This window comes from Enterococcus xiangfangensis (genome assembly GCF_005405365.1).
GTDB classification, from domain to species: Bacteria; Bacillota; Bacilli; order Lactobacillales; family Enterococcaceae; genus Enterococcus_A; species Enterococcus_A xiangfangensis.
Map to the genome: position 1 here is coordinate 1 of NZ_BJDX01000006.1, position 57,671 is coordinate 57,671.

Genomic DNA, 57,671 nt, shown 5'->3' on the forward strand with positions numbered 1-57,671 from the left:
CGAACACAGAAGTTAAGCTTCTTAGCGCCGATTGTAGTGAGGGGTTGCCCCTTGTGAGATTAGGACGTCGCCACGCAAACTTATGGGGGTTTAGCTCAGCTGGGAGAGCATCTGCCTTACAAGCAGAGGGTCAGCGGTTCGAACCCGTTAACCCCCATTTGAGCCGTTAGCTCAGTTGGTAGAGCATCTGACTTTTAATCAGAGGGTCACTGGTTCGAGCCCAGTACGGCTCATAAGAATATGCGGGTGTGGCGGAATTGGCAGACGCACTAGATTTAGGATCTAGCGCCTTACGGCGTGGGGGTTCAAGTCCCTTCACCCGCATTGTATTTTTTTGTAGTTGCCGGCTTAGCTCAGTTGGTAGAGCATCTGATTTGTAATCAGAGGGTCGAGGGTTCAAATCCTTTAGCCGGCATCATGCGGAAATAGCTCAGTGGTAGAGCACCACCTTGCCAAGGTGGGGGTCGCGGGTTCGAACCCCGTTTTCCGCTTTCCTGAAGACCAGGGGAAAGCGCCGGGGTGGCGGAACTGGCAGACGCACAGGACTTAAAATCCTGCGGTGAGTGATCACCGTACCGGTTCGATTCCGGTCCTCGGCATTAAAAAAGAATACGCACCCGTAGCTCAATTGGATAGAGTACTTGACTACGAATCAAGGGGTTAGAGGTTCGAGTCCTCTCGGGTGCATAGTTTTTTTTGTTTTCCGGGAAGTAGCTCAGCTTGGTAGAGTACTTGGTTTGGGACCAAGGTGTCGCAGGTTCGAATCCTGTCTTCCCGATCAAAAAGAAGGTGAAAACCTTCTTTTTTTTTATCTTAATTTATTAAAAAGGCGTTCTCCTTTATTTCGTGTTGCAAATTCGCTATAATTATGGTCAGAAATAGTCAATAGGAGACAATATTATGGGCAGAAATACTTCTGATCTGATCGAATCTTACTTGAAAGATATTTTAGAAAATAGCGAGATAATCGAAATTCGTAGAGCTGAGATGGCTCAGTTATTTAATTGTGTGCCTTCTCAGATAAATTACGTAATCAATACGCGTTTTACTTTTCAACGTGGCTATTTAGTTGAGAGTAAACGAGGTGGCGGCGGCTATATTCGAATAAGTAAAGTTAAGATTTCTGATCAGCATTATTTTTTGGAACAGTTAATGGATTCTTTTGGTAGTGAGATTTCTGAAGCGAATGCTTTTGGGATTATTCAAAAATTATTTGAAGAAGAGATCATTACCGAAAATGAAGGCAATTTGATGTTGAGTGCCGTATCAAAAAATGTTCTAGGCATCAGTCAAATTGAAAATAGGCTGCGTTCCCGAATTCTTCATGGATTTTTAGAACGTTTAAGTTATGAGAAAAAGGAGTGAGGATATGGATCAGCTGTATACAGAACGTGCAAAAGCAGTATTAACAATTGCGCAACAAGAAGCTAAGTATTTTAAACATCGCTCGGTTGGTTCTGAGCATTTATTGTTAGCGTTAGTGATCGAACAACAAGGAATCGCAGGTAAAACATTACGTCAGATGAATTCAAACGAAAATGACATTCGTGAAGAGATCGAGCATATGACGGGCTACGGGTCTGTTAAATCCTATCCTGAAGGCAGTTATTTGCCTTATTCTCCGAGAGCTAAACAAATTTTGATTTTTGCTGATGATGAAGCAAAACGGTTTAATGCAAAATTGGTTGGAACAGAACACATCTTATTAGGTCTTTTACGTGATGATGAGATTTTGGCCTCCCACATTTTAGTGAATTTAGGATTAAGCCTACCTAAAATGCGTCAGCTTTTATTGAAAAAAATGGGTGTGAATGAAGCTTCTAATGGAAATCAAGGAGCAGGTAATCGACGGAAGACACCAATAAAACCAATTCAAAATAATTCGCAAGGAACACCGACATTGGATGGATTGGCTCGTGATCTGACAAAATTAGCACGGGAAAAACGTTTAGATCCAGTAGTTGGCCGTGATGGCGAAGTACGGCGTGTAGTTCAAATCTTGAGCCGTCGGACAAAAAATAATCCAGTTTTAGTTGGAGAACCAGGTGTTGGTAAAACAGCGATTGTTGAAGGATTGGCTCAACGAATTATTTCTGGTGATGTCCCTGAAGACATGCGGGGAAAACGTTTGATGATGTTGGATATGGGTGCTTTAGTAGCCGGTACGAAATATCGCGGTGAATTTGAAGATCGGTTGAAGAAAGTAATCGACGAAATTTATCATGATGGTCAAATCATTTTATTTATTGATGAATTGCATACGTTGATTGGTGCGGGTGGCGCTGAAGGTGCGATCGATGCATCAAATATTTTAAAACCAGCACTGGCACGCGGCGAATTACAGACGATCGGTGCGACAACGCTCGATGAATATCAAAAATATATTGAAAAAGATTCTGCTTTAGAACGGCGCTTTGCTCGTGTACAAGTGGAGGAACCAACACCGGAAGAAGCAGAAGAAATCTTAAAAGGGTTGCGTCCTCGATATGAAGAACATCATGGCGTTGAGATCACTGACGAAGCGTTGCATGCAGCCGTTTCTTTATCCGTACGCTACATCAATTCACGCCAGCTGCCAGATAAAGCAATCGATTTGATGGATGAATCTTCCGCAAAAGTCCGATTAGATTCGACCGATGAAGTATCAGAATTGACGGAATTGGAAGAAGAAGTTCAAGAGTTAGTGGCTGAAAAAGAAAAAGCGATCCAAAATCAAGATTTTGAATCCGCAGCTCGTTTGCGTTTGCGTGAAAAACAATTAGCCGAAACGTTAGAACAAGCAAAAATCAAAGCGGCTAAACAAGAAAATGGCTATATTGATCAAGTAACTGACGAAGATGTGGCGGCAGTTGTATCACAATGGACAGGTGTGCCGTTGCAACAATTAGAGAAAAAAGAAAGTCAGCGTTTATTAGATTTAGAAAATGTGTTGCATAAGCGTGTAGTAGGACAAGAAGATGCTGTCAAAGCGATCTCTCGTGCGATTCGTCGGGCCCGCAGCGGGTTGAAAGATCCTAATCGTCCAATCGGTTCTTTCATGTTCTTAGGCCCAACTGGTGTCGGAAAAACCGAATTGGCCAAAGCGCTGGCTGAAGCAATGTTTGGTAGTGAAGAAGCATTGATCCGAGTAGATATGTCTGAATTTATGGAAAAATATAGTACCAGTCGTTTGATTGGTTCGCCTCCAGGTTATGTTGGTTATGAAGAAGGCGGACAATTGACAGAAAAAATTCGTCAAAAACCTTACTCAGTAATTTTGTTAGACGAAGTGGAAAAAGCCCATCCAGATGTCTTCAATATTTTATTACAAGTTTTGGATGATGGGCATTTGACAGATTCCAAAGGACGGAAAGTTGATTTTCGCAATACGATCTTGATTATGACTTCAAATATTGGTGCGACTGAGATCCGCGAAGAAAAAAATGTTGGATTCAACGTAAAAGATATTACTAAAGATCACCAAGCAATGGAAAAACGTATCTTAGAAATATTGAAAACAGCATTTCGTCCCGAATTCCTTAACCGGATCGATGAAACAGTAGTCTTTAAATCATTGGATCAAGAACAAATCCATGAAATCGTGAAAATCATGAGCCGTTCGGTTTTAGATCGCATGAAAGAACACGAGATCAAAGTGAAGATCACAGCAGCAGCTTACGATGTAATCGGAAAAGTCGGATTTGATCCTGAATATGGGGCACGCCCTATTCGCCGAGCGTTGCAAAAAGAAATTGAAGACCGACTTGCTGAAGCATTGTTATCAGGTCAAATTCAATTGGGGGACGCTGTGACGATTGGTGCCAGCAAAGGCAAGATCACATTGACAGTAAGAAATTCTAAAGAAGAAAAAATACCGGAAAAAGTTTAATTTTATTGAGGGTGTGACAGAAGTGGGCAGCCTTAAGAAATAAGAAGTCAAAGGAGTTGTGACAAGATTTTTGTCACAACTCTTTTTTTCTTTTAGCGCTAGTTGGAAACTTTTCAAAGCTGTGATAGTATAAAAAAGTCTAAGGAAGGTTGAACGAACGGTTTTTTTTAGGCAAGTTCAGCAATCGTTGAGTCAGAAAAGAAGTGATTGTAACTATTGCTGGCAAGTTGGTATGGACGGTGAATTTTAGCCTTATTTCAGAAAAATGAATTTACCGATCGGAACTAGGAGGATACACAATGATCGAATTAATTGCGACGGCAGAATCGATGGCACAAGCGGAAGAATTATTAGCTGCCGGCGTGGATACTTTATATATTGGAGAAGAGACATTTGGTCTGCGATTGCCGCATTCTTTTTCCCGTGAAGAACAGCAAGCAGTGATCGAGATGGCGCATGCGCAAGGAAAAAAAGTAAATATCGCTGTAAATGGTATTATGCATCCGGATAAAATGAAGCTGGTTCCGGAATATTTGGCCTTTCTTGCCGAAGTCAAGCCTGATCATTTAGTTGTTGGTGATACAGGAGTGATTTATTTATTGCAAGAATATGATTTGTCCTATATTTATGATGCGGAAACATTGGTGACGAATGCGCGGCAAATCAATTTTTGGCAGAAAAAAGGAGCAGTTGGAGCGGTCTTAGCTCGCGAAGTTCCTTTTGAAGAAATGCAAAGTTTAAGCCAACATGTCACTGTGCCGGTAGAAGTATTGGTTTATGGAGCGACGTGCATCCATCAATCGAAAAGACCGTTATTAGATAATTACTTCAATTATACGAAGCAGACAGAAAGTGCAACAAAAGAGCGGGGCTTGTTTATTTCAGAACCTAAAAAGGCAGAGACCCACTATTCGATTTATGAAGATCAGCATGGCACACATATTTTTGCCGACAATGATCTGAATTTGATCAAAGAATTGCTGGAACTGAATCAAACAGGTTACCAAACGTGGAAATTGGATGGTTTGTTTACGCCGGGAGCTGATTTTATTGCGATTGCCAAAATTTTTGCTTCAGCCAAGGCAGCAATCGAAGCAAATACTTGGGATGAAACAGCAGCAATCAATGCACAACAAGAAATTCAAAAATATCATCCTGTTGGTCGAGGAATGGATACTGGTTTTTATCATTTAGACCCAACAGCGATTAAATAGGGGTAATGGCAACATGACAGAGAGAAAATTGAAACGGCCGGAAGTTTTAGCACCAGCCGGAACCTTAGAAAAATTAAAAACCGCGATCCATTATGGCGCGGATGCAGTATATATCGGCGGGGACGCTTATGGTTTGCGTTCACGTGCGGGAAATTTTTCATTTGAAGAAATGGAAGAAGGCGTGCTGTTTGCAAAAAAATATGGCGCGAAAGTCTATGTGGCGGCAAATATGGTGACACATGAAGGCAACGAAAAAGGCGCCGGCGAATTTTTCAAAAAATTACGCGATATCGGAATCTCGGCGGTGATCGTCTCTGATCCGGCGTTGATCGAGATCTGTGCCACTGAAGCACCTGGGTTAGAGATCCATTTATCCACGCAAGCATCAGCGACTAACGCGGAAACATTGAACTTCTGGAAAGAAGAAGGTCTAGAGCGAGTTGTTTTAGCCCGCGAAGTTTCGATGGAAGAATTAGCAGAGATCCGCAGCAAGACCGATGTTCAAATCGAAGCCTTCATCCATGGCGCGATGTGTATTTCTTATTCCGGCCGTTGTACTTTATCAAATCACATGTCGATGCGGGATGCGAATCGCGGCGGTTGTTCGCAATCATGCCGCTGGAAGTATGAATTGTTCGACATGCCTTTTGCCCAAGAACATCGTTCGTTGACAGAAAATGGAGACGTGACGGAAGAATTCTCAATGAGCGCTGTTGATATGTCAATGATCGAACACATTCCTGATTTGATCGAAAATGGTGTAGACAGCTTGAAAATCGAAGGTCGGATGAAATCTATCCATTATGTGTCGACGGTATCGAACGTGTACAAAGCGGCAGTGGACAGTTACATCGCAGATCCAGACAATTATGTCTGCAAACAAGAATGGATCGACGAATTATGGAAAGTTGCGCAACGTGAATTGGCGACCGGGTTTTATTACCAAGTACCGACCGAAAATGAACAGTTATTTGGTCCGCGGCGGAAGATCCCGATTTACAAATTTATTGGCGAAGTCTTGAGTTATGATGAAACAAACAAGATCGCAACGGTTCGTCAACGCAATCATTTTAAAGTAGGCGATGAGATCGAGTTTTATGGACCGAATTTCCATCACTTTGAACAAACGGTTACTGAGTTGAAAAATGACGAAGGAGAATCAATCGATCGTGCCCCAAATCCAATGATGATCGTAACGATGCCAGTCGCTCAGCCAGTCAAACCCGGTGATATGATCCGAAAGAAAAAAGATTAAAGATTTTTCAGTTTGATAGTTAATGCAGGTTCCAAGTTTTTGAGCTTGGAACCTGTTTTCATCTAGAGCCATTTAGTTCAGCTTGGTCGTACAAAAAATGGTGCAGCAAAAAAGCTGGGCAAATAACGGTGCTTTTTTAGTAAATTGTATTAAAATGAACGTAAGTTTGACGCTGCGGGTCGTTAAAGCTGTTTTTAGCTTTTTTGTGCGGACCTGACCAGCTGCGTGACAAATAGGAGGAAATTAAATGAAAGAATATGATTATATCGTCGTTGGCGGCGGGAGTGGCGGAATCGCTTCAGCTAACCGCGCGGGGATGTATGGCGCAAAAGTGTTATTGATCGAAGGCAACAAAATCGGCGGGACGTGTGTCAACGTCGGCTGTGTTCCTAAAAAAGTAATGTGGCAAGCGAGCAGCATGTTGGAAATGATCGAACGAGATGCACCTAGTTATGGTGTTCAAGCAGACATTGAAACATTTGATTTCAAAGGATTAGTTGCACGCCGCGAGAAATATATCAACTTTTTACATAGTGCCTATTATCGTGGGCTAGACAGCAATCATGTGGAACGTCTAGAAGGCTATGCGACGTTCAAGTCGGATCATGTTGTTAGTGTGAATGGAGAAGAGTATACAGCACCGCATATTTTGATTGCAACTGGCGGTCGGCCAAGTCAAATGAATATTCCTGGTAGTGAATTTGCGATGGATTCGAATGGGTTCTTTGAATTAACCGAGCAACCAAAAGAAGTAGTCGTCTTAGGTGCCGGCTATATCGCGGCAGAATTGAGCGGTGTCTTGCAAGGAATGGGGACACAAGTCCACTGGGCTTTTCGTCATAGTCGTCCTTTGCGAACGTTTGATAATATGCTGGCGGATAATTTGGTTGAGATCTACCGCGAGAATAAGATGAAACTTTATGATCATCATGTCGCAAAAGAAACCAAACAAAATACGGACGGAACGTATACCGTCTATTTTGAAAATGGCAATTCATTGACTGGCGATAAAGTTTTATTTGCCGGGGGTCGTCTGCCAAATACGAATGCATTAGGCTTGGAAAATACAGCGGTGACGTTGAACGAGAAAGGGTTTGTGATCGTCGATAAATACCAAAACACAACAAGTGAAGGGATTTACGCGGTGGGCGATGTCATTGGCAAACTTGATTTGACACCCGTTGCCATTGCGGCAGGCCGTCGATTGTCAGAGCGGGTCTTTAATGGCAAATCTGAAGAATTTTTAGATTATGAAAATGTTCCGACCGTCATTTTTACGCATCCAACGATTGCGACGATTGGTTTGTCCGAAGAAGCTGCGATTGAACGTTACGGCAAAGATCAGATCAAAATTTATCATTCGCGTTTTACACCAATGTATTTCGCCTTAAGCGATTATCGGCAAAAATGTGATATGAAATTGGTTTGTCTTGGAGAAGAAGAAAAGATTATTGGTTTGCATGGAATTGGTGTCGGTGTCGATGAAATGCTGCAAGGTTTTGCTGTAGCGATCAAAATGGGTGCGACAAAGAAAGACTTTGATGATACCGTTGCGATTCATCCGACAGGCAGTGAAGAATTTGTAACAATGCGTTAAAAAGAGGTCGTAATAGCAGCCGGTTTGATTTATTTCGAAAAACTGCTGCGAAGCCATTTATTCAAGAAATAGGTATGACAAAATTTTGTCATACCTATTTTTTTATTGAATCGAACTTAAGCTGATCTCGCCAGAAGAAAGAGCAATCTGTTCAGTCCCTAGATCGACTATTAATTCGCCAGTATCGGCGATCGCAACAGCAGTCCCTAAATAAGAACGGTCTTTACGTTTGAAGGTGATTTTTTTTCCTAAGACGAATGACTTTTTACGATAAGAAGCCAGAAAGTCCGTCGGTTCTGCTAATAGATCAAAGAAACGATTCCAAATAGTGATGATCAATTGATTGCGGGTAGTGGTCGCTTGACCGTCAGGAAAGAGCGAGGTCGCTTTTTCTTGCAGTTCTGTTGGGTAATCTTCTTGTGGAATCGAAAAATTGATTCCCATACCGATAATGATATATTTCAGCGAATTGCTTTCAACATCCGTCATCGCTTCTGATAAAATCCCAGCGACTTTTTTTTCATTTAAATAAATATCATTCACCCATTTGATTTGGCTGTCGACGCCCAAAAGTTCATCGATCGCTTCAGCCGCCGCTACCGCCATCAAGATCGTATATTGCGGCAGTTCGTGCAACTGTTCGTTAGGTTTCAATAATAAACTCATGTAGATCCCTTGCTGTTTTGCCGCAAAAAAAGGGCGATCAAAACGGCCATGGGGAGCTTCTTGCATGTCAGCTACGATTAGCAACGGTGATTTTTCTCCGGCTAATACGGCCAATTGTGCATCTTTCATTGTTGAGTCAGAAGTTTCTAAGACACTTACATCGATTGGATAGCGGATCTGGTCTTGAATTTCTTTAGCATCTAAAATATCAGAAGGCTGGTAGCGGTAACCGGTGGCTAAGTGCTGGATGCGATAGCCCTTTTTTTCTAATTCTTTGATCGCTTTCCAGATTGCGGTGCGGGATACAGCCAATTCTTGTGCTAAAACTTCACCGGACAATACTTCTTGTGTCTCTTTTAAGCGTGCCAAAACTTTTTCTTTCGTAGTCAACCAAGACCCTCCTTTTTTTGCTTTCTTTCGTAAAGTTAGTGTAACAAAAAAACAGACTGCATAAAAGCAGCCTGCCAAGAAAGAAGTGAAGCAATCATTTATCGATCAGCTTAATAACAAAGCATCGTCTTTCAGTTCGACGCCGGAATTTTGTTGGAAGAGTTCCATCAATTTTGGTACAGTCAAATGTTGTTTTTCAGCTTGGTTCAAGTCCAAAGCAATCTGTCCTTGATGCAGCATGATCAATCGATTGCCATACTGGATAGCATCTTCCATATTGTGGGTCACCATGAAGGCCGTCAGCTCCTGTTCACGAATCAAACGTTCAGTCAGCTGCATTACAGTCAATGACGTTTTTGGATCAAGCGCTGCAGTATGTTCATCTAATAAAATCAGATCAGGTCGTTGCAAAGTTGCCATCAACAAGGTGATCGCTTGGCGCTGTCCACCAGACAGCAAACCGATCTCAGCATCTAGCCGATTTTCTAAATTTAAATTCAGCATCGCTAATTGTTCTTGGAAGAAACTGCGATCTTTGCTCTTCACTCCAAGTGAGAAGCCGCGTTTATGGCCGCGCTTTAATGCTAATGCTAAATTTTCTTCGACGGTCAAACGGACGGCTGTCCCCATTTTGGGATCTTGGAAGACACGGCTGATTCTTTTCGACCGTTTAGTTACGGAGTATTTGGTAATTTCTTCTTCATTTAGAAACATTTGGCCTTCTTCGATCGGCAAAGTACCGGCAACGCTGTTCAGCAAAGTCGATTTACCAGCACCATTTCCGCCGATAATGGTTACAAATTCACCCGGTGCTAAGCTTAGATTGATTCCGCGCAACACGTGATTTTCATTGACGGTCCCGCGTTCGAAATATTGATGAAGGTTGTTGATTCTTAAAACTGGCTGCATCTAATTCGCCTCTTTCTGTTTAGGTTTTAAAGTAAATTTTGATCGAATTTGTGGTAAAGATAAGCAGATAACCAATACGATCGCTGAAGCTAATTTTGAATCAGTCGGCTCAACATTCATTTCGAAGACTAACGCCAAGATGAAACGGTAAATAATTGCTCCAGCAACGATCGTAACTAAACGAACCCAGATTGGCTTATTGTGAAGCAGCACTTCTGCGATGATAATCGAAGCCAATCCGATAACGATTGTTCCAACACCGGAATTCAGATCAGCAAAGCCGTTGTTTTGTGCTAATAACGCCCCAGAAAGAGCGATGCTGCCGTTTGAGATCATGTAGCCTAAGAGTTTCATGTTTTCTGTTTTGACCCCGTTAGCTTCACTCATATCAGGATTATCACCTGTTGCTCGGACAGCTAACCCAATCTCTGTTTGGAAAAATAAGACCAATAGAAAGATCACTAACAAGGTAATCAACAAACCAATCAAGATGACCGCATTGTTTTTGCTGATGCCCATTGTTTGAGCTGCGGTAAAGATCGTATTTTCTCCCAATAACGCGATGTTGGGAGCGCCCATTACACGTGAAGTAATGGAGTACAAGCCTGTCATCGTGATGATCCCGGCTAGCAATGCGGGGATTTTGAATTTTGTATTTAAGATTCCAGTTACTAAACCTGCTAACATTCCGCCGCCAAAAGCTAATAAAGTAGCTAGAATGGGATGGATCCCATTAACGATAGCAACGGCAGCAATCCCACCACCTAAAGGAAAACTCCCTTCAGCAGTTAGATCGGCAATATCTAAAATTCGAAAAGTCATGTAAACGCCGATTGCAAGCAATGACCAAAGGATCCCTTGCGACGTCGATGATAATAACAACGTGATAATATTCATGCTTCTTCCTTCTTTCTGGAACTGTCGTTCAACGGCTTCCTTTATTTTGGTTCTTTAATGCTGGCTGGATCGATTCCTAAAGCTTTCGCCATGTCTTCATTGACGACTAATTTCAATGTGTCCGCAGATTCAACTGGAGTATCCGCTGGCTTTGCATCACCGTCTAAAATCTTGGCAGCCATTTTACCAGTTTGTTTACCTAATGATTTGTAGTCGATCCCAACAGTAGCTAGACCGCCATCAGTCACTTGTTCTGTTGAGCCTGCAACTAATGGAATTTTCTTTTCTTTAACGACATCGCCGATCACTGCGGCGGCACTCGCGAACGTATTATCTGTTGGAACATAGATTCCATCAGTTTCGTTTGCTAAAGATTCTGTTACTTGTTGAACGTCGTTAGTTGTGTTGGCTGTTTTTATTTTCACGGCAACACCAGCTTTTTTCAGCGCTTTTTCAGCAAGATCAGCTTGGATCTTGGAATTGGCTTCGCCGGCGTTATACATGATTCCAATTGATTTTGCATCGGGAACGATCGACAATAAAAGCGCGATTTGTTTATCAATCGGTACCATGTCTGTGGTTCCTGTAACGTTTCCGCCAGGTTTTTTATCGCTTTTCACGAGCTTTGCTTCTTTTAAATCGGTCACTGCTGTAACGGTGATTGGAGTTTCCGTCGTTACATTCAATAGAGATTGAGCGGCGGGAGTTGCGATCCCTAAAAGCAGATCCGGTTCATCATTGACTAATTTTTCACTCATACTTTTTAGATTGTCTTGATTGTTTTGAGCGTTTTGGTAATCGATCTCTAAGTTGTCACCTTCTTTATAGCCACCTTCAGCCAATCCTTCTTTGAATCCTTCATACGCATTGTCTAATGAAGCATGTTGAACGAGTTGCAAGACACCCACTTTTTTTACACTATCGTCACTTGCTTCTTTACTGCCGCAAGCACCTAACATCAATAAACTTACCAATCCAATTCCTGCTAATACTGTTTTTTTCATTATTTTCTCTCCTTTTGTAATAAAAAATCACCCGCTTAGAATGAACGAAATTCTAAGTGGGTGATACAAATACAGAAATAGTATGATATTTCAGCCACTTAGATTTCTCTATGCGGCCGGTGATACGTTGAAATGCTCTAGCCATCATAGATACAAAAAACACTGAGGTCGTTTGTATCCATTGTGATGAATACAAACCTATCTAAAATAGCTAAAGTAATAGCGGTTATTCAGTTGTGAGTTTTTCGGATTCAGCATGTGAACAACCTCCAACTTGTTAAGATGTAGATTAGTATACGGTAAGAAAAATGAGATGTCAATAATAAACTGAAGAATATTCAGAATATTCATGAATGTAAACCGATTTAAAATGAAATAATCTCATTGAAAGTTTTAAGAAAACCTTGCGTAAAGCTCCCGCAACTGCAGAGGCTATTGACTTTTATGTTGATGTCATGTATCATATTAAGTTGCTAAAACTATCTGAAATGATAAAAGGCAGGAACGAAATATTGTCCGTTCCGGCTTTTAATAAGGAAACAAAAGTAGAAGCTCGCGAATATTTTCAAGAGAACGTTCTATTTTTGGTTTTTTTTTGCCTAAAAGCCGCAAAAAATGTCAGGTGTTACATGAATTTAATTTATGTAACATAAATGTAATTTATCTTCGGAACGGTTTTCAAACTTTTAAGAGGGGTGAAGAAACTTGGCTGGACACGTAGTGAAATACGGGAAACACCGAGAACGCAGAAGCTTCGCACAAATCAGTGAAGTGTTGGAATTACCGAATTTGATCGAAATTCAAACAGATTCTTATCAATGGTTTCTAGATGAGGGCTTGCAAGAAATGTTTGAAGACATTTTGCCAATTGAAGATTTTAATGGAAACTTGTCACTTGAATTTGTGGACTATGAATTGAAAGAACCTAAATACACCGTGGCAGAAGCACGCGCACACGATGCAAATTACTCTGCACCATTACACGTAGTTTTACGCTTAGTAAACCGCGAAACTGGCGAAATCAAATCACAAGAAGTATTCTTTGGCGATTTCCCATTAATGACAGAACAAGGAACATTTATTATCAACGGAGCTGAGCGGGTTATCGTTTCCCAATTGGTTCGTTCTCCCGGTGTTTATTTCCATGGAAAAGTGGATAAAAACGGGAAAGAAGGCTTCGGTTCAACAGTCATTCCTAACCGTGGTGCATGGTTAGAAATGGAAACAGACGCAAAAGATATCTCTTATGTCCGAATCGACCGTACCCGTAAAATTCCTTTGACCACGTTAGTCCGTGCGCTAGGTTTTGGATCAGATGATACGATTTTTGAGATCTTCGGCGAAAGCGAATCATTACGTAACACTATCGAGAAAGACTTGCACAAAAATCCAAGTGATTCTCGTACTGAAGAAGGATTGAAAGACGTTTACGAACGTCTGCGTCCCGGCGAACCAAAAACAGCAGACAGCTCTCGTAGCTTGCTAACTGCTCGTTTCTTCGATCCAAAACGTTACGACTTAGCAAATGTTGGTCGTTACAAAGTAAATAAAAAATTAGACCTTAAAACACGTCTATTGAACTTGACGTTGGCTGAAACGTTAGTTGATCCTGAAACTGGCGAGATCATCATGGAAAAAGGGACCGTTATTACTCATCAAGTAATGGAAGAAACACTTGGTGCGCATTTAGAAAACGGCTTGAATTCTGTGACTTACTACCCATCAGAAGATGCTGTCGTAACAGATCCAATGACTGTTCAAGTAATCAAAGTCTTTTCACCAAAAGATCCAGAACGTGAAGTAACAGTGATCGGTAATGCTTATCCTGATACTTCTGTCCGGACTGTTCGTCCTGCTGACATCATCGCTTCAATGAGCTATTTCTTGAACTTGATGGAAAACATCGGCAACGTCGACGATATCGACCATTTAGGAAACCGTCGTATTCGTTCAGTCGGTGAATTGTTGCAAAATCAATTCCGTATCGGGTTAGCTCGGATGGAACGTGTCGTTCGCGAACGTATGTCGATCCAAGATCAAGAAACATTGACGCCACAACAATTGATCAATATTCGTCCAGTTGTTGCCAGCATCAAAGAATTCTTTGGATCTTCTCAATTGTCACAGTTCATGGACCAAACCAATCCGTTAGGGGAGTTGACGCATAAACGTCGTCTATCTGCCTTAGGACCTGGTGGTTTGACACGTGACCGTGCTGGCTATGAAGTCCGCGACGTTCACTATTCTCACTATGGCCGGATGTGTCCGATTGAAACGCCTGAAGGACCTAACATCGGTTTGATCAACAGTTTGGCTTCGTATGCCAAAGTTAACAAATTCGGTTTCATCGAAACACCTTATCGTCGTGTCGATCGTTCAACAGGTAAAGTAACAGACAAGATCGATTACTTAACTGCTGATATCGAAGACCATTATGTTGTTGCTCAAGCAAACAGCAAATTGAACGATGACGGAACATTCGTTGAAGAAGTCGTTATGGCTCGTGCAACTTCTGAAAACTTGGAAGTTACGATCGATAAAGTTGACTACATGGACGTATCTCCTAAACAAGTAGTTGCTGTCGCTACTGCTTGTATCCCATTCTTGGAAAACGATGACTCGAACCGTGCCTTGATGGGAGCGAACATGCAGCGTCAAGCCGTGCCTTTGATCAATCCTAAGTCTCCTTGGGTTGGTACCGGTATGGAATACAAAGCCGCGCATGACTCAGGTGCCGCGTTATTATGTAAAAATGATGGTGTCGTTGAATTTGTTGACGCCCACGAAGTTCGTGTACGCCGCGACAATGGCGCATTAGATAAATATGATATTACCAAATTCCGTCGTTCAAACTCAGGGACTAGCTACAACCAACGTCCATTAGTTGGATTAGGCGAAAAAGTTGAAGTTGGCGACATTTTAGCTGACGGACCTTCTATGGAAAACGGCGAATTGGCTTTAGGTCAAAACGTTGTCGTAGCCTTCATGACTTGGGAAGGATACAACTACGAAGATGCGATCATCATGAGCCGTCGTTTGGTCAAAGATGATGTGTATACTTCAATTCATATTGAAGAATATGAATCAGAAGCACGTGATACAAAATTAGGACCTGAAGAAATCACTCGCGAAATCCCGAATGTCGGGGAAGACGCATTGAAGAACTTGGACGAAATGGGGATTATCCGCATTGGTGCCGAAGTTCATGATGGCGACTTATTAGTGGGTAAAGTCACTCCTAAAGGGGTAACTGAACTATCAGCAGAAGAACGCTTATTGCATGCGATCTTCGGCGAAAAAGCGCGTGAAGTCCGCGATACCTCTCTACGTGTGCCTCATGGCGGCGGCGGAATCGTTCATGATGTGAAGATCTTTACTCGTGAAGCAGGCGACGAATTATCTCCTGGTGTAAATATGTTAGTGCGCGTCTACATCGTGCAAAAACGTAAGATCCATGAAGGGGACAAAATGGCCGGCCGTCACGGAAATAAAGGGGTCGTTTCTCGGATCATGCCGGAAGAAGACATGCCATTCTTGCCAGACGGTACACCAGTTGACATCATGTTGAATCCTTTAGGGGTGCCATCACGGATGAATATTGGACAAGTATTGGAATTGCATTTAGGTATGGCAGCTCGTCAATTAGGAATCCATGTTGCAACACCAGTCTTTGATGGTGCGCAAGATAGCGATGTTTGGGAAACTGTCCGTGAAGCTCGTATGGCTGCAGACGCTAAGACTGTTCTTTACGATGGACGTACAGGTGAACCATTCGACAACCGGATCTCAGTTGGCGTGATGTACATGATCAAATTGGCCCACATGGTCGATGATAAATTGCATGCTCGTTCAATTGGACCTTACTCTCTTGTTACGCAACAACCATTGGGTGGTAAAGCTCAATTTGGTGGACAACGTTTCGGAGAAATGGAAGTTTGGGCACTGGAAGCATACGGTGCTGCTTACACATTACAAGAAATCTTGACTTACAAATCAGATGATGTAGTCGGTCGTGTGAAAACTTACGAAGCCATCGTCAAAGGTGAACCTATTCCAAAACCAGGCGTGCCTGAATCTTTCCGCGTATTAGTGAAAGAATTGCAAGCTCTTGGTTTAGATATGCAAGTCTTAGATATTAATGACAAAGAAATCGAGTTGCGAGATATGGATGATGATGATGACGACTTGATCACAGTTGACGCTTTGACAAAATATGCAGAACAACAACAATCTGCAAAAGAAGTTGAAGAAAAAGCAGCTGCTGAAAAAGCGGAACAAAAATCAGATTTGATCCAAGAAATCGAAACTGCTGAAGACTTATAAGCGTCGCGCTTGCCATACGTAAGTCAGCTAATCCTTAGCTGACTTACGATAAAATGAAATGGAGGGAAACCCTTTTGATCGATGTAAATAAATTCGAAAGTATGCAAATAGGTTTGGCTTCTCCTGAAAAAATCAGAAGCTGGTCATACGGTGAAGTAAAAAAACCGGAAACCATTAACTATCGTACATTGAAGCCTGAACGCGAAGGATTATTCGATGAAAGAATTTTTGGGCCAACCAAAGACTGGGAATGTGCCTGTGGAAAATATAAACGGATCCGTTATAAAGGAATCGTCTGTGACCGTTGTGGTGTAGAAGTTACCCGCTCTAAAGTTCGTCGCGAACGGATGGGTCACATCGAATTAGCAGCACCAGTAACACACATCTGGTATTTCAAAGGAATTCCTTCTCGCATGGGTCTTGTCTTAGACATGAGTCCTCGTGCGTTGGAAGAAATCATCTACTTTGCATCTTATGTCGTGATTGATCCAGGTAATACGAGCCTAGAGAAAAAACAATTGTTAACTGAACGTGAATATCGTGAAAAACGGGATCAATACGGTCAAGAATTCCACGCGGCAATGGGTGCCGAAGCGATCAAACAATTATTAGATAAAGTTGATCTAGATGGTGAGTCCGCAGAATTAAAAGAAGAATTAAAAACAGCTCAAGGTCAAAAACGGACCCGTGCGATCCGTCGTTTAGACGTATTAGAAGCATTCCGTTCTTCTGGTAATCTTCCAGGTTGGATGGTTATGAATGTGATCCCTGTCATTCCGCCAGATTTACGTCCGATGGTTCAATTAGAAGGTGGTCGTTTTGCAACGAGTGACTTGAACGACCTATACCGTCGTGTAATCAACCGTAACAACCGTTTGAAACGTTTGTTGGACTTGAATGCACCAAATATCATTGTTCAAAATGAAAAACGGATGTTGCAAGAAGCGGTAGATGCGTTGATCGATAATGGTCGTCGCGGCCGTCCTGTTACAGGACCAGGTAACCGTCCATTGAAATCTTTATCTCACATGTTGAAAGGGAAACAAGGTCGTTTCCGTCAAAACTTGCTGGGTAAACGGGTCGATTATTCTGCGCGTTCAGTTATCGTTGTTGGACCGTTCTTGAAAATGTATCAATGTGGTCTGCCAAAAGAAATGGCGATCGAATTGTTCAAACCTTTCGTAATGAAAGAATTAGTTCAACGTGAGATTGCATCAAATATCAAAAATGCCAAACGTAAAATCGAACGTCAAGAAGACGTTGTCTGGGATGTTTTAGAAGAAGTTATCAAAGAACATCCTGTATTGCTGAACCGAGCACCTACGTTGCACAGACTTGGTATCCAAGCGTTCGAACCAATCTTAGTTGAAGGTCGTGCAATCCGTCTTCACCCATTAGTATGTGAAGCCTACAATGCCGATTTCGATGGTGACCAAATGGCTGTCCATTTACCACTAGGCGAAGAAGCACAAGCAGAAGCTCGGATGTTGATGCTAGCTGCAACACATATCTTGAACCCGAAAGACGGCAAACCAGTCGTTACGCCATCACAAGATATGGTGTTAGGTAATTATTACTTAACAATGGAAGAAGAAGGTCGCGAAGGTGAAGGAATGATCTTCCGTGACATGAATGAAGCTGTCTTAGCATGGCGCAACGGCTACGTTCATTTGCATTCACGTGTGGCTGTTGACCCTAATACATTAGGCGACAAACCATTTACTGAAGAACAAAAAGAACGGATGCTGATCACGACTGTTGGGAAAATTATTTTCAACGAGATTATGCCGCAAGAGTTCCCTTACTTGAACGAACCGACTGATTTCAACTTGACGCAACACACACCTGACAAATACTTTGTCGAAAAAGGTGCGGATATTCCTGCAGCGATCAAAGAACAAGCGATCATTTTACCATTCAAGAAGAAAAATCTTGGAAATATCATCGCTGAAGTCTTTAAACGTTTCAAAGTAACGGATACGTCAATGATGCTTGACCGAATGAAAGACTTAGGTTATAAACATTCGACTCATGCGGGTATGACTGTTGGTATCGCTGATATCATGGCTTTGGCTGAAAAACAAGAAATCATCGATAACGCCCACAAACAAGTTGGCACGATCACGAAACAATTCCGCCGTGGTTTGATTACGGATGACGAACGGTATGAACGTGTTATCGCAGTTTGGAATGCGGCTAAAGATGATATCCAACAACGTTTGATGGAATCCTTAGATGCTAAGAACCCAATCTTCATGATGTCTGACTCTGGAGCCCGTGGTAACATCTCCAACTTTACTCAGCTTGCTGGGATGCGTGGATTGATGGCCGCTCCGAATGGACAAATCATGGAATTGCCGATCATTTCTAATTTCCGTGAAGGACTATCTGTCTTGGAAATGTTTATCTCCACTCACGGGGCTCGTAAAGGGATGACCGATACTGCCTTGAAGACTGCCGATTCAGGTTACTTGACTCGTCGTTTAGTTGACGTTGCCCAAGATGTGATCGTACGTGAAGAAGATTGCGGAACTGACCGTGGTCTAGAAATCTCTGCGATTCGTGAAGGAAACGAAATCATCGAATCATTGGAAGAACGTCTAGTTGGACGTTATACGCAAAAATCAGTAATGCATCCTGAAACAGGCGAAGTAATTTTACCTGGCGATGCATTGATCAGCGAAACAGACGCTAAACGAATCATGGATGCTGGCGTTGAAAAATTAACGATCCGCTCAGTATTCACATGTAATACTAAACACGGAGTATGTAAACATTGTTATGGCCGCAACTTAGCAACTGGCGACGACGTTGAAGTCGGTGAAGCAGTTGGTACTATCGCCGCTCAATCAATCGGCGAACCTGGTACTCAATTAACAATGCGTACATTCCATACCGGTGGGGTTGCTGGAGACGATATCACACAAGGTCTTCCTCGTGTCCAAGAAATCTTTGAAGCACGTAATCCTAAAGGTTTAGCTGTTATTACTGAAGTTACTGGTGAAGTTGTTGAGATTGCTGAAGATGCTGCAACACGATCAAAAGAAGTCACTGTCAAAGGTGAAACCGATACGCGTACGTATACTGTTCCTTACACCGCTCGGATGAAAGTGGCAGAAGGCGATATGATTCATCGTGGAGAACGCTTGACAGAAGGTTCAATCGATCCTAAACACTTATTGCAAGTGCGCGATGTCATCTCAGTTGAGACTTACTTGCTGCGTGAAGTTCAACGTGTTTACCGAATGCAAGGGGTAGAAATCGGCGACAAACATATTGAAGTAATGGTTCGTCAAATGTTGCGCAAAGTCCGCGTAATGGATCCAGGCGATACAGATATCTTGCCAGGTACATTATTGGATATTGCTGACTTTAAAGACCAAAACTACAATACATTGGTTGCTGGCGGAACACCCGCAACATCTCGTCCAGTCTTGCTTGGTATCACTAAAGCATCATTGGAAACAAACAGTTTCTTATCTGCCGCATCATTCCAAGAAACAACGCGTGTCTTGACCGATGCTGCGATCCGCGGTAAGAAAGATCCATTACTTGGATTGAAAGAAAATGTTATTATCGGTAAGATTATCCCTGCCGGAACTGGTATGGCGACTTACCGCAACATGGAACCAAAAGAAGTTGTTGTGGCTAGCGAAAATGTCTACAGTATCTCTGATATTGAAGCACAAATGGCAGCCGAAGACGCTTTGAACAATCCATTGAATTAATGGAAATTCTAGACCACAAGATTCTTTGAATCTTGTGGTCTTTTTTCATGCGATTATTAAGCAGTTATCTGGTAAAATGGCAGCGGTCACTTTAGACAGATATTAAATTTCGTTTAGAGCACGGGATAAAAGCTATTGTCAAAAGATAATTTGTGAGAAAATGAAAGAAACTATTCTAGTAATATGTAAAAATTTTTGAGGTGCTACATGAGCAGAGCAAAGAGAATCATCTTGATCGTCGTAGGAATCATCGTATTGTTAGTCGGAGCAACGACTGTTTATTTGTTAAAAGTGAACAATGATGTGGACCAGTCGATCAGTAAAATGACTAAAAAAGTTAACTATAAGAATACGCGGACGGGTTCTGTCGATTTAAAAAGCGGGGAGCCGTTTTCGATTTTATTAATGGGGACTGATACGGGTGATAAAGGTCGAACGTATCAAGGTCGTTCTGATTCCATGATGTTAGTGACGATCAATTCGAAAAAAAAGCAGACGTTGCTGACTAGTTTGGATCGTGATATTTATACGCAAATTGTCGGCTACAAAGGTGATGAGAATAATTATGTTGCAAAAGGCGACACGTATTATGATAAATTGAACGCGGCGTATTCGTTAGGCGGGACTAAGACGGCGATCGAATCTGTCCAAACAATGATGGATGTTCCAGTCGATCATTATGTAGAGATCAATATGAAAGGTTTGAGAACGTTGGTCGATGCCGTTGGCGGGATCGAAGTCGATAATAAGATTGATTTTACTTTGGACGGTGTGCACGTAAAAAAAGGCAAACAAACTTTAGACGGCAAACATGCGCTAGAGTATGTCCGGATGCGTCATGAAGATCCAAAAGGTGATGTGGGTCGGCAAGCACGGCAGCGGGAGATTTTATCAAAGATCATCCATAAGATCCTTTCGGTCGATTCTGTTACTAAGTATAAAAAGTATCTGAGAGCGGTAGAAGATTATGTCCAGACTGATCTTAGCTGGAGCGAGATGCTGCTGATCGTAAAAAACTACACGCCTGCAGCCGAAACAATCAAGCAGACGCAAGTAAAAGGGCAAGGCGAGATGATTGATGATATTTATTTTCAAGTACTAGGGTTGAATTCTTTGCTAAAAGAACAAAATAGTCTGAAAAAACAGTTGGAGTTGCCAACAAAGAAAAAACTACCAAATTTAGATGAAGATGATGAAAATCAATTGTTTTTTGATGACAGTGATGAGGATGAAATCAGTACGGGAACCCATTATGATTACACTGGCTATGGAAATATCATTTATCCAATCGATGAATATAATTATTAAGAAGAGAGGAGCTGACGATCAGGCGGCTCTCTTTTTTTGTGCAGCTGACTGAGCAGATTGGTTTCAATTTTCTAAATAATAGTTATGATGAAGTCAAAAGGGGGCTTTTTGTATGACAGAAGAAAGAGCAATTTTTGCCGGTGGTTGTTTTTGGTGTATGGTGAAACCATTCGATCAAATGCCTGGGATCAAACAGGTTGTTTCAGGCTATACCGGCGGTCATGTACCAAATCCAACTTATGAAGAAGTCTGCAGCGGTACGACTGGTCACACTGAAGCAGTCGAGATCACATTTGATCCGACGGTGATTTCTTATCGACAATTAGTCGATATTTATTGGCAACAAACAGACCCGACTGATGCATTTGGTCAATTTGCTGATCGCGGAGATTCTTATCGTCCAGTGATTTTTTATGCTTCTTCAGAACAAAAAACAGCAGCAGAAGCATCAAAGCAGCAATTGCAAGCGAGTCGGCGGTTTAGCGAGCCAATCGTTACAGCGATTGAGCCGACTCAAATATTTTATCCTGCTGAAGAATACCATCAAGCCTTTTATCGCAAAAATCCTGAGCATTACGCGGCTTATAGTGAAGGATCAGGGCGTAAAGGGTTCATCCGCCAGCATTGGCAAGCTTAAAAATTTTTCAATAGGACAATCAAAAGCCCGATAAATAAAAAGGGCAGAAAAGGCAGCCGCTCGAGATTTTTTTTGCGAAATTTTTGATAGCCGAAAAAAAGCAACCCGTTGACAGAAGCGAGGAACAGCAGCTGTAGCAGTTCATACCCAGTCAAAAACAAGCTCCACAAGCCGATCATCCAAAGATCTCCTAAACCTAAGCTGTTTGGGAGTATTTTTTGACTGAGATAAAATAAACTGAAAATGATCAAGGGGTGCTGCCAATGGATTGGGACTAGCCAACAACCGCTGAGTAGTAAGAGCGACCCAGTACTCCAAAAAATCGTCTGTTCAACGATCAAGTGATCCCAGTCGATTACGGCTAAAATTAAAGAACTCAATAACCAAAATAATTGCCAAAGTTTGAGCCACTGAAAATCTTGTAAAAAGATCAAACAGAGGATTCCGCAAAAGAATTCCAGCCCAAAACTGCGGGGAGAAAATTTTTGCTGGCAGTAAGAACAGTGAAATTTCTGGCGTAAAGCAGAAATCAACGGGATCATTTCAATTGGCCGCAGCTGATGGCCACAAAAATCACAGTGAGATGGCGGATAAAGCAGGGATTCATTTCGCGGAAGTCGGACACAGACGACGGCTAAAAAAGACCCGATGACCGTGCCGAAAATAAACTGTCGAATTGTTCTCACCACCTTTTCAATAAGATACGAGAAAGCCGTGATTTTTCAGCGTTTTCTTTGTACTTTTGTCATAATTGTATTATGCTGTTAATGGAGTAAAAAATTAGGAGGTATAAAAGAATGAAATTTGAAAAAACAAAAGAAGTCTTGAACCAACTAGTAGCAGATTTAAGTCAAATGTCTATGATTATCCACCAAACACATTGGTATATGCGTGGTCCTGGTTTCTTGACCTTGCACCCTATGATGGATGATTTCATGGATGACGTAAACGATCAATTAGACGAGATCTCAGAACGTTTGATCACATTAGACGGTTCTCCTTACTCAACATTACGCGAAATGGCTGAACAAACAAAACTTCCAGATGAAACTGGCCGTTGGGATCGTTCGATGGAAGAACGCTTAGCAACACTTGTTGATGGGTACCGTTACTTGGCAGATCTTTATCAAAAAGGAATCGAAGTTTCTGGTGAAGAAGGCGACGATCCAACACAAGATATCTTTATCGGATTTAAAACAGCAACAGAAAAACGTATCTGGATGATCCAAGCTCATTTAGGAAAAGCACCAGAAATCGATGCATAAAATTTAGCAAAAGAAGCGCCTATCACTAAAGATAGGCGCTTCTTTTTTGCGTGTTTTACAAAAATGTATTTGTATTTAAGCCGAGAACTCCATCGACGGGGATCGACAACAGAACGCCTTGAGCGTCACTTAGCAGTCCGCATTGGTCGCTGATTGCTTGCATAATGGCTATTTTTTTAGCTTGTTCCACTATAATATAAACCATTTCTTTTTCCGGTTGGATGCTGATTCCCCATTTTTTCATTGTTTCTTGCGAGTCTAGGCGGCGAGCGTGGACGACCGTTCCACCGCCAGCACCAGCGGCAGTCGCTGCTGTCATGACTTCCTCGCTGAATCCTCGATTGATAGTGACAATTAGCAAGCTGTGTTTTGCTTCATGGATCATTTGACTTTCCTCTCTTTCGTCAGGCTTTTGAATAGTTTCAGGTGTTTTAGCGGCTAAAATTTTTGTGATATAAGAACTTGCTCCAGAGATAGGAAAAGTGAAGGCGCAGCCTCTATTAGGTTTGTACAAGCTCAGACCTTCAGCGAGGGCTTTGAATAAATCAGGGACTTGGGAGTTTAATACCGGGCAGAAAAGAATCGCTTTTTCGGATATTCCGAGTCCTAAAAGATCGAGGATCTCATTAGTGGCGGTCCCTTCACCGATACATAAATATTGAAGGGGAGCATTTTGTGAAGTGAAAATAGAATGCGCCTTTGCCATATTTTTTTGACTGACGATTACTACTAACATTCGAATTGCTGATTTATTATACATTATTCGAATCCTCCCATTCCTCAATTCGATTGAGTTCTTTGTCTATTAAAGCATCTGTCCGTAAAGACTTCGCTGCTTTTTGTTTGTAGATGAGCCCCATGATTTGAACGGCAATCAATGGGGTCAATGCGACAAGTGCGACTACGCCGAAAGCATCGGCCATAATATTTCCGCCGAGAGACTCACTGACACCGATACAAAGCGGTAGTAAAAAGGTACTCGTCATAGGACCGCTGGCAACACCGCCAGAGTCAAAAGCGATACCGATAAAAATCTTAGGGACAAATCGGGAAAGGAGCAGGGCGATGATATAACCGGGAATAATGATCCAGTAAATACTGATACCTGTGATTGCCCGCAACATCGCTAACCCGACACTGATCGCGACTCCGATTGAAAGACAAGCGTTCATGGAAGTTGCCGTAATCGAACCGCCGGTAACATTATCGACTTGGTGATTTAAAACTTGGATGGCCGGCTCTGCTTTTACGATAAAGTAGCCGATCAGCATCCCGATTGGAATCAATAACCATTTAAATTCACTAGCCGCCAGTTCACTGCCGAGCAGACTGCCGACAGGAGCAAAGCCGATACTGACTCCTGTTAAGAAAAGGACGAGTCCAATATAAGTATAGAGAAATCCGATGATCATCCGGAGATATTGTCGATGATGGTAACGGCGGCTGACTAATTGAAAAATCAAAAAGAGCAAACCAATCGGAAAAATCGAGATCGCAACTTCTTTTGCGTAATGAGGCAGTTCCAACATAAACTCTTTTATCACGTCTTGAGTGGTAGCCACATGCAAAAATTCAATCGGGGTATAAGGGGTGTCGGTGGGGTGAAAGAAAATTCCCAGCAGTAAAACGGCTAAAATAGGTCCGATACTGGAAATAGCTACTAAGCCGAAGCTGTCGTCAGAAGCATTTTTATCACTTCGTACAGAAGTAATCCCAACACCTAAAGCCAAAATAAACGGCACAGTGATAGGTCCAGTTGTTGCACCCCCTGAGTCAAAAGCGACTGGGACGAAATCGTTGGGCGTCAGAAAAGAAAGCAAAATCACAATAAAGTACAATATCATCAGTAATAGCGACAAATTGATCTTAAATAAGATTCGCAAGACTGCAATCGTCAAACAGATTCCTACGCCGACAGCAACAGTCCAGACTAACAAGCTGCTAGGAATAGCGGGCATTTGATCTGCTAATACTTGCAGATCAGGCTCGGCAATCGTAATAACTGCTCCAATAATAAAAACACTGAGAATCAATAAAACGATTTTTTTGCTCTTTGAAAGTTGAATCCCGATTCCTTCACCAAGTGGGGTCATTGATATTTCTGCGCCTAATTGAAAGAAGGCCATTCCGATGATCAACATCACAGCGCCAGCTAAAAACATAGCAAACGTCCCAATCTCCATTGGGACTAAAAAAACGCTGATGACTAAAACAGTAATTGTGATCGGCAAAACGGCCGACAGTGATTCATAAATATTTTCTTTTAGTTTTTGATTCATAGGTTCACTCCTTGTTTGATACAGAGGAATGTTGTCTCTGCGATGATAAAAGATAAATTAAGACAATAGATTTATTCATGGAGAAAGGATCAGTGAGAGAGTTAAATCACGACAGATTGTGTAAGGGGAAAAGCGGCAGTTTTTTAGTTAACAACAAATAGAACAATAATTTGATACGACAAGTTTGAACGAATTGTAGGATCGTTCTTTTTAATCAGTACTAGTTAAACGTATCATGTTTTGCAAAATAATGTAAAGCTTTTCAGGAAATTAATCAAAAAAAGAGGGGATACCCTTAAAAGAGTCATTACTTCTGCTGATAAGAACACATAAAAAAACCGACGATCCTACGATCATCGGTTTTCTTCTATTATAAGGTTGCTTTTACTAATTGAATTTGTTTTTTGACTTGGTCGAAGCCGGTTCCGCCTAATGAATGACGGCGAGTGACAGCTGTTTTAGATGCCAGTGTGTCGTAAATGTCTGCTTCAATCACGGGATTGATGGCTTGGTATTCTTCTAGCGGCACATCTTGTAAATAAATGCCTTTTAGCGTACAATCCAAAACCAATTTTCCAACGATTTCGTGAGCTTGGCGGAAGGGGATGCCTTTGGTCGCCAAGTAATCGGCTAATTCCGTCGCGTTTGAGAAGTCTTTTTCCGTTGCATCATGCATAGTCTGGGTGTTGACTTTCATAGTCGCAATCATTCCAGCCATGATATCTAAGCTTGTCGCTACTGTATGAACAGTGTCGAACATGCCTTCTTTGTCTTCTTGCAGATCTTTGTTGTACGCTAATGGTAAACCTTTGATAACGGTCAATAGACCCATTAAATCACCAAAAACACGACCGGATTTTCCACGGATCAATTCTGCCATGTCTGGATTTTTTTTCTGGGGCATGATCGAGCTGCCGGTAGAAAAAGTATCGGTCAGTTCAACGAATTTAAATTCATGACTGCACCACAAGATGATTTCTTCGCAAAAACGTGACAGATGCATCATCAAAATCGAGCTGTTGCTTAAAAATTCAAGAATGAAATCGCGATCGCTGACCCCATCCAGACTGTTCATATAAAGATCAGCAAAACCTAATTCGTCTGCTGTCATTTGCCGATCGATTGGGAAAGTCGTCCCGGCTAAAGCGGCACAACCTAAAGGGGAAATATCCACTCGTTTGAGACTTTCTTCTAGCCGAGCCTGGTCACGCGTCAACATCCCATAATACGCCATCAAGTGATGACCAAAGGAAATTGGTTGAGCGTGTTGCAGATGGGTATATCCCGGCATGATCGTTTCGATATGTTCTTCCGCTTTAGCGACTAAGACAGTTCTGAAATGTTGGACTTTTTCAATAATCTCTTTCAAGTGTTCCTTCAAATACAAATGCATATCGGTGGCAACTTGATCATTCCGACTGCGGGCAGTATGGAGTTTGCCAGCTACAGGTCCGATTTCGTCGTGGAGCATTTTCTCTAAATTTAAATGAATATCTTCATTTTCAATCGTAAAAGTTAATTCATGATTGGCCGCTTTTTGCGCCAATGTTTCTAAGCCAGCTGAAATCTGCTGTGCTTCTGCTTCTGTAATGATTCCTGTTGCACCAAGCATTTTGACATGGGCCAAACTGCCGGTGATATCTTGTTTAGCTAATTGTTGATCAAATGGAATCGAGGCACCGAATGCGTCGATCCAAGCTTCATTTTTTCCGTCAAAACGTCCGCCCCATAATTTTGCCATCGTTTTATCCTCGCTTTTATTTATAATTTTAGCAAAAAAGACCGTCGCAACGGTCCTTTTTACCTTAACGTATCAATCCTATAGACTTGCCGGCTCGCTGCTTGCAAATGGTGCAAGTAGGAGTCAGCGCAGCTTTTCTTTTAAGGAGGAGGCATCTTCTCAGATACCTCAGGATGAAAACATTGCTGGTTTCCTTATTTCCTCACCGGAAAAGAAACTCTCCTAAGAGCAATGGCAAGATGTGAAACCGGACGGCCTTATTTACCGGCAAGTAAAAGCCGCCTCACATCTGGTTCATCTTGCACTTTTTCTATATCCGACTGAACAAATAAATCTGTTTAGTCGATCCTAGATACTTGGTTGTTTGTTTTCTGCTTGAACTTCTGCATTTACTTTTGTTGGCAGACCCCATAGTTTGATGAAGCCGACTGCCGCATCTTGATCGAATGTATCAGCAGAAGTATAAGTTGCAAGATTTTCATTGTATAAACTGTTGTCAGATTTACGTCCTTCAACGATCACGTTTCCTTTGAATAATTTCACACGCAATACGCCGTTTACAACTTCTTGCGATTGTTTCAAGAAAGCGATCAAGGCATCCATCGTTGGATTGAACCATAGACCGTCATAGATCATTTGACTAAGTTGTTGTTCAATGATTGGTTTGAAATGGGCCATTTCGCGAACGAAAGTCAAATCTTCTAACTCTTTATGAGCTTTCAATAATACTTCAGCACCAGGACATTCGTAAACTTCCCGTGATTTGATTCCTACCAGTCGATTTTCGATATGGTCGATTCTGCCGATACCATGAACGCCTGCAATAGTATTCAATTTCATGATCAATGCTGCTAATGATAATTTTTCACCATCTAATTCAGTTGGCACACCTTTTTCAAAGGTAATTTCAACGTGTGTTGGTTTATCCGGTGTATCTTCTAATTCTGCAGTGATCGCGTAAGCACCAGCTGGCGGTGTAGCCCAAGGATCTTCCAAGACTCCACATTCGCAAGCGCGTCCCCATAAGTTTTGGTCGATTGAATAAGGATTGTCTAAATCAGCAGGGATAGGCACACCTTTTTCAGCCGCATAATTAATTTCTTCTTCCCGTGACCATTTCCATTCACGAACCGGCGCAATGATCTTCAAGTTTGGATCAAGAGCAGCGATGGAAACTTCAAAACGAACTTGATCGTTTCCTTTCCCCGTACAGCCGTGAGCGATTGTTGTTGCACCTGTCTGATGAGCAAGCTCTACTAATTTCTTCGAGATCAACGGACGCGACAATGCCGAAACTAATGGATAAGAATTTTCGTAGTAAGTATTTCCTTGCAGAGCAACTAACACAAAATCTTGTGAGAATTCTTCTCGTGCATCGATTGCGTAAGATTCGCTAGCGCCAACTTGTAATGCTTTATTTTTGATAAATTCAGTATCGCGGCCTTCGCCGATATCTAAACAGCAGGCAATAACGTCATACCCTTCGTCAACGAGCCATTTAATTGAAACTGAAGTATCCAAACCACCTGAATAGGCTAAAATCACTTTTTCTTTCATCCTGATTACTCCCTTATTGCTTTTTCATTAAATTCTAACTTAATGTGTTGAGGCTATAGTAGCACCGTAAAATACAAAAAGCAAGCATTTTATAAATATTTATGCAAAATAATTTAAAATTCCGTTTCTTTATTCATTTTATCCATCAAATCGCTATCTATTATGAATAGTAGAAAAAAGATCGGGAAATGAAAATTGTTTCTGTTTTCAAAGAGAAAAACATTGACAGGGCAGGGCTTTGCAAGTATCATGGTAAATGGTATTGTTTGCCCCATGAGAGCCCCGGAAACTCAAGTGTTTGTCAAACATTCGAAATTGAAATTGGAGGAAAAAAACGTGCGTACAACATATATGGCTAAGCCAAACGAAGTAGAACGTAAATGGTACGTAGTAGACGCAACAGATGTTCCTTTAGGACGTCTTTCAACAGTTGTTGCATCTGTACTACGCGGAAAAAATAAACCAACATTCACACCACATTTAGATACTGGTGATTTTGTAATTGTAATCAATGCAGATCAAATCAAATTGACAGGTAAGAAAGCAACAGACAAGATTTACTACCGTCACTCAAACTTCCCTGGTGGATTGAAATCAATCTCAGCAGGCGAATTACGTGCTAAAAATTCTCGCCGCTTGGTCGAAACTTCTGTTAAAGGTATGCTTCCTAAAAACACTTTAGGCCGCGCTCAAGGCATGAAACTTCACGTATACGGTGGAGCAGAACATCCACATGCAGCACAACAACCAGAAGTCTTAGACATCACAAACTTAATTTAATAGGAGGGAAATTCATTGGCACAAGTTCAATATAGCGGCACAGGCCGTCGTAAAAATGCAGTTGCTCGCGTACGTTTAGTACCAGGAACTGGTAAAATTACTGTAAATAAAAAAGACGTTGCAGAATATATCCCACATGCTGACCTACGTTTAGTAATCAACCAACCATTTGGCGTTACTGAAACAGCTGGTTCATATGATGTATTCGTAAACGTAAACGGCGGAGGTTACGCAGGTCAAGCCGGCGCTATCCGTCACGGTATCTCACGCGCTTTATTAGAAGTAGATCCTGATTTCCGTGCACCATTAAAACGCGCTGGATTACTTACACGTGATTCACGTATGGTTGAACGTAAAAAACCAGGTCTTAAGAAAGCACGTAAAGCATCTCAATTTTCAAAACGTTAATCGTTGTTATACCAACGATTTCAAGCACTTTCCATTCAGTTGGAAGGTGCTTTTTTTATTTTGGTTACGAGTTTGGTTACGACTATTTTTCTCAACTTGTTTTTTGCCGATAATCCTCCAAATGTTTGACGGTTTCTTTTTGAACTTCTGGATTTACATGTCCGTAAACATTTCGTGTGATTTCAGATGTTTCCGCATGACCGACTAGAGATTTTACAATTAAATCATCGACACCATTGTTTAAAAGGTCACTGACAAAGGTATGCCGCAAGCCGTGTGGTGTTATTTTAGGAAGGCCGAATTTCTTTGAAAGGGCATCAAGTTTGTTGTTAAGATAGTCTGGATGCAAAGGTTGATTCAGTTCTCCCTTTTGAGTCGTATAGGTGAAGATAAATTGATCATCGGTTGGGAAAATATTGACTTGTTGAAGTTCATTGAATTGTACCTTTTTCCATTTTGCCAATAAATCAATGACGGAATCTGCTACTGGAATCGTCCGAAAGCGATAGGAGTTTTTCATTCCTTTTACACGTTCGTATTTTCCGGTAGCTTTATTTTTCACCAATTTATGCATGAGGGAAATCGTCTTGTTTTTGAAATCAATATCTGACCAGACCAAGGGATAAATTTCTCCTTTGGCTGCTCCTAATTGATAAACCAAAGAAAGTAACGTATAGTCTCGCACCCCATATTCTTGTTTCATCAAAGTTAACACCTGTTGAATGAGTTCCTTGGAATAATATTTTTGCTGACGTTTTTCTTCCTTTTTGTTTTTTAGGTCTGCATTTACAGGCATCTCCAACAAATCATAGGGATTCTTCTGGATATAACCTTTCACTAGGGCATAGCGTAATACTTGTTTGGTGTAGGAGACACAGTGTTTATAGTTAGCGTAAGGTTTAATCCCTTTTTCCTCATTGCCAAATGCCCACAAAATTTGGGTATCTTCTAATAGGTCATAGGTAATCTTATTAATTGGAATATCCCCTAGGTAAGGAAGAATCCGCTTCTTAAAACAAGTCTTAGTTCGATCCAAGGTGGATTGCTCATGATGTTGGGTTACCGTGTATTTCTTATCCCACCACATTTGGTAAACCTCTTTGAATGTATAAGAACCTTTCTTCTTTTTCACTTCTCCTTTCAATTTTTTTAATTTTGCTTCTGTTTCTAAAATCTCTGCTTCGTGTTTGCTGTCCGCATAAGCCACGTATCGAGAAGCATCTGCCCCCATATAAACATTGACTTTATACGAGCCATTTTCCATTAGACTAATTGCCATTTCTATCTTCCTTTCAAAAATGGCATATCAGTATCACTACACACTCATCATACAGCGCCTTGCTGTGCTTTGGAATACTCCCTTAGCCATTTATCTATCTCTTCTCGCTGGAATCGTACAACACCCCAAAGATGTATCATGGGAAGTCCTGCATCAATCCATTTATCAAGCGTGTTGTTGGCGATACCTAAATACTCACACGTTTCTTTCTTTGATAAATAGCGATTCTCTAAATGTACGGCTATTCGTGCGTTTCTCACTTCATCTACCATTAAGGTATACATATATTCTCTTAAACTCGTCTCTTGATCAGGCGAAAGTGTAATTTCAACTGCCATTAGCTAATCTACCTCCAATCTGGAAGTGAAAAGAAGAAAGGTGCTATTCAGTTTTCAAAGGCCATTCCAAAAGTACTTATAAAAGTACTTTTTATCATCGTACACCCAATCCAATAGAATGTCAATAAAATAAAGTTCGAAAATAAGTACTTTTATATTTCGATTATTAAGAAAGTTTGATATGATTGAATTAGAAAACTATCGGAGTGATGAGGATTATGAAAGTCGATCAACAAAGAGTAGCGAAAAAAATCCGTGAAATAAGGACGGATTTAGGATACAGTATGGCTCAGTTTGGTGAGCTAATCAGTAATTCTCCCAAAACTACGGTTAATAATTGGGAGCGGGGTATTAATCTACCCAAAGAAGACAAACTCAAAAAAATCGCCTTATTGGGTAAGACGACTGTAGAAGAGTTATTGTATGGTACGCCAGAAGAAGTACTGACAAACTTATTGAAAGATCATTTTCAGTTACAAGTGAATCCAGCATTTCTACAACAAATGTTGGTATTTTTGAAACAGCAAAAAGTGGACGTTTATGATGAAATGACGATTATGGAATTTCTACAGGGCATTATGGACTCGGGGATGTTAGTGGAGAGGAACGATCCGTATTTAACGTATTCCAAAGTCGAAGGAACAGAATCACTTTATACTGCGGCCGCGGCCAATGACCCGCTGGATCCATCACCACGTTATTATGCCCATGTAGACGTTAAGAACAACCGAGTTCATTTATTACCATATACATTTGCGAAGCGACAAAAGTATTTGTATCACAACTTGCCGGACTTAACGAATCAGGTAACGATTGACTTCTTTACCCGAGCTTTTCCATTGTTGGGCATTGATTTGGAGAAGTCGGAAATTGTTTATTATGGGATCGAGAGAAGAAACGAATCTTTGAATATTGAGGAATTTAGATATGATAGGCAATTATGTGTATTTGAAACTGTAGAAGTAGTGGAAGAGGTGTCTTCGTCTTTTAAAGCTGAGGTTATGAAGATGACCCTATACTTGAAAAAACAACAATAAGAAACCAGTCAAAATTTGACTGGTTTCTTGACTATAATTTTTGTAGGGTATCTACAAAATATTGCGGGAAGTCCTTTAACACAGTTTCTATGGAATCTTTTTTTTCTCTGATTAATCTTTTTGTGAGCTGCTTACTAATTGATGGAAGTGAACTGAAAAAGGAATCTTTATCAATAATTTTTGCTATTATTTGAGCAACACCGCGATCAGAAAACCCAAGTTCATAAATATTTATTGATAGATTATTTGGAAGTCCATAACGTATTTTTTTTTGTAGCTTTTTAATTAAATTGATATTTAAATTATTTTGTGAATCATTCATAAATGCCACAATTCCATTTAAAGGTAATATTGTACTATAAGCTAGGATGCTATCACATATTTCAATAACATCTTGTATGGTAAATGAAGCTAATTTATTATACCGAATAAGTGTGAAATGATTGTTTTGACAGTAAATCAATATCTCTCTGTAACTTTCCCCCTGAATCCATAATTCACATAATTTAGAAAAAATAGAAGAATCCGTGATCTTCTTTACAAGAGCATTTTCCCTAAGTAATACTAATTGTGGGAAAATAATATTAACTAATTCAATTTCGGAATTTACTTGATTAATTTCTTCTATTTTTTCAGAGAGCCATTGCGATAAGAATTTGGAACTATCAAATCCTAGGGAGGTAATAGTATATAAATTTAACTCCCCTTTGGTAAGCAAAAGAGAATGATTTTTTATTGTATCAAATAAGTGAATTAATTTTTCTTTTTCATCTTCACTAGCTAATTGATATCCTAAAGTTTGTTTAGTTACGATATTCGTAAAATTTGCTTCATCTTTACCAAAATAATTCATAAAGAACATTACGTAATTCTCTACATCATTTAAACTATTGAGTATGGTTTGTAATTCATTGCTGAAAGGTAAATATGACTCAGGAAACTCTTTTTTTATTACCTGTTTTAGTAGATTATTTTGGCGATTAAATTCATCTGAGTTAGAATATTTTAACAAGATAAGTGGCAATAAATTTATTGAGGGAAGATTCTTAATATCGATATCTCGAACTAGTTTTAACAAATTACTCAGGCTATCCTCTGAGTTTGCTATGTTTAACATAGATTTGTACTTTCTCCATTTCCAGTCTCTTTTATTAGAGTGTACAAATGGTTCTGATAAAATAACTGTACCTTCAATATGTTTGCCAGCTCTTCCGGTTCTTCCAAGAAGATTATGAAAGTCTCTTACTTTAATTTGACTTTGCCCCTGATACAAATTTGAAATTATTAAATACTTTATAGGTAAATTTACTCCTTGAGCTAGTGTAGAAGTACAAACAACAAAATTAATTAAATTATGCGACATTGCATACTCAATTGATGTGCGAATTCCAGAAGGAATATTTCCATGATGAATAAAGACGCCTTTTAAAGCTGCATAGTAGTAGGTGGCACTATCTCCTAAATTAAGTTTAATGAGATTGGCTATTTTTATGTTTTCATCTGCGTTGTTATTGTTTGAAAACGCGGCGATAGGTAGTCCTCTACGTTCAATTTCTAATATTCTCTCAATCGTTTTATCTGCTGATGCTTTTGTTCCGGAAAATATAGCAGTTGCACCGTTATGAATCATTTTTAAAGCGTAATAAATTTGCATATCATAAGCATTATTAAGTTTCTTTTTTTTGAAATCTACATCTGGAAAGTATCTTTTTACACGTTCTCTTCCTAGCTTATTAATTTCTTGTATATCAACAATTTTTGGAACATAAAAATCGTCTATATCAGGATTCTCTTGGTTTAAGAAATACAGTTGTCCAGTATGACCTATCCAATCCCCCATGGCGATTGATCGTTGTGCGGAAATAATATTGTTATTTGAAATGACTTTTCCGTCACCATCATTTAACCAATCGTTGATCATTGAGCTATTTGTAATAACAGCAGAAATCAATATTTTTTGTGAAGATTTTTTCAGGTAATACTTTATTGTTGAAATAAGTAGCTCGTAATTAGTGCCTCTGGAATTATCATCAAATAAATGTGCTTCATCGAAGATAATTAAGTTAAGGTCTTCTAAAATTTCATTCTTATTTCTTATTAAAAAAAGTAATTTTTCAGGGGTGAGTATAATAAGTGTGTTTTTCTCTGTAGTATCAAAAAAATCTATATCATCTTTTTCTGCAATATCTGAAAGTTCGTTAACGATCACTTCATCATGTGAAAAGAAGTCAGTTAAATTTAAAGTAATTTCTTTACAAAGAGCTTTGAAGGGTGCAACAACAATAGCAAGTTTTGTTCGATTAGTGATAAAAGCAGATCTAATTATTAAACCAATTGAAGTAGTTTTTCCTGAACTGGTTGGCATTTGAATAACACCAGTGCTACCCTTAAATATACTTTCTTTACCTAATAATATTTGGCTGGGCCATAATTCTTTTATAGAACTATTATTTAATAATAAACCATTCCAATCTTCGATGGTCGTGCCAGAATAATTTGGTAAAAGATTTAAAGAAGCATTTTTATATTTTTTAATAAAAACTGCTAACAGTGCATCTCCGAAAAGAATTTCTCTTGGGTTTTGAGATTCATAAATTTTTTGTTTCAATATAACTAGGCTCTCAATGTTAATCAGTGTACCATTCGAATAGAATTGGGAGTATTCCTCAATCAATGAATAGAATGAATAGATATATTTACTTGGGAACTTATAGCCGTTTAGATCATCTAGTCTATCTGCCATAAGATATAAGAGAACTGTTTCAATTCCATTAACCTCTAAATCCATCGACCAGTCTATTTTATTGAGCATTACTTTTGTACTTCCTAGGGAGTCTGAAAGATAAAAAGAGATGGCGCCTAATATCCCAAAGTAATCATTGTAATTTGATTCACCAATTTTAGAGGTAATTAGAGAATTGAAGTAAATTGATGTGAAATTTAGATTTTCAATCAATTCATCATTCAATGATAAAGAAGTTCCAACGTTTCTGTTATCCCAAATAAAATTAGAAGCATCGCCAATTGTAGCAATTGCAAGAATTATTAATTCTTGTGCCATGTATTCTACTTGAATATGTTCTTCAAGTGGAACACCATATTCAAACATTTTTGATTTCGCCTGAACTTTTTTTAAATAATATTTTGAATTACTTTCAATTAACATTGGCAGCCCTCACATACATTTGTTTGATAAATTCTAAAAATTTAGGAGAATGTACAGCTATCAACTGAACATCTTTATCTGGATGTGTGGAGATATCTACTGTTTTTAATAAATCTCTAGAAAAAGCTTTATCTGAACAGACAGCCGCAGCAGCAAAGATCCTTTTATAGGGACGATCAACGGAATTTTGAAATCTTTTTACTAAATTAGCTTGGTCACTATTACCATAATAATTTAACATTTGGTATGAGGCATTTAAAGATTCGCCAATTCGTGTAAGATCCTTGGCTGAATGATTAACAGCATTTTGTAAAACATTATCAGGAGCAGATTCGCTATTTCTTGCTTTTACCTCAATGACAATCATTTCATCTTTTTTGTTAGTTTGCCCAACAGTATTAAGTTTGTAACCAATTAAATCACTACCTTGTGTGGATGTATTTCGATTAAATTTTTGTTTGTATCTCACCTTCGGGACAACATAATTTAAAACATACTCAATATAGCTAGCTATTAATATCTCTGAAAAATCTCCAGACATAGTGCTAGGACCAAGGCGGTCTGTAGGATCAGGAAATTTCATATTTAGTAAAAAATCCTTTCGGGAGATGCCAAAACCATCACGCTGCATATCGAGGTCAGCTAACGAGCAATAATTGTCTCTTAAATACTCAGCCCATTGGTTTAGAATTTCTTCATCATCGGCTATATTTACATGTAGAACAGTAATCTCTTTATCCTGGGCAGTTACAATATTTTCTTCTTGAACAAAAAAGTCAATGAACTTTGGATTTTCCATAAAATTCAACTCCCCTGAAATCAATTCAATTCATTATATCATCAATTCCAAAGGAAAGATTAATCTCTTTTGTACTAGTCAAAAGAGATAAATATACGGTTATAGTTTTCTCGTTTTTTTGACGGAAAAAGCTCGCTGGAAGTTTGATATTAATTTCAATGAAATAGATATTGATTATATTGACTATAAGTAGATAGATTTCTCCAGTAGAGTGGTTGATTGATGGGGGGAGATGTCTTTATTATTGTAAACGGTAGAGTAAATCCTGTTGCTAATTTTTACTGATATAACATCTAAGAGGCGCAGAGCTTTTCAAAATATACTGCTTTTTAGATGGAAAATACTTTAAAAGAAGATTTTCTAATTTTCTCCGCCACTATTTGTTTTTCTCCGCCAAATAAGATAAAATGGCGGAGAAAAGAGGTGGATGGCGGTGAAAGAATTTAATTATCGTGAGTTGAAAAAACTCTCTCTTAGTCACGATTTGTTGAATATGATGACTAGGATTCATGAGTATAAGGGAAAGCAAGAACTCTATATTGCGACCAAACCAGAAATTTTAAGTAAACTGACGGACTTGGCTTTGATTCAAAGTACAGAGGCTTCCAACAAAATTGAAGGAATTGCGACGACAGATGGCCGCTTGAAGCAAATCGTGGCAGAAAAGGTCAAACCTCGTAATCGAGACGAAGAAGAAATTGCCGGTTATCGGGATGTTTTGAAACTGATTCATGATAGCTACGAGTACATTCGCGTAGTGCCAAATGATATTTTAACGTTACACAAGAACCTCTATAATTACTCAGCTAAAAGTTACAAAGGTAAGTTCAAAAGTGGTGATAATGTTATTACGGAAAAAGATCTGGATGGTAAGGAGCGAGTTCGGTTTGTACCAGCTCCTGCTTATTTGACACCTGATTTAATTGATGAGTTGTGCTACCAATACAATCAAGCCGTTCAGAAGGCTGAGATTGATCCGTTACTGCTGATTCCTTGCTTTGTTTTAGACTTTCTCTCGATTCATCCATTCAGTGACGGGAATGGGCGGATGTCGCGCTTGTTGACGCTGTTATTGCTATACAAGTCAGGCTATTTAGTCGGCAAGTACATCAGTATTGAAATGTTGATTGAAGAATCGAAGCAAACCTATTATGAAGCGTTACAGGCAAGTTCTGTAGGATGGTTGGAAAATGAGCAAGACTATACGCCTTTTGTTCGCTATCTTGTCGGAATCATTTTGCGAGCGTATGAAAACTTCTCAGAGCGTTTCGAGATTATTATTAATCGTGAGCTAACACCTGCAGAGAGGGTAGTAGAGGAACTAGAAAAGTCCTTTGAACCTTTGAGTAGAGCTAATCTGGAGAACTTATTGCCGGATATTAGCCAGCGAACGATAGAACGTGCTTTAGCTGAGTTACAAACAGAGAATAAGATTCAAAAAGTCGGGCAAGGCCGTTCGACTAAGTATCAGCTAATAAATGAATTCAAATCGTAATATAATTCACGGGCCATCAATAGAAGCATAAAATCGGTAATTTAAAAATCAACGAGGCTAATTGAAAGTTGAATAGCTAAAAATATCAGTTTGATGCGCTATTTGAAACTCGTTAGAACCAGTGAAAACAAAATGTGAACTTTTTTAAATTAGTTTACACTTGTCAATAAGTGCTTATTTCCTTGGTATAACAGTGTTTGTACGTAGCTTTTCGATTGTTTTTCGTGTTTTTGTACCCCCCTGTTAGATAGGGGGGGTGAAACAACACTCGCGGGCTGGCGCCCACTCGTGTTCAAGGCGAACTCTTTACGAAGGGGAATTCGCTTGAGGCGAACCCCTCCGCAAAGAGCGCCTAACATTTGGAGAATTTTATATCAATTCTATCTAGCAATCAATAATGAAAAAATATCAATTCATAAAGTCGTTCAAAGCGCTATGTTTAGAAAGCAATGACTGAAAAGGGGAAACTATGGACTTTCAACATCCTGATGATCAAATTATGTCTGAATTAATTGAACGGCAATGGACTCGGCATTCAATTCAATCAGCTATTGTAAATCCAGCGGGTAAGGTTATTTGTTTTGGTGAGACAACTGTAAGTGAGAGTCATGATCCTACTGCTCATGCAGAGATTAACAGTATTCGAAAAGCCTGCACTATACTGGAAATAGCAGCTTTTCCGAAAGGATATTGGCTGTATTCTACTTTTGAACCTTGCCCTTTGTGTAGTTCAGCAGCAATATGGGCGGGAATAGATGGAATTGTTTATGCAAATAATCCAGATTACAGAGGGAATGAACCAAATTGGTCATTCATGTCTTGTAAGGAGGTCTTAGCAGCCGGCAGTTCTATTCATCCAGTATCATTAATACAAGATTTTAAAATTGATGATATAAAAGGATATTTTATTCGCCATGATGTTTAGTCCTACAAGTTTTGAGGAATTTGTTCTTTTATCTTTGATTTGGCAACGATAAAAAGACTACGTGGATTTACCATGCAGTTTCTTCAATGGAAAGTTTTAAAGGAGTGTAGTTGATACTGATATGCTCTGAACTTATCGTAACTAAATTGTCTTACGTTGAAAATTGGTTACGAATCGTGGTTACGAGTGCCTAAAATCGACTGAAATACAGTACAAATTTTGAGGCGGAAAATACTGGTAAATCAGCACTTTTGATATTCATTGATTTAAAATAACACATTTGAACTGCCAACCAGGTCTTAAAAAAGCCCGTAAAGCATCACAATTCTCAAAACGTTAATATATCCTTATATATCAACATTTTCAGGCGTTTCGCAAGTCATTTTGCGAAGCGTCTTTTTTGTTATTCCCACCAGTCAATTTCTGATAAGTAATCTTACCAACAGGCATTTTAATAATATTTGGTGTGTTTCGTAATATTGGATTGTCTTGCCAAGGTTGAGCCTTATGTCGTAGTTTGTACGGTACCGCATGGGCGTGGTTTTTATGATATCTTTGATTGGTATTTCCTTTGTCATCAAAGGTGGTACAGAGTAATCGTTCCTTAGTTTATTCAATTTCAAATTCGATGGCTCTTTTTATTGAACTTTCTATTGTTGAATCAATGGATTTAGTTTACCTGGAATGTAAAAAATAGTAATCATCTTTACTTCTGCGCTTTTCTGATTATCGAATGTATTTAATACTTTATCCACCATAATTTGAGAGACCATAAAATTTGTATTTGTCCATCTTCTCATAGTAATAAAAAGATGGACACTTTTAGTCTGCTTTATAAAGCGGCTATTTTTGTCAATATTACTTCTGCCTTGATTCTTTGAATAGGTATCGTTGTTGTTCAAATCCATAACAGGGTTCGGCTCTAATGCGGATCTTTCGCTTTGCTTCTTCTTTCAAAGCTTAGTATAATAGCGTTGTTTTGGTAAAAAGTGCTGAACTAGGAGGAAGTATACATAATGGCAAGTAATTTTTGGGCGGAATTGCCGAAGCCCTTTTTTATATTGGCACCGATGGAAGATGTGACAGATGTCGTGTTTCGTCATGTTGTCAAAGAAGCGGGAGCACCGGATGTCTTTTTTACGGAGTTTACGAATTCGGATAGTTTTTGTCATCCGGAAGGAATCGAAAGTGTCCGTGGACGGTTGGCTTTCACGGAAGATGAACAGCCGATGGTCGCTCATATTTGGGGCGATAAACCGGAATTTTTTCGCCAAATGAGTATCGCTTTGGCGGATATGGGATTTAAGGGAATCGATCTTAATATGGGGTGTCCGGTCCCGAATGTTGCCGAACGTGGCAAAGGCAGCGGATTGATCTTGCGTCCTGAAGTGGCGGCGGAATTGATCGACGCAGCGAAAGCGGGTGGTTTGCCAGTCAGTGTGAAAACACGGGTCGGCTTTACGGAGCTGGCTGAAATGGAGCAATGGATCAGTCACTTATTGAAACAAGACATCGCCAATCTTTCAATCCATTTGCGGACACGAAAAGAAATGAGTAAAGCAGCGGCTCATTGGGAATTGATTCCTCAAATCATAAAAATACGCGATGCGCTTGCACCGCAAACGTTGATCACGATCAACGGCGATATTTTGGATCGTCAGATGGGGCTGGAATTAGCTAAAAAATATGGAGTCGACGGTGTGATGATCGGTCGCGGAATTTTCAAAAATCCTTATGCCTTTGAAAAAAATCCGCAACCGCATACGCCCAAAGATTTGATCGATTTATTACGGTTGCAGCTTGATCTGCAAGATAAATATGCGGAGCAAGTTCCCCGGTCTATCGTTGGCTTGCATCGCTTTTTCAAAATTTATGTCAAAGGTTTTCCTGGAGCAAATGATTTGCGTGTTCGTCTGATGAATACGAAAACTACCGCAGAAGTCCGCACAATTTTAGCAGCGTTTGAAAGAAATAATTAAAAAACCTTTAGCCCTCAAAAGTCAGCCTTTGAGGGCTAAAGGTTTTTTTGAAGACAATATTAAATAACGTTCTTTCTTTAAGTCAGAGCGACATCTCGGTTCTTCACGGATAATTAATTATTATTTTCGATGATTTGACTGACAAGGGTCAATACGTTTTTCAGTTTATCGATCTCAGTCGTATCACGGGATAAGTCATAATCATTTTTGGTTCCTTCACTGCGCTAATCGATCAGCTCAGCTTTTTTCAAAATTTTCAAATGATGAGAGACCGCTGGCCGAGAAAGTTTCGTTACTTCAGTCAGATCGGTTACCTGCAAGCTTTGCATGATATCATGACACTGACTGACAAGGACTAAGTTTTGATACAAGTAAGTTCAGGTGGAGTTAGGACGATCGCGCCCTCGTTAGCTGATATCCAAGAAGCCTTCGACTATTCTGAATCTGGTCGGGCAAAGGGCAAGATTATTATTAAAATGGCGGATTGATTGCTGGAACGGGTGATTTTGTTACAATGAAGGAGATGGAAGGGGCGAAAAACGATGATCGAAATAAAACTTGGTGATATCGCGCATTTAGATTTTCAAGTAGATGCAATCGTCAATGCAGCCAATGCGGCACTGATTCCCGGCGGTGGCGTAGATGGTGCGCTCAATCGCGCGGCGGGTCCTGAATTGAAACAAGCGATGGAAAAAATCGGCGGGACTACGGTGGGAAGTGCAGTCATCACACCAGCGTTTGCTTTGCCGGCGAATTATGTGATCCATGCAGTGGGACCGCGCTACATCGACGGTAAGCATAACGAGGCAGCCTTATTGTCTGCAGCTTACGAAGCAGTTTTTCAATTCGCCCATGAATACAAGTTGCATTCACTTGCGCTGCCTGTGTTGAGTTCTGGTATTTATGGCTATCCGAAAGTTGATGCCGCAAAAATCCTTTACGAAGTAGCTAATCGACCTGAAAACCAGCACTTCGCTATGTCGGTGATCGTGTTTACTGAAGAGTGGCTGTCGATTTTTGAAAAGCTCAAGTGATTCGTATCCGTCCTAAAATATTGGTTATTAGTTAGTAAATAATCTGGAGCAAGCGCTGAGCCTGGCAAAAGAGATTGGATTTGTTTCTATGATAAAATAGTAGCGGAAAGAAGGTTGACTATGGATAGTATGGAAAAAATCAATCGGTTTCGCGATGAACGAAACTGGCGACCTTTTCATAATGAAAAAGATTTAGCTTTGTCGATTTGTTTAGAAGCGGCGGAGTTGTTAGAACTTTTTCAATGGAAAGATTCAGCCGAAGCACGGACTCAAACGGAACGATTGAAAGAAGAATTGGCGGATGTATTAATCTATTCGTATATGATGGCAGATAATTTGGATTTTGACATTGATGAAATCATCAGTGAAAAATTAAAGAAAAACGCGATTAAGTATCCGCTGGAAAACGCGTAAGGAAATCGCTGAGGGTGTGACAGAAGTTCTGTCACGCTCCTTTTTTCTAAATAAACGGTGTTCCAGAAGCAGTTTCTTCGAAAATCAGCCGAAATTTCATAAAAGTTTAGAAGTAATTTTCGAAAGTTACTTTTTACTTCTTGAAGCTGACCACTTCTGTCACACTCTCTTTACTAATTATTCGTGTAATTCTAAGGGCAGTCCGTCTGGATCAAAGAAGAACGTCATCTTCTCGCCAGTAAAATCATCTGTTCGCAATGGCTCGCATTCAACGCCGCAACTCGCTAAGTAAGCGACGGTCGCCGCGATATCAGTTGTTTTGAACGCTAGATGACGCAGTCCAGCTGCTTCAGGAAAACTTGGACGCTGCGGCGGATTTTGTACCGCAAAAATCTCTAGTTCAGCATCATTTAATTGCAAATCCAATTTATAATCGTTTCGTTCAGGACGATAATTTTCGCGAATGATCGGTAAGCCGAGGATATCTACATAAAAATGTCGCGCTTTTTGATAATCTGACACAATGATAGCGACGTGATGAATCGCGGAAAAATCTGGTTTCGCCATAAAAACATCCTTTCTGATTTATGATAAGTCGGTTAAATACTGAATCAAATTAGGGGGTGTGACAGGATTTCTGTCACACCCTCTTTAGTTTGCCTTCAAATAAACGTCTTGTCCTTCTTCTTGCAAATGAGCGACGTGCTGCTCACCCCAACTGCATAAACTGTCTAAAATATCTGAAAGGCTACGCCCATATTCGCTTAATGAATATTCAACTTTCGGCGGTACTTGCTGGTATACTTTCCGATCGATGATTTTGTCATCTTCTAATTCGCGGAGTTGTTGCGTTAACATTTTTTGACTGATGCCGGTGATGCCGCGTTTCAAATCACTAGGACGCATGGGTCCATGGCGTAGGTTACAAAGAATGATTGGTTTCCATTTTCCACCGATAACATCCATTGTTGCTTCTACGCCGATCATATATGCACGATTTTCCAAAAAAATTCCTCCTTAAAACCCTTGATACAATTCAAAAGTCACTAAAAGGTACCTATGATACAAAAAAGTGGGTACTTATCAAAAGTTCATCAACAGTATATAGTATCTTCTTGTAGCTTACAAATAATCTTTTTTGGAGGAAAAAAATGGAAAAGAAAATCTCACCAAACTTAACTTTACTGGCTCTCGCAATCAATGCCTTTGCGATCGGGTCGACTGAATTTATCAGCGTCGGATTGTTGCCGATGATCGTCAAAAGTTTCGATGTCACACTCGCACAAGCAGGTTTGACCGTCTCTTTATACGCGTTAGGCGTAACAATCGGTGCCCCGTTATTAACTATTTTGACCGGCAAGTGGAACCGGCGCAATTTGATGATCGGGATCATGCTTTTATTTATCGCCGGGAATGTATTAGCCGCGTTTGCTCCAACGTTTATGATTTTATTAGTGGGTCGTATTTTAGCAGCATTGGCACATGGAATCTTTATGTCAGTTTCAACAGTTGTCGCTGCTGATGTCGTTGCGCCGTCGCGGCGTGCAAGTGCGATCGCCATCATGTTTACCGGTTTGACTGTCGCAACTGTGACAGGAGTACCATTGGGAACATTTATTGGTCAACAAACAACATGGAATATGTCCTTTATTTTTATCGCAGCAGTTGGGTTACTTGGTTTGATCGCCAGCAGTTTCTTAGTTCCGCGTCAATTACCGATTCCTGGCAAAGTCGATTTGAAAGGTTTTGTCCGAATCTTTTCGAATAAACCGTTAGTGATGTCTTTCTTGATCACCGCATTCGGTTACGGCGGGACGTTTGCTGCATACACGTATCTTTCACCAATCTTAGAAAATTTTGGTTTTTCCGCAAATGCAGTCGTGATCATTTTGATTGTTTATGGCGTGATGGTCGCGATCGGCAATACCGTCGGCGGGCATTTGGCCAATGAAAAACCACTTGCTTCATTAATCAAGATGTTTGGTCTTTTACTAACATCCTTGCTGTTCTTATTTATCACGATCATGCTTGGAAATACGCTTCTCGGTTTGCTGGCAGCGATCCTTTTAGGACTGTTTGCTTTCATGAATGTGCCGGGATTGCAGTTATATGTTGTGCAATTGGCTGAAAAATATGTACCACAAGACATTACATTGGCTTCCGCATTTAATATCGCGGCTTTCAATGTCGGGATTACGTTAGGTTCGACTGTCGGTGCACAAGTCACAGGTAAAATGGGCATTGCTTACACACCGATTTTTGGTGCGGCGATTGTTTTACTAGCGATTCTTTTGATCGTGCAAGTGAAAAGAAGCGAAGCGCCGAGTTCTTTGAATGAAACAGCCGGCTGTGAAGAGTAACAGTTATAAAAAAATCGAACCGCAAAAGCTATTAAACTGACTTTTGCGGTTCGGTTTATTTTATTTTAAAATCAGCCGCGAACGGGTTCTTTACGAAAATGGATCAAACAAGCGATCAATACCGCTAACAATAAAATTAGTAGTACGATCAGCGAGAGTTGCGAGCCGGTAACAGTCGCGGCGATAAAATCAGTTTGCGATTGTTGTGCTAGATTGATGATCGTAGCAACGATCGCCGTAGCAACTGCTCCAGAGAATTGCTGCAGTGTGTTGAATAAGGTATTGCCGTCGCCATACTCAGCTTCTGGCAGCAAGTTCATGCCTGTAGTCATCAGATTGCTGTAAGCAAAGCCGATTCCGATCATATAAAAGACATGACCCGCGACAAAACCCAATAAAAGGGGCGAGCGTAATAACAAGGTTAAAGCGATCCAACCGATCGTTGCAAAACTCAAGCCAAGCAAAATCGGTTTTTTTGAACCGAAGATATCTAAGATCCGACCAGAAATGGGTGCTAAGATCGCACCGACAGCGGCTCCTGGCATCATGACTAGACCCGCGATAAATGCGTCTTTGTCTAAAACGATTTGAATGAAGTTCGGTAAGACGAAAGAAATTCCTAACAATAAGAACTGACAAACTAAAAAACCGCATAAAAACAAGACAAAGACTTTATTTTTCAAGACAGTGAGCCGCACCAATGGATTTTTTCCGCGCGTTGCTTGGCGGTAAAAAATGAATAAGCCGAGAATTCCGACTGCTAGTGAAAGCAAACTTAACCAGCTGCCGATTTGATTTAAGAACATTAGCAGCCCGCTGAAAAGCAATGCGACACCCAACAGACTTATAATATCCAGTCCGCCCTTTTTCTTGACCGGCATTTCTGGAATCGCGTAAAGTCCGATCACTAAAGAAATCGCTAAGACGGGTAATAAAAATAAGAAGATCGCGTGCCAAGACAGGTTGGCAGTCATTATTCCGCCATACGTCGGACCGATCGCAGGAGCAATCGAAGTCGTTAACGTGCCGACGCCCATCATCGTGCCGCGTTTGTTCATGGGTGTGAAATTTAATATGATGTGGAACATCAATGGTAAAGCGATTCCTGTGCTGATTCCTTGGAGTAAACGCCCAATCAATAAAATACTAAAGGTCGGTGCCCATAAATCGATTACTAGTCCGGCAATAAAAAAGAGATTGGCGATGATAAATAATTTGCGGATCGAAAAATTTTTCAATAAATAATTAGAGAAAGGAACCATAATGGAGATCACTAGGAGATAAATAGTCGTCACCCATTGGACTGTACCGGTAGAGATCCCAAATTGTTCGATCAAGGTAGGAAAGGTCACGTTCATGGCGGTCTCGATCAAGACACCGGCAAAAGACATGATCCCTGTGGCAAGGACTGCTGACAATAAATGGATTTTCTTTTCTTTCATTCAATTCCCTCACTTTAATAAGATCGTTCACACCGATGAATGATCGGACAAACGACTGCATTGTATGAATTTTTAATAGAAAAATTCAATTGATTTCGTACAGGAGCTCACTGATTCGCTAAGACGCAGTGAAACAAAAAAAGAGAGCTTGTTTCTAAATTAATAGAAACCGCCTCTCTCTCGACACGCTGTGCGTGTTATCTGTACGATTTATTCACAATCAGCATTGTAAAACTTTTTGTTCGTCAGGTCAAGTTTAGCGTTGAATGAAAAAACTGATAAGTGCAAACAACGTGATGTGTGCAGGATAAAAGATATAGAAGAAATTCCGCATGCCGCGCCCTTTTTCACCATTATAAAGAACGATTGGGATCGCCGCTAAAATCATCATCCATTGATAATTGTAGGTAAAGGCATGTTGGAAACCGCCTGTGACTAAAGTGATCAATGCAATGACCACGATTGCTGAAATCTGCAGTGCTTTTTTTCCATGGAACAAATAAAACAGAACTGCCAGTACGATAAACAAAACGCCGCCTTCGATCATCATGAGTGTAGGGATGAACAAAGTGAATACTTGGAAAAAGAGAAGTCCAAGATTCGAATCAAGAAACTGATTATTAGATAACAGCATCAACGCTAAGAAACTTAAAATAAGTGGAACGAGGAACCAGATCAGGCCTTTGAAAATCTTTTTTTGTTTGAAATATTCGCAGGCTTGCATGTAGACCGTCCCTAAAAATAGCGTTCCAAAAATATTATTGATTACGATTGAACTGCCGATCGCAAAATACTTATTTAAGATCAAGTTGATGACACCCATCAACCAATAACCGGCTAATAAACGAAACATATATTTTTTACGATTGCTTGTATGGATGAAACCTTCTGAGCTTTCAAATAGGAAAATCGGTGCCGCAATCCGGCCGATCCAATGAAACCACACAGGTACTCCTAAAAATAGAAAAAATTCCCCGATGTGATCGATCACCATCGTTATGACTCCGAGAATTTTCAACTGGAAACCAGTCATTCCTTTACGCATGTAATAAAAACCTCACTTTCTTTGTTACCACAATAATAGGAATTTTAAATAGTTACCATAGAACAAGCAAGGAATCAGCTTACAAAAATGAGAGATAAACTATCAGAAAATTCTTTAAACTTATTGACAAATGATAAAACCTCCGTTATTATTACAATCATAAATTAACTAAACTATCATTTAAATTTAATTTTTAAAAAAGGAGAATCATTATGAACACGATGACTACTAAACAAATGATTATTATTAGACTGAGGACTTGAGACCTGTTTTGATTAAAACGGTTTGAAGTCCTGTTTGACATTTGTTGAGTGGGATTCTCCAAGCATCTCACTTAACGAAGTGAGATGCTTTTTTTGTCAGTAAATTTTAATAATAAACAAACTAAGCGAACGATTTGGCTCAACGCTAAAAACGCGAAAGCCTGCTAATTAAAAAGGAGTGGAAAAAAATGGAAAACAACGTAACTAAAGTAAACTTTCAAAAACCAGCTGTTCTTACAGTCGAAACTGCAGAGGCACCACAAGCAATCGGGCCTTATGTCCAAGGAAAAGTCGTCAAAGGTATGTTGTATGCTTCAGGACAGATCGCGCTAGATCCAACAAACGGTGAATTGGTCGGGAAATCGATTGAAGAACAGACGTACCAAGTTTTGCGCAATGTTGGCGGGATTTTAGCAGCTGCCGGCGTCAGTTATGATCAAGTAGTAAAAACAACTTGCTTCTTAAAAAATATCGCTGATTTTTCTGCCTTTAATCAAGTTTATGAACGCTTCTTTAATAATGAAAAACCAAGTCGTTCATGTGTCGGCGTCGCAGATCTGCCAAAAGGTGCATTAGTAGAAGTAGAAGTTGTCGCAGTGGTAGAGTAGGAAGTCATTGTGATAGAAATAAACAATCAAAAAAAACAGCCTGTTTCTAAAGTGGTTGGAACATTATTTATTCTAAAAACGTGTGACAAAAAATTGTCACACGTTTTTTAGATATGCAAAAGGAAAATAAACAAGATAGCGGCAAGTGTCTGTAGTGTTCCAACAGATAATCCATAAAGTAAAAAGCGCGGTCCTTCTTTCAAAAATTTACAAAAATCTAACCGCAAGCCAATTGCCGCAAGAGCAGTAGTCTCAAACCAAGTGCTGATAAAATGCGCACTCTCACTAAAAATTAACGGCAATGAAAAGAGACTGTTGATGATACAAAAAAGTAAAAATCCCGTGACATACCAAGGAATCGGAAATTTTTTCTTTGTTCCTTTAGCTTTGACTAGTCCGGTTCGTTGAGCCTTGCGTTCAAAGAGGAATACAACGACGACTAAAAAAATGATTCGAGTGATTTTAAACAGCATCGCGTATTTGACCGTTTCAGGATTAATCAGACTGGCACCGGCGACGACTTGGCCAACAGATTGTAAAGTCCCGCCCAGCAAGGCGCTTTTTTGTAATAAGTTGTCGCCAAAAAGCGACAAGCCTAAAAACGGCAATGTCAGCATCATAACGGTGCCTAATAAATTGACGAGGGTGATGATCTGGCCTTTTTCTTCGTCGTTTGCGTCAATTGCCGGAGCAATCGCACCAATCGCAGAGGAGCCGCAGACGGCATTTCCGCCAGCCATCATCAGCGCCATTTTTTCATTGAAGCCTAGTTTGCGACCGACCCAATAAGCGCCGGTGATGACAGTCGTCATAATCAATAAGATAAAGATCAGACCTTTGATCCCCATCTCACCAATGGTTTGGAAAGTCACAGTAAAACCGAGCAAGACAACAGAATACTCCAACAGTCGGCTTTCCGCAAACTTAGTTCCCACCGCTAAAACCGGTTGATGAAAGACTGTATTGCCTAAAATAATTCCTAACAAGATCGCTAAAGTAGCTCCGCCTAACTGCGGCAAAAGCAATGCCAAAAGTTTAGCACCAATCGCGACAGCCAAAGCTAAAAGAAATCCTGGTAAAATAGGGGTCCATTTATTTTGTAGAAACATCAGCTACTTCCTTTCTTAATAATAAAATTTGACTAGCTATCATTCACGCCATTTGAAGACGCGTTATTCGTCAAATAGATTATAACCAATAATTTTCATTATTATAATTTATTGATATAATAGTTTAGATAGAAAAAAGTAATGAAAGGGATCTTAATGTTTAAGTGGCTTGAAACGTTTAAAGTAGTTTATGAGACGAAAAATTTTTCCAGGGCTTCAGAGATTTTGTTTATTTCGCAGCCGACAGTTTCGTCTCAAATCAAACAGCTGGAAAATGAATTAAATACGCAATTATTTATTCGCAGCGGAAGAAAAGAAGTTTTGGCGACACCGCAAGCAGAGATCTTGTATGAACGAGTGATCGATCTGATTGATGATTGGGATAATTTGTATCACGCTGTCCAAACGAATCAGCAGCAGATCATTCGCTGTGTGATTGGTGCCTCCCATACGTTTGCGAATTATATTTTACCGAAGCTCTTGATTCAGCTGCATCAAAAATTTCCGCAGATCCGTTTCAGTGTTCAGATGATGAATTCTTTAGAAGTTTTACAAGCAGTTGAGCATCATGCAGTAGATCTTGGCTTTATCGAAAAACCATTGTCTGCGCCGACGATCAAACGTGCCTCATTGATGGAAGATCAACTCGTCTTGGCAGGGGATACCCAAGCGGGTCCGTGGCTGGTCCGAGAAAATACTTCGGGCGTCTATTATTATACGAAGCGTTTTTTAGAAGAAAAAGATATCGGCGATCCGGTCATCGAAGTCCAAAACAACGAAGTCATCGTTGGATTACTGAAACAAGGATTCGGTTGTTCCGTGATTTCAGAGCGGGCGGCAGAAGGGATCGCGTATCAAAGACTGGATGATAGTTTCAAACGAAATTTTTATTTGATCCGACGAAAGACCAGTACCTTTGATGCGATTGAAGAATGCGCCAAGTTCATCTGCCAGTGGAGTGAGGCACAAGAAAACAAAAATAATGAGGAGACGATTGAATGAAAAAGATAGGTTTGTTGATAGGTCTAATGATTGGAATGATCATTTTACCTGTTTCTGCACAAGCCGGAGTCGCGATGTCGCGGCTTTATAATCCTAATAGCGGGGAACATTTTTATACGGCGAATACAAATGAACGGGATAATTTGAAACGAGTCGGCTGGCGTTACGAAGGCATCGGCTGGAATGCGCCGACAAGCGGCAATCCGGTGTATCGATTATATAATCCTAACGTAGGCGATCACCACTATACATTAAATGCGAATGAACGGGATAATCTGAAACGAGCGGGCTGGCGTTATGAAGGAATCGCTTGGTACTCTCCTGCAAAAGGGACGCCGCTTTATCGTTTGTACAATCCTAACGCAAAAACCGGCACACACCATTACACGTTAGATACGAATGAACGAGATAATTTAAAACGCTCAGGTTGGCGCTATGAAGGAATCGCCTGGAATGCTGAACCAATGGATGCGTCTAATGATATTCTATTAAATGTTCCGTACATCAACCAAAATTCAGCAGGTCTGCCGATGGGGTGTGAAGCCGCCGCTTTATTGCAAGGGTTGCAAGCAAAAGGCTACGCAAAAAATTATAGTTTAAAAACTTTTATCAAAGAAATGCCCTTAGCTGCAGATAAAAATCCTAATCATGGGTTTGCTGGTCGTCCGGATATTGTAATGTCTGGCGTTTACCAATCGATTTTCCCCGCACCGTTAACTAGCTGGGGTAGTAAATATGGGAAGACGGTTAATATTTCTGGCAGTTCACCCGCAACCTTAAAACAAGAATTGCGCAATGGCCATCCGGTTGTCGTCTATGTTACATTGAATTTTGCAAGTCCGCAGTATGGCAATTATTTTTGGGGGACAGGAATCGATAATGCCCACGTTCTAACCTTGGATGGGTACAATCAAGCTAAAGATATGTATCATGTCTCTGATCCAAACGCTGGAAAATATTGGGTGACGGCAGATAAATTCGAAACTAGTTATCAATTGAAAAAATTTGCAGTTGCCATCAGATAATATCGTTAATTGTAAGCAGTCGTAAAAGAAAGGCTGCTTATTTTTTTAGCTTAAAAAACCTAATGAGTAAAGAAATTATTCTAAAAAATGGGTGATTGCTGGGCTGTTTAACTGGAAGAAGTTTTTCTTTTTGTTAACGAAGCGAAATATCAGTCAAAAGTCTGAGGTGTATGCTTGTGTGAGTGCTATAATTAGCTCAATCAGAAAGAAAAAAATAAAAAAGGTTGGGATAAAAATGAAAAAAAGAGGCACAGGTATTGTCGTTGGGATTGCCGTCATCGTTTTAGCAATCGGAGTGTATTTTATTGCCACCTATAATTCGCTAGTTTCAGCTGAAAATAATGTCGATGCAAAATGGTCTCAAGTTGAAAATGTGATGCAGCGCCGAGCCGATTTGATCCCAAATCTAGTAAATAGTGTCAAAGGTAGCATGCAGCATGAAGAAACCATCGTCAAAGAAATCACGGATGCACGTAAAGCCTATAATAATGCGAACACGCCGGCTGAAAAAAATGCCGCAAATGAACAAATCAATCAAGGGTTAGGAACAATGGTGAATGTCATTCAAGAAGATTATCCAACATTGGCTTCAAATGAAAACGTCAAAACACTGATGGTTCAATTAGAAGGAACAGAAAATCGAATCTCAGTCGAACGGAAAAATTATATTGAACAAGTCAATGAGTACAACCAAAGTCTAGTTCGTTTCCCAAAAAATCTGGCAGCAAAAGTTTTAGGGTTTGAGAAAAAAGCGAACTTCGAAGCTGACGATACGGCAAAAGAAGTGCCAGCTGTCAGTTTTGAATAAGAATGGGTGAAAAAAATGAAACAAAAACAGCGTACTTCAGGCAAACGACTCCAGCAAGAAATCGTTGAGAATTATCGCAAGTTACGCAGACGCAATCGATTCTTGTCTTTGATTTTAGTCGTTATCTTAGTGATCAGCGGCCTAGGTCTGTACAATCTTTTAGCAACTGACGGATATGGAAATAAAAAAGCAACCTACGATCAGCAGTTGACGACTTTGAGACAAGACCGAGCAGACATTTTGGACGGAAAAAAAGCCACGAACAACCAGTCTTTTAAAACGACCTTGAATAACAATTTAGCTAATTTGAAGGAATATCCCCAAAAAGCCGATAATTATCAGGTAGCGATCGACGGAACAGATAGTCGTTTGACTATCAATAAAAACAATATTTTTGTTTCCGATAACGCGGGTATGTTGAGTCAGAAAACCAAACGTAAAATTTATCAGTTAAACAAACAATTGGCAGCAAGTACGAATGGCGCGCAGTTAGAAGTTGTCACGGTGCCGGAATTGCCCCGCGGAGAAGATATCGAATCCTATGCGAATGCGATCTTCAATCAATTAGGAATTGGAGATAAAACCGAAAACAATGGTGTTTTGTATTTGATTGCGCTGGATGATCGAGAATTTCGCTTGGAAGTGGGTTACGGCTTGGAAGGACTGATTCCTGACGGTAAGGCGGATGACATTATCAACAATGACGATGTCGTCGATGCGTTCAAAGATGAAGATTATGACACTGGTGTCAATCAAGTGTTGGATGAAGTCTTTGCGATCATGAATACGAAGACTGCCTTAGTCGATTCACAAATCAAAAATGTTGAAAGTCAGCGGACACAGCTAGTATTTCTTCACTGGGCCGCAATGGTAGGCTTAATTCTGCTCGTTTTCATCAGTGTACTTGTTGTGAGCAATCTTTTCCGAGCACGGGCTGCATTGAAGCGAAACTATAAAAACTATCAATCAGAAACGGCTGCAGTCACAGAAGAGGAAGACTTGCTGCAAATCAGCAAACAAACGGAACTATACAACATTTTGCTGAGCGGTCTATTGATTGGATTATCTGCGGGAGCTGTTCAGCGTGCGATCGCTCAAGGAAGACTATTGCAAAATCCAGCTGCGGAAAAGAAAATGTTCGGCCGTATTTTGATTGGCGATACATTGTATGGAGGAAACGGTGAGATATTGACAACCGCGTATCTAGCATCGAATTATAATTCCAGCAACTGGTCAGACAATGACAAAGGATCTGGCGGCGGCTCTTCTTGGGGATCTTTTGGCGGCGGTTCATCCGGCGGTGGCGGTGCCTCGGGTGGTTGGTAATTGAAAAAAATTCTGGAAGCAAGAAGTCTCAAAAAACAAGAATTTTTTTGAAAATTGTTTCTTAGTTCTTTTTAAAATTTTGGCTTATGAGAACACTATCTATATCAGAGGAAGAAGTGGTGACAATTTTTTGTCACGGCTTCTTTTTTCGCGTATTTTTTGATTTGCGGAATGAGCAGCTCGTTGTTTTTTCCCACATTTTTAACTATTCCTGACTATAATAAGTAGGATAGTTTTATTTTTTGTCCGTTGCAACGGACAAAAACGAGTGAAACGTTTTCTTTTTAACAGGTTATGATAAAAACAAGAAGGGGAGGTCGATAGCCATGGGAGCAAAGAAAAATCGTGAACAAGGGCTGTTACTACTTCTAGCAAAACGACATGACTATGTGACGTCTGAAGAATTGGCGGAGCACCTAGGAACTTCGCAAAAAACGATTTATCGCCTGATCAAGAAGATCAATGAAACACACGGCGAAGGACTGATTCAGTCAGAAAAGGGGCGGGGCTACAAATTAAATTACGAGAAATATATCAGTCAAACCAACTTTCAACCCAGTCAACGGAGTCAATATTCACCGCAAGAGCGTAGGAATCGAGTGATGGAGGAACTGTTACTTTCTTCCCCTAATGCGAAAAATGTCTATGATTTATTTGAAGAATATTATGTTGGCGAGTCGGTGATCTTCGGTGATGAACAAATCATTGCAGAATACTTGCAACGTTATGAGCTGAAGCTTGAACGGAAACAACGGACACTGGCTGTTTTAGGCAAAGAAGCCAATATTCGTCGCGCAATTTCTGATTTGATCCAAATGCATAATATCGTCGAGATCGATGACTTAAAGAATAATCCGGAGTTGAATTTTAATAATTATGATGTGTTGTTTATCTTAGATCAAATAAAATTGATCGAAAAGCAACTAGGAATGACGATTCCGTATCCGTATAATATCAATATTTTTTCTCATTTATATATATTGATCAGCCGTTTGCGCAAAGTCCAACAACTGCCAAGTGAGGAACGCGAATTGCTTTCAAAAAGTGAACAAGAACGGTTGCAGCAAGATACAACACTTTATCAAGTTTCCAAAGCAGCTATTCAAAATGTTGAGCAATATCTGCAGCGAGAACTGCCTGAATCAGAGATCTATTATCTTTATCAATACCTAACTTCTTCACGGATGCAAGGATCGTTGAGTAAAGTAACGAAATTTTCACCGAAAGTCGCAGAGATCACCAACGTCTATCTAGATGGAATGAGCCAACGCTTAAATATTCCGATCAAAGGAGATTCGATTTTTCTTGATTTGGCAAATCATATCAAGCCGATGATCAATCGTTTGAATAACGGGATCCATGTAAAAAATAGTTTATTGGACCAGATCAAGATGACTTATGAAGTGATTTTTACAGATGTTACTCACGTTTCTGATGAAGTGAGTCAGCGTTTTGATCTACCAAAGATCAGTGAGGATGAGAATGGCTTCATTAGTTTATATTTTGCTCGAATCATCGAAACAAATCAGTTGCCGATTCGGACCGTCATCATGTGTACGACCGGTGTCGGAACTTCAGAACTTCTACGAGTGAAAGTCGAGAAAAAATTTCCTGAATTAGAGATCGTCGATGTGATCGCTTCGCGCGATGCAAAACGTTTTATGGAAAGATATCCAGGGATTGATCTGATCTTGACGACAGTCAGTGTGAGTGAGGCGATCCAGGTTCCTTCTTTGTTAGTCAGCGCGATGTTTACTAAGGACGATCAAAATCGACTGCAAAAGAAAATCGAGGCGATTTATGATGAACGATAATTTTTTCCAAGTAGTCGTGGATCAACCGCTCTACAGCCGTGAGCAAATCCAACACTTTATTGCGGCACACGCCAATGAAGAAGCCGCAGAGGAATTGGTTGCTTTATTGCAAGAACGAGAAAAAATCGGCAATACAATGATTTCAGAACATGTCATCTTGCCTCACTTAGAAAGTCCTAAAATCAAGCAAAGCCACATTTTACTGATTCGTTTGGCAAAAGCTGTTGATCTAGATGAAGAAACGCCGGAAGTCCAACTGATTGTCACCATTTTGATGAAAAGCAATGAGCATCAAACAATGAAACAAAGAATCGCACAATTCACGCGCCGGTTGGCGGATGATGAGTTTTTAGCAGCATTATTAAACAGTGAAAGTGAAGAACAAATTCACCAACTATTAGAGGAGGAAACAAAATGAAAATCGTCGGAGTAGCAGCATGTACAGTGGGGATTGCTCACACATACATCGCACAAGAAAAATTAGAAAATGCCGCAAAAAAAGCGGGTTATGAAATGAAAGTAGAAACACAAGGAACGATCGGGATCGAAAACAAACTGACTCAAGAAGAGATCGACCAAGCAGACATCGTAATCTTAGCGATCGATGTAAAAATTTCTGGTCGGGAACGTTTTGACGGCAAACGGATCATCCAAGTACCAACCGAGGTCGCTGTCAAATCACCAAATAAATTATTGGAAAAAGCACAAGAAGTCGTTACACAAAAAGCTTAGTCGTTGATTATTTATGGAAGCAGGAGGGATTCAAATGGAAGTAAAAGATATCGTGGATCTAGCAATCGTCAAGACGAACATGACGGCCAAAACAAAAGACGAAGCCTTGCATGACTTGGCGAACCAGTTATTAGCCAATGGTTATATTTCTGAAGTAAGCGGATTCATCGAAGATATTTATGCCCGTGAAGCAGAGGGTCAAACAGGTATTGGCAATTATATCGCAATTCCGCATGGAAAAAGTGCCTACGTCAACAAAGTCGGCGTCGCAATCGGGATCAATCAAGAAGAAATCCCGTGGGAAAGTTTAGACGGTAAAGGCGTGAAAGGGATCATTCTTTTCGCGGTAGGCAATGACAATGAAGGTGCGAACGAGCATTTGAAATTATTATCTTTATTTGCTAGAAAATTAGGAAACGATGAAGTTATTGAAGAACTGTTGCAGGCGAAAAGGCCAGAAGACGTTGTTGAAGCATTCGCTTGATGGAGGGAGAAAAATGAAAAAAATTAAAGCATTAAATCTTAAAGGTCATTTATTGACAGCGATTTCTTATTTGATTCCGATTGTCTGTGGAGCGGGTTTCTTGATCGCTATTGGGATGGCATTTGGCGGGACAAGCCAAGATGCCTTAGTACAAGGGAAATTCACGATCTGGGATGCTTTAGCAACAATGGGCGGTAAAGGTCTAGGATTGTTACCAGTAGTCATTGCAACGGGAATCTCGTTTTCAATCGGCGGAAAACCCGGTATCGCACCTGGATTTATCATCGGGTTGACAGCCAATGCAATTGGAGCGGGCTTCATTGGCGGAATTTTAGGCGGTTATTTAGCAGGTTATCTCGTATTAGCAGTTTTAAAATACGTCAAATTACCAAATTGGGCAAAAGGTTTGATGCCAACATTAGTGATTCCGTTTTTAACCTCGATTATTGGCGGACTCATTATGGTGTATATCATTGGTACACCGATCGCAGCATTAACGTCATTATTAACAAATTTCTTAGATGGACTAGGAAACTCCTCACTATTAATCTTTGGCGGAGTCATCGGTTTATTGAGCGGGGTCGATTATGGCGGTCCAATCAACAAAACTGTATTTGCTTTTGTTTTAACGATGCAAGCTGAAGGAGTAAATGGACCAATCACAGCATTGCAGTTAGTCAATACAGCAACGCCAATCGGCTTTGGACTAGCTTTTTTCATCGCAAAATTATTCGGAAAAAATATCTATACGAAATTAGAAGTTGAGACTTTAAAATCAGCGGTACCAATGGGTGTTATCAATATCGTTGAAGGTGTCATCCCACTAGTCATGAATGATATCGTACGCGGTGTCATAGCGACTGCGATTGGCGGATTTGCCGGCGGTGCAACTACAATGATCTTAGGAGCTGACGCAACTGTTCCATTTGGCGGTGTCTTGATGATCCCAACTATGTCCAGACCATGGGCGGGTGTCATCGCGATTTTAGTTAATGTATTCGTAACTGCGATTGTATTAGCAATCATCAAGAAAAATGTCACAGAAGAAGACGCTGAAAAACAAGTTGAAAAAGAAGAAGAGGACATTAATTTAGAAGATATTCAAATCTTTTAATAAAGAAAGAGTGGTAGCACATGCATAAAGTAGAATTCTCACCATCATTGATGACGATGGACTTAGACAAATTTAAAGAACAAATCACCTTTTTAAACAACCATGTAGATTCTTATCATATCGATATCATGGACGGACATTATGTACCAAATATTACTTTATCACCTTGGTTTATCGAAGAATTACGAAAGATCACTACATTGCCGATGTCAGCACATTTAATGGTGACTGATCCAAGTTTTTGGGT

General features: G+C 40.2%; 49 protein-coding genes, 8 tRNA genes, 1 rRNA gene and 1 pseudogene (1 of these 59 running past the window's edge). 40 read left to right on the forward strand and 19 right to left on the reverse strand.

Features of this window, described 5'->3' with window-relative positions; all coding sequences use genetic code 11:
- The 14 genes from rrf to gor form a co-directional block, all read left to right on the forward strand.
- A 5S ribosomal RNA gene (rrf, locus tag FFM68_RS13345) occupies positions 1 to 76 on the forward strand; the annotation flags it as partial.
- An 8-nt stretch (positions 77 to 84) separates the two neighbouring features.
- A tRNA-Val gene (locus tag FFM68_RS08190) sits at positions 85 to 157 on the forward strand.
- Between the two features lie 3 nt (positions 158 to 160).
- Positions 161 to 233, forward strand: a tRNA-Lys gene (locus tag FFM68_RS08195).
- A gap of 9 nt (positions 234 to 242) precedes the next feature.
- Positions 243 to 324 (forward strand) — tRNA-Leu (locus FFM68_RS08200).
- An 18-nt stretch (positions 325 to 342) separates the two neighbouring features.
- A tRNA-Thr gene (locus FFM68_RS08205) sits at positions 343 to 415 on the forward strand.
- A 4-nt stretch (positions 416 to 419) separates the two neighbouring features.
- Positions 420 to 491 (forward strand) — tRNA-Gly (locus tag FFM68_RS08210).
- A gap of 22 nt (positions 492 to 513) precedes the next feature.
- Positions 514 to 599: transfer RNA gene (locus tag FFM68_RS08215), tRNA-Leu, on the forward strand.
- 14 nt (positions 600 to 613) lie between these two features.
- Positions 614 to 687: transfer RNA gene (locus FFM68_RS08220), tRNA-Arg, on the forward strand.
- A 17-nt stretch (positions 688 to 704) separates the two neighbouring features.
- Positions 705 to 778 (forward strand) — tRNA-Pro (locus tag FFM68_RS08225).
- 122 nt (positions 779 to 900) lie between these two features.
- A complete protein-coding gene (locus FFM68_RS08230; protein ID WP_137618893.1) occupies positions 901 to 1,365 on the forward strand; it encodes a CtsR family transcriptional regulator in 465 nt (154 codons plus the stop codon).
- Positions 1,366 to 1,369: 4 nt separating this feature from the next.
- Positions 1,370 to 3,868 carry an ATP-dependent Clp protease ATP-binding subunit gene (locus FFM68_RS08235; RefSeq protein WP_137618894.1) on the forward strand — a complete coding sequence of 833 codons (2,499 nt, stop codon included), beginning with the start codon at positions 1,370 to 1,372 and terminating at the stop codon, positions 3,866 to 3,868.
- 299 nt (positions 3,869 to 4,167) lie between these two features.
- Positions 4,168 to 5,082, forward strand: coding sequence for a peptidase U32 family protein (locus FFM68_RS08240; RefSeq protein ID WP_137618895.1), 915 nt, complete (start codon positions 4,168 to 4,170; stop codon positions 5,080 to 5,082).
- A gap of 13 nt (positions 5,083 to 5,095) precedes the next feature.
- A complete protein-coding gene (locus tag FFM68_RS08245) occupies positions 5,096 to 6,337 on the forward strand; it encodes a peptidase U32 family protein (protein ID WP_137618896.1) in 1,242 nt (413 codons plus the stop codon).
- Between the two features lie 247 nt (positions 6,338 to 6,584).
- Positions 6,585 to 7,934, forward strand: a complete 1,350-nt coding sequence (gor, locus tag FFM68_RS08250; RefSeq protein WP_137618897.1) for a glutathione-disulfide reductase — start codon at positions 6,585 to 6,587, stop codon at positions 7,932 to 7,934.
- 102 nt (positions 7,935 to 8,036) lie between these two features.
- Here the strand turns inward: gor and FFM68_RS08255 are convergent, their stop codons facing one another.
- The 4 genes from FFM68_RS08255 to FFM68_RS08270 form a co-directional block, all read right to left on the reverse strand.
- Entirely contained in the window at positions 8,037 to 8,990 is a 954-nt protein-coding gene (locus tag FFM68_RS08255; RefSeq protein ID WP_137618898.1) for a biotin--[acetyl-CoA-carboxylase] ligase, read from the reverse strand.
- 105 nt (positions 8,991 to 9,095) lie between these two features.
- The gene (locus tag FFM68_RS08260; RefSeq protein WP_137604455.1) at positions 9,096 to 9,899 is read right to left on the reverse strand and encodes an ABC transporter ATP-binding protein; all 804 of its coding nucleotides are present in this window, start codon (positions 9,897 to 9,899) and stop codon (positions 9,096 to 9,098) included.
- Entirely contained in the window at positions 9,900 to 10,796 is an 897-nt protein-coding gene (locus FFM68_RS08265) for an ABC transporter permease (protein WP_137618899.1), read from the reverse strand.
- A gap of 41 nt (positions 10,797 to 10,837) precedes the next feature.
- The gene (locus FFM68_RS08270; protein ID WP_137618900.1) at positions 10,838 to 11,800 is read right to left on the reverse strand and encodes an ABC transporter substrate-binding protein; all 963 of its coding nucleotides are present in this window, start codon (positions 11,798 to 11,800) and stop codon (positions 10,838 to 10,840) included.
- Between the two features lie 705 nt (positions 11,801 to 12,505).
- On the opposite strand from FFM68_RS08270, the gene rpoB reads away from it, so the two are divergent.
- The 4 genes from rpoB to msrA all read left to right on the forward strand — a co-directional run bounded on the left by rpoB (position 12,506) and on the right by msrA (position 21,796).
- Positions 12,506 to 16,123: a DNA-directed RNA polymerase subunit beta gene (rpoB, locus tag FFM68_RS08275; RefSeq protein ID WP_137609638.1), complete on the forward strand. Its 3,618-nt coding sequence runs from the start codon at positions 12,506 to 12,508 to the stop codon at positions 16,121 to 16,123.
- Positions 16,124 to 16,197: 74 nt separating this feature from the next.
- Positions 16,198 to 19,851 (forward strand): DNA-directed RNA polymerase subunit beta', encoded by a 3,654-nt coding sequence (gene rpoC / locus FFM68_RS08280; protein ID WP_137609639.1) that lies wholly within the window; start codon positions 16,198 to 16,200, stop codon positions 19,849 to 19,851.
- Between the two features lie 207 nt (positions 19,852 to 20,058).
- Complete coding sequence (locus tag FFM68_RS08285; protein WP_137618901.1) at positions 20,059 to 21,159, forward strand: LCP family protein; 1,101 nt, start codon at positions 20,059 to 20,061, stop codon at positions 21,157 to 21,159.
- 112 nt (positions 21,160 to 21,271) lie between these two features.
- Positions 21,272 to 21,796: a peptide-methionine (S)-S-oxide reductase MsrA gene (gene msrA, locus FFM68_RS08290; protein ID WP_137618902.1), complete on the forward strand. Its 525-nt coding sequence runs from the start codon at positions 21,272 to 21,274 to the stop codon at positions 21,794 to 21,796.
- On the opposite strand, the gene FFM68_RS08295 is transcribed toward msrA, so the two are convergent.
- On the reverse strand, positions 21,793 to 22,482 hold the full coding sequence (locus tag FFM68_RS08295) for a prepilin peptidase (protein ID WP_167483471.1): 690 nt from the start codon (positions 22,480 to 22,482) through the stop codon (positions 21,793 to 21,795). The two genes, msrA and FFM68_RS08295, sit on opposite strands and share 4 nt — an antisense overlap.
- 111 nt (positions 22,483 to 22,593) lie before the next feature.
- Between FFM68_RS08295 and FFM68_RS08300 the strand changes: the two genes are divergently transcribed.
- Positions 22,594 to 23,061, forward strand: a complete 468-nt coding sequence (locus FFM68_RS08300; RefSeq protein WP_137609643.1) for a Dps family protein — start codon at positions 22,594 to 22,596, stop codon at positions 23,059 to 23,061.
- Positions 23,062 to 23,116: 55 nt separating this feature from the next.
- Here the strand turns inward: FFM68_RS08300 and FFM68_RS08305 are convergent, their stop codons facing one another.
- The 4 genes from FFM68_RS08305 to FFM68_RS08320 form a co-directional block, all read right to left on the reverse strand.
- Complete coding sequence (locus FFM68_RS08305; protein WP_137618904.1) at positions 23,117 to 23,821, reverse strand: transposase; 705 nt, start codon at positions 23,819 to 23,821, stop codon at positions 23,117 to 23,119.
- Complete coding sequence (locus FFM68_RS08310) at positions 23,814 to 25,340, reverse strand: DUF1538 domain-containing protein (protein WP_137618905.1); 1,527 nt, start codon at positions 25,338 to 25,340, stop codon at positions 23,814 to 23,816. Before FFM68_RS08310 ends, FFM68_RS08305 begins: the two co-directional genes overlap by 8 nt.
- 370 nt (positions 25,341 to 25,710) lie before the next feature.
- Complete coding sequence (argH, locus tag FFM68_RS08315) at positions 25,711 to 27,081, reverse strand: argininosuccinate lyase (RefSeq protein WP_137618906.1); 1,371 nt, start codon at positions 27,079 to 27,081, stop codon at positions 25,711 to 25,713.
- 348 nt (positions 27,082 to 27,429) lie between these two features.
- Positions 27,430 to 28,638, reverse strand: coding sequence for an argininosuccinate synthase (locus tag FFM68_RS08320; RefSeq protein ID WP_137618907.1), 1,209 nt, complete (start codon positions 28,636 to 28,638; stop codon positions 27,430 to 27,432).
- 351 nt (positions 28,639 to 28,989) lie between these two features.
- Between FFM68_RS08320 and rplM the strand changes: the two genes are divergently transcribed.
- Positions 28,990 to 29,418 (forward strand): 50S ribosomal protein L13, encoded by a 429-nt coding sequence (gene rplM / locus FFM68_RS08325; RefSeq protein ID WP_307723007.1) that lies wholly within the window; start codon positions 28,990 to 28,992, stop codon positions 29,416 to 29,418.
- 15 nt (positions 29,419 to 29,433) lie between these two features.
- Entirely contained in the window at positions 29,434 to 29,826 is a 393-nt protein-coding gene (gene rpsI / locus FFM68_RS08330; RefSeq protein ID WP_137618908.1) for a 30S ribosomal protein S9, read from the forward strand.
- A 91-nt stretch (positions 29,827 to 29,917) separates the two neighbouring features.
- On the opposite strand, the gene FFM68_RS08335 is transcribed toward rpsI, so the two are convergent.
- Complete coding sequence (locus FFM68_RS08335; protein WP_071857945.1) at positions 29,918 to 31,105, reverse strand: tyrosine-type recombinase/integrase; 1,188 nt, start codon at positions 31,103 to 31,105, stop codon at positions 29,918 to 29,920.
- A gap of 47 nt (positions 31,106 to 31,152) precedes the next feature.
- Entirely contained in the window at positions 31,153 to 31,443 is a 291-nt protein-coding gene (locus FFM68_RS08340) for a helix-turn-helix domain-containing protein (RefSeq protein ID WP_003128904.1), read from the reverse strand.
- A gap of 209 nt (positions 31,444 to 31,652) precedes the next feature.
- On the opposite strand from FFM68_RS08340, the gene FFM68_RS08345 reads away from it, so the two are divergent.
- Positions 31,653 to 32,480 (forward strand): helix-turn-helix domain-containing protein, encoded by an 828-nt coding sequence (locus FFM68_RS08345; protein WP_225599228.1) that lies wholly within the window; start codon positions 31,653 to 31,655, stop codon positions 32,478 to 32,480.
- A 31-nt stretch (positions 32,481 to 32,511) separates the two neighbouring features.
- Here FFM68_RS08345 and FFM68_RS08350 read toward each other — a convergent pair whose 3' ends face one another.
- Together FFM68_RS08350 and FFM68_RS08355 are read right to left on the reverse strand one after the other, a co-directional pair.
- A complete protein-coding gene (locus FFM68_RS08350; protein ID WP_137618909.1) occupies positions 32,512 to 35,646 on the reverse strand; it encodes a DEAD/DEAH box helicase in 3,135 nt (1,044 codons plus the stop codon).
- Entirely contained in the window at positions 35,636 to 36,445 is an 810-nt protein-coding gene (locus tag FFM68_RS08355; protein WP_071857948.1) for a Hachiman antiphage defense system protein HamA, read from the reverse strand. The genes FFM68_RS08350 and FFM68_RS08355 overlap by 11 nt, the downstream gene beginning before the upstream one ends.
- Positions 36,446 to 36,872: 427 nt before the next feature.
- Between FFM68_RS08355 and FFM68_RS08360 the strand changes: the two genes are divergently transcribed.
- From FFM68_RS08360 to FFM68_RS08370, 3 genes are all read left to right on the forward strand, one after another.
- Positions 36,873 to 37,940 carry a Fic family protein gene (locus tag FFM68_RS08360; RefSeq protein WP_174784510.1) on the forward strand — a complete coding sequence of 356 codons (1,068 nt, stop codon included), beginning with the start codon at positions 36,873 to 36,875 and terminating at the stop codon, positions 37,938 to 37,940.
- A gap of 469 nt (positions 37,941 to 38,409) precedes the next feature.
- Entirely contained in the window at positions 38,410 to 38,865 is a 456-nt protein-coding gene (locus FFM68_RS08365) for a nucleoside deaminase (RefSeq protein WP_225585798.1), read from the forward strand.
- 1,016 nt (positions 38,866 to 39,881) lie between these two features.
- The gene (locus FFM68_RS08370; protein WP_137618910.1) at positions 39,882 to 40,844 is read left to right on the forward strand and encodes a tRNA dihydrouridine synthase; all 963 of its coding nucleotides are present in this window, start codon (positions 39,882 to 39,884) and stop codon (positions 40,842 to 40,844) included.
- 113 nt (positions 40,845 to 40,957) lie between these two features.
- On the opposite strand, the pseudogene FFM68_RS08375 reads toward FFM68_RS08370, so the two are convergent.
- Positions 40,958 to 41,161 (reverse strand): annotated as a pseudogene (locus tag FFM68_RS08375) (ArsR/SmtB family transcription factor); the annotation flags it as partial.
- A gap of 45 nt (positions 41,162 to 41,206) precedes the next feature.
- Here FFM68_RS08375 and FFM68_RS13300 point away from each other — a divergent pair.
- The 3 genes from FFM68_RS13300 (at position 41,207) to FFM68_RS08390 (ending at position 42,292) form a co-directional block, all read left to right on the forward strand.
- Complete coding sequence (locus FFM68_RS13300; protein WP_275578072.1) at positions 41,207 to 41,332, forward strand: hypothetical protein; 126 nt, start codon at positions 41,207 to 41,209, stop codon at positions 41,330 to 41,332.
- A 54-nt stretch (positions 41,333 to 41,386) separates the two neighbouring features.
- Positions 41,387 to 41,878 carry a macro domain-containing protein gene (locus tag FFM68_RS08385; RefSeq protein ID WP_137618911.1) on the forward strand — a complete coding sequence of 164 codons (492 nt, stop codon included), beginning with the start codon at positions 41,387 to 41,389 and terminating at the stop codon, positions 41,876 to 41,878.
- Between the two features lie 120 nt (positions 41,879 to 41,998).
- Positions 41,999 to 42,292: a nucleotide pyrophosphohydrolase gene (locus FFM68_RS08390; protein ID WP_137618912.1), complete on the forward strand. Its 294-nt coding sequence runs from the start codon at positions 41,999 to 42,001 to the stop codon at positions 42,290 to 42,292.
- Positions 42,293 to 42,469: 177 nt separating this feature from the next.
- Here FFM68_RS08390 and gloA2 read toward each other — a convergent pair whose 3' ends face one another.
- Both gloA2 and FFM68_RS08400 read right to left on the reverse strand, forming a co-directional pair.
- A complete protein-coding gene (gene gloA2 / locus FFM68_RS08395; RefSeq protein ID WP_137618913.1) occupies positions 42,470 to 42,859 on the reverse strand; it encodes an SMU1112c/YaeR family gloxylase I-like metalloprotein in 390 nt (129 codons plus the stop codon).
- An 84-nt stretch (positions 42,860 to 42,943) separates the two neighbouring features.
- Positions 42,944 to 43,297: a winged helix-turn-helix transcriptional regulator gene (locus tag FFM68_RS08400; protein ID WP_137618914.1), complete on the reverse strand. Its 354-nt coding sequence runs from the start codon at positions 43,295 to 43,297 to the stop codon at positions 42,944 to 42,946.
- A gap of 146 nt (positions 43,298 to 43,443) precedes the next feature.
- Between FFM68_RS08400 and FFM68_RS08405 the strand changes: the two genes are divergently transcribed.
- Entirely contained in the window at positions 43,444 to 44,652 is a 1,209-nt protein-coding gene (locus FFM68_RS08405) for an MFS transporter (protein WP_137618915.1), read from the forward strand.
- Positions 44,653 to 44,723: 71 nt separating this feature from the next.
- Here FFM68_RS08405 and FFM68_RS08410 read toward each other — a convergent pair whose 3' ends face one another.
- Positions 44,724 to 46,094, reverse strand: a complete 1,371-nt coding sequence (locus FFM68_RS08410) for an MFS transporter (protein ID WP_137618916.1) — start codon at positions 46,092 to 46,094, stop codon at positions 44,724 to 44,726.
- Positions 46,095 to 46,350: 256 nt separating this feature from the next.
- The gene (locus FFM68_RS08415; RefSeq protein WP_137618917.1) at positions 46,351 to 47,139 is read right to left on the reverse strand and encodes a TraX family protein; all 789 of its coding nucleotides are present in this window, start codon (positions 47,137 to 47,139) and stop codon (positions 46,351 to 46,353) included.
- 451 nt (positions 47,140 to 47,590) lie between these two features.
- On the opposite strand from FFM68_RS08415, the gene FFM68_RS08420 reads away from it, so the two are divergent.
- Positions 47,591 to 48,010 carry a Rid family detoxifying hydrolase gene (locus tag FFM68_RS08420; RefSeq protein ID WP_137618918.1) on the forward strand — a complete coding sequence of 140 codons (420 nt, stop codon included), beginning with the start codon at positions 47,591 to 47,593 and terminating at the stop codon, positions 48,008 to 48,010.
- Positions 48,011 to 48,117: 107 nt separating this feature from the next.
- On the opposite strand, the gene FFM68_RS08425 is transcribed toward FFM68_RS08420, so the two are convergent.
- Complete coding sequence (locus tag FFM68_RS08425) at positions 48,118 to 49,119, reverse strand: YeiH family protein (protein WP_137618919.1); 1,002 nt, start codon at positions 49,117 to 49,119, stop codon at positions 48,118 to 48,120.
- A gap of 156 nt (positions 49,120 to 49,275) precedes the next feature.
- Here FFM68_RS08425 and FFM68_RS08430 point away from each other — a divergent pair, with 156 nt between their 5' ends.
- The 10 genes from FFM68_RS08430 to alsE all read left to right on the forward strand — a co-directional run.
- Positions 49,276 to 50,121 (forward strand): LysR substrate-binding domain-containing protein, encoded by an 846-nt coding sequence (locus FFM68_RS08430; protein ID WP_239585139.1) that lies wholly within the window; start codon positions 49,276 to 49,278, stop codon positions 50,119 to 50,121.
- A complete protein-coding gene (locus tag FFM68_RS08435) occupies positions 50,118 to 51,146 on the forward strand; it encodes a C39 family peptidase (RefSeq protein WP_137618921.1) in 1,029 nt (342 codons plus the stop codon). Before FFM68_RS08430 ends, FFM68_RS08435 begins: the two co-directional genes overlap by 4 nt.
- 235 nt (positions 51,147 to 51,381) lie before the next feature.
- The gene (locus tag FFM68_RS08440; protein ID WP_137618922.1) at positions 51,382 to 51,954 is read left to right on the forward strand and encodes a LemA family protein; all 573 of its coding nucleotides are present in this window, start codon (positions 51,382 to 51,384) and stop codon (positions 51,952 to 51,954) included.
- Between the two features lie 15 nt (positions 51,955 to 51,969).
- On the forward strand, positions 51,970 to 53,280 hold the full coding sequence (locus FFM68_RS08445; protein ID WP_137618923.1) for a TPM domain-containing protein: 1,311 nt from the start codon (positions 51,970 to 51,972) through the stop codon (positions 53,278 to 53,280).
- 326 nt (positions 53,281 to 53,606) lie between these two features.
- Positions 53,607 to 55,094 (forward strand): BglG family transcription antiterminator, encoded by a 1,488-nt coding sequence (locus tag FFM68_RS08450; protein ID WP_137618924.1) that lies wholly within the window; start codon positions 53,607 to 53,609, stop codon positions 55,092 to 55,094.
- Entirely contained in the window at positions 55,084 to 55,512 is a 429-nt protein-coding gene (locus tag FFM68_RS08455) for a PTS sugar transporter subunit IIA (protein WP_239585138.1), read from the forward strand. Before FFM68_RS08450 ends, FFM68_RS08455 begins: the two co-directional genes overlap by 11 nt.
- Positions 55,509 to 55,826, forward strand: coding sequence for a PTS fructose transporter subunit IIB (locus tag FFM68_RS08460; protein WP_137618926.1), 318 nt, complete (start codon positions 55,509 to 55,511; stop codon positions 55,824 to 55,826). Before FFM68_RS08455 ends, FFM68_RS08460 begins: the two co-directional genes overlap by 4 nt.
- 34 nt (positions 55,827 to 55,860) lie before the next feature.
- The gene (locus FFM68_RS08465) at positions 55,861 to 56,310 is read left to right on the forward strand and encodes a fructose PTS transporter subunit IIA (protein ID WP_137618927.1); all 450 of its coding nucleotides are present in this window, start codon (positions 55,861 to 55,863) and stop codon (positions 56,308 to 56,310) included.
- 13 nt (positions 56,311 to 56,323) lie between these two features.
- Positions 56,324 to 57,424, forward strand: coding sequence for a PTS fructose transporter subunit IIC (locus tag FFM68_RS08470; protein ID WP_137618928.1), 1,101 nt, complete (start codon positions 56,324 to 56,326; stop codon positions 57,422 to 57,424).
- A gap of 20 nt (positions 57,425 to 57,444) precedes the next feature.
- Positions 57,445 to 57,671 carry the start of a D-allulose 6-phosphate 3-epimerase gene (gene alsE, locus FFM68_RS08475; RefSeq protein WP_137618929.1) on the forward strand. 478 nt of this gene lie beyond the right edge of the window, so 227 of the gene's 705 nt are visible here — the first part of the coding sequence; it begins with the start codon at positions 57,445 to 57,447; the stop codon falls past the right edge of the window.

What these genes read in the sequence shown, in the direction of transcription:
- FFM68_RS08230 (WP_137618893.1), top strand. Translation starts at nt 901, where the DNA reads ATGGGCAGAAATACTTCTGATCTGATCGAATCTTACTTGAAAGATATT.
- FFM68_RS08235 (WP_137618894.1), top strand. Translation starts at nt 1,370, where the DNA reads ATGGATCAGCTGTATACAGAACGTGCAAAAGCAGTATTAACAATTGCG.
- FFM68_RS08240 (WP_137618895.1), top strand. Translation starts at nt 4,168, where the DNA reads ATGATCGAATTAATTGCGACGGCAGAATCGATGGCACAAGCGGAAGAA.
- FFM68_RS08245 (WP_137618896.1), top strand. Translation starts at nt 5,096, where the DNA reads ATGACAGAGAGAAAATTGAAACGGCCGGAAGTTTTAGCACCAGCCGGA.
- gor (WP_137618897.1), top strand. Translation starts at nt 6,585, where the DNA reads ATGAAAGAATATGATTATATCGTCGTTGGCGGCGGGAGTGGCGGAATC.
- FFM68_RS08260 (WP_137604455.1), bottom strand. Translation starts at nt 9,899, where the DNA reads ATGCAGCCAGTTTTAAGAATCAACAACCTTCATCAATATTTCGAACGC.
- FFM68_RS08265 (WP_137618899.1), bottom strand. Translation starts at nt 10,796, where the DNA reads ATGAATATTATCACGTTGTTATTATCATCGACGTCGCAAGGGATCCTT.
- FFM68_RS08270 (WP_137618900.1), bottom strand. Translation starts at nt 11,800, where the DNA reads ATGAAAAAAACAGTATTAGCAGGAATTGGATTGGTAAGTTTATTGATG.
- FFM68_RS08285 (WP_137618901.1), top strand. Translation starts at nt 20,059, where the DNA reads ATGAGCAGAGCAAAGAGAATCATCTTGATCGTCGTAGGAATCATCGTA.
- msrA (WP_137618902.1), top strand. Translation starts at nt 21,272, where the DNA reads ATGACAGAAGAAAGAGCAATTTTTGCCGGTGGTTGTTTTTGGTGTATG.
- FFM68_RS08300 (WP_137609643.1), top strand. Translation starts at nt 22,594, where the DNA reads ATGAAATTTGAAAAAACAAAAGAAGTCTTGAACCAACTAGTAGCAGAT.
- FFM68_RS08305 (WP_137618904.1), bottom strand. Translation starts at nt 23,821, where the DNA reads ATGTATAATAAATCAGCAATTCGAATGTTAGTAGTAATCGTCAGTCAA.
- FFM68_RS08310 (WP_137618905.1), bottom strand. Translation starts at nt 25,340, where the DNA reads ATGAATCAAAAACTAAAAGAAAATATTTATGAATCACTGTCGGCCGTT.
- argH (WP_137618906.1), bottom strand. Translation starts at nt 27,081, where the DNA reads ATGGCAAAATTATGGGGCGGACGTTTTGACGGAAAAAATGAAGCTTGG.
- FFM68_RS08320 (WP_137618907.1), bottom strand. Translation starts at nt 28,638, where the DNA reads ATGAAAGAAAAAGTGATTTTAGCCTATTCAGGTGGTTTGGATACTTCA.
- rplM (WP_307723007.1), top strand. Translation starts at nt 28,990, where the DNA reads ATGGCTAAGCCAAACGAAGTAGAACGTAAATGGTACGTAGTAGACGCA.
- FFM68_RS08335 (WP_071857945.1), bottom strand. Translation starts at nt 31,105, where the DNA reads ATGGCAATTAGTCTAATGGAAAATGGCTCGTATAAAGTCAATGTTTAT.
- FFM68_RS08340 (WP_003128904.1), bottom strand. Translation starts at nt 31,443, where the DNA reads ATGGCAGTTGAAATTACACTTTCGCCTGATCAAGAGACGAGTTTAAGA.
- FFM68_RS08345 (WP_225599228.1), top strand. Translation starts at nt 31,653, where the DNA reads ATGAGGATTATGAAAGTCGATCAACAAAGAGTAGCGAAAAAAATCCGT.
- FFM68_RS08350 (WP_137618909.1), bottom strand. Translation starts at nt 35,646, where the DNA reads ATGTTAATTGAAAGTAATTCAAAATATTATTTAAAAAAAGTTCAGGCG.
- FFM68_RS08355 (WP_071857948.1), bottom strand. Translation starts at nt 36,445, where the DNA reads ATGGAAAATCCAAAGTTCATTGACTTTTTTGTTCAAGAAGAAAATATT.
- FFM68_RS08360 (WP_174784510.1), top strand. Translation starts at nt 36,873, where the DNA reads ATGGCGGTGAAAGAATTTAATTATCGTGAGTTGAAAAAACTCTCTCTT.
- FFM68_RS08365 (WP_225585798.1), top strand. Translation starts at nt 38,410, where the DNA reads ATGGACTTTCAACATCCTGATGATCAAATTATGTCTGAATTAATTGAA.
- FFM68_RS08370 (WP_137618910.1), top strand. Translation starts at nt 39,882, where the DNA reads ATGGCAAGTAATTTTTGGGCGGAATTGCCGAAGCCCTTTTTTATATTG.
- FFM68_RS08385 (WP_137618911.1), top strand. Translation starts at nt 41,387, where the DNA reads ATGATCGAAATAAAACTTGGTGATATCGCGCATTTAGATTTTCAAGTA.
- FFM68_RS08390 (WP_137618912.1), top strand. Translation starts at nt 41,999, where the DNA reads ATGGATAGTATGGAAAAAATCAATCGGTTTCGCGATGAACGAAACTGG.
- gloA2 (WP_137618913.1), bottom strand. Translation starts at nt 42,859, where the DNA reads ATGGCGAAACCAGATTTTTCCGCGATTCATCACGTCGCTATCATTGTG.
- FFM68_RS08405 (WP_137618915.1), top strand. Translation starts at nt 43,444, where the DNA reads ATGGAAAAGAAAATCTCACCAAACTTAACTTTACTGGCTCTCGCAATC.
- FFM68_RS08410 (WP_137618916.1), bottom strand. Translation starts at nt 46,094, where the DNA reads ATGAAAGAAAAGAAAATCCATTTATTGTCAGCAGTCCTTGCCACAGGG.
- FFM68_RS08415 (WP_137618917.1), bottom strand. Translation starts at nt 47,139, where the DNA reads ATGCGTAAAGGAATGACTGGTTTCCAGTTGAAAATTCTCGGAGTCATA.
- FFM68_RS08420 (WP_137618918.1), top strand. Translation starts at nt 47,591, where the DNA reads ATGGAAAACAACGTAACTAAAGTAAACTTTCAAAAACCAGCTGTTCTT.
- FFM68_RS08425 (WP_137618919.1), bottom strand. Translation starts at nt 49,119, where the DNA reads ATGTTTCTACAAAATAAATGGACCCCTATTTTACCAGGATTTCTTTTA.
- FFM68_RS08430 (WP_239585139.1), top strand. Translation starts at nt 49,276, where the DNA reads ATGTTTAAGTGGCTTGAAACGTTTAAAGTAGTTTATGAGACGAAAAAT.
- FFM68_RS08435 (WP_137618921.1), top strand. Translation starts at nt 50,118, where the DNA reads ATGAAAAAGATAGGTTTGTTGATAGGTCTAATGATTGGAATGATCATT.
- FFM68_RS08440 (WP_137618922.1), top strand. Translation starts at nt 51,382, where the DNA reads ATGAAAAAAAGAGGCACAGGTATTGTCGTTGGGATTGCCGTCATCGTT.
- FFM68_RS08445 (WP_137618923.1), top strand. Translation starts at nt 51,970, where the DNA reads ATGAAACAAAAACAGCGTACTTCAGGCAAACGACTCCAGCAAGAAATC.
- FFM68_RS08450 (WP_137618924.1), top strand. Translation starts at nt 53,607, where the DNA reads ATGGGAGCAAAGAAAAATCGTGAACAAGGGCTGTTACTACTTCTAGCA.
- FFM68_RS08455 (WP_239585138.1), top strand. Translation starts at nt 55,084, where the DNA reads ATGAACGATAATTTTTTCCAAGTAGTCGTGGATCAACCGCTCTACAGC.
- FFM68_RS08460 (WP_137618926.1), top strand. Translation starts at nt 55,509, where the DNA reads ATGAAAATCGTCGGAGTAGCAGCATGTACAGTGGGGATTGCTCACACA.
- FFM68_RS08465 (WP_137618927.1), top strand. Translation starts at nt 55,861, where the DNA reads ATGGAAGTAAAAGATATCGTGGATCTAGCAATCGTCAAGACGAACATG.
- FFM68_RS08470 (WP_137618928.1), top strand. Translation starts at nt 56,324, where the DNA reads ATGAAAAAAATTAAAGCATTAAATCTTAAAGGTCATTTATTGACAGCG.